This is a genomic window from Protofrankia sp. BMG5.30, from assembly GCF_001983005.1.
In the GTDB taxonomy this organism is placed as follows: domain Bacteria; phylum Actinomycetota; class Actinomycetes; order Frankiales; family Frankiaceae; genus Protofrankia; species Protofrankia coriariae.
In genome coordinates this window covers 230,687-288,357 of the sequence record NZ_MOME01000008.1, presented here as the reverse complement: position 1 = coordinate 288,357, position 57,671 = coordinate 230,687, and the positions used below count along the sequence as shown (strand labels likewise).

At 69.9% G+C, this 57,671-nt stretch carries 44 protein-coding genes, 1 other RNA gene and 1 pseudogene (2 of these 46 running past the window's edge); 32 read left to right on the top strand and 14 right to left on the bottom strand.

The annotated features are described in order from the left end of the window. The 3 genes from BL254_RS04795 to BL254_RS04785 form a co-directional block, all read left to right on the top strand. Positions 1-236, top strand: partial view of an NAD(P)/FAD-dependent oxidoreductase gene (locus BL254_RS04795; RefSeq protein ID WP_047221905.1) — the end only. It extends 958 nt beyond the left edge of the window; the window shows 236 of its 1,194 coding nt (coding positions 959-1,194); its start codon lies beyond the left edge, outside the window; its stop codon occupies positions 234-236. Further along, the gene (locus BL254_RS04790) at positions 233-685 is read left to right on the top strand and encodes a nuclear transport factor 2 family protein (protein ID WP_052914309.1); all 453 of its coding nucleotides are present in this window, start codon (positions 233-235) and stop codon (positions 683-685) included. Before BL254_RS04795 ends, BL254_RS04790 begins: the two co-directional genes overlap by 4 nt. Positions 686-1,191: 506 nt before the next feature. Further along, positions 1,192-1,824 carry a TetR/AcrR family transcriptional regulator gene (locus BL254_RS04785; protein ID WP_047221906.1) on the top strand — a complete coding sequence of 211 codons (633 nt, stop codon included), beginning with the start codon at positions 1,192-1,194 and terminating at the stop codon, positions 1,822-1,824. Positions 1,825-1,837: 13 nt separating this feature from the next. On the opposite strand, the gene BL254_RS04780 is transcribed toward BL254_RS04785, so the two are convergent. After that, positions 1,838-3,400, bottom strand: a complete 1,563-nt coding sequence (locus BL254_RS04780; protein ID WP_076842621.1) for a class I adenylate-forming enzyme family protein — start codon at positions 3,398-3,400, stop codon at positions 1,838-1,840. Positions 3,401-3,500: 100 nt separating this feature from the next. On the opposite strand from BL254_RS04780, the gene BL254_RS04775 reads away from it, so the two are divergent. The 9 genes from BL254_RS04775 to BL254_RS04735 all read left to right on the top strand — a co-directional run bounded on the left by BL254_RS04775 (position 3,501) and on the right by BL254_RS04735 (position 11,456). After that, complete coding sequence (locus tag BL254_RS04775) at positions 3,501-4,661, top strand: CdaR family transcriptional regulator (protein ID WP_175648282.1); 1,161 nt, start codon at positions 3,501-3,503, stop codon at positions 4,659-4,661. 85 nt (positions 4,662-4,746) lie between these two features. After that, the gene (locus BL254_RS04770; protein ID WP_047221908.1) at positions 4,747-5,829 is read left to right on the top strand and encodes an amidohydrolase family protein; all 1,083 of its coding nucleotides are present in this window, start codon (positions 4,747-4,749) and stop codon (positions 5,827-5,829) included. Between the two features lie 88 nt (positions 5,830-5,917). Next, positions 5,918-6,250 (top strand): metal-sulfur cluster assembly factor, encoded by a 333-nt coding sequence (locus BL254_RS04765; RefSeq protein WP_076842619.1) that lies wholly within the window; start codon positions 5,918-5,920, stop codon positions 6,248-6,250. Positions 6,251-6,419: 169 nt separating this feature from the next. Further along, the gene (locus tag BL254_RS04760; RefSeq protein ID WP_076842618.1) at positions 6,420-7,175 is read left to right on the top strand and encodes an enoyl-CoA hydratase/isomerase family protein; all 756 of its coding nucleotides are present in this window, start codon (positions 6,420-6,422) and stop codon (positions 7,173-7,175) included. Next, positions 7,172-7,669, top strand: a complete 498-nt coding sequence (locus BL254_RS04755) for a MaoC/PaaZ C-terminal domain-containing protein (RefSeq protein ID WP_076842617.1) — start codon at positions 7,172-7,174, stop codon at positions 7,667-7,669. The genes BL254_RS04760 and BL254_RS04755 overlap by 4 nt, the downstream gene beginning before the upstream one ends. Further along, positions 7,662-8,903 carry a thiolase family protein gene (locus BL254_RS04750; protein ID WP_076842616.1) on the top strand — a complete coding sequence of 414 codons (1,242 nt, stop codon included), beginning with the start codon at positions 7,662-7,664 and terminating at the stop codon, positions 8,901-8,903. Before BL254_RS04755 ends, BL254_RS04750 begins: the two co-directional genes overlap by 8 nt. Beyond that, positions 8,900-9,310: a Zn-ribbon domain-containing OB-fold protein gene (locus BL254_RS04745; RefSeq protein WP_076842615.1), complete on the top strand. Its 411-nt coding sequence runs from the start codon at positions 8,900-8,902 to the stop codon at positions 9,308-9,310. Before BL254_RS04750 ends, BL254_RS04745 begins: the two co-directional genes overlap by 4 nt. A gap of 152 nt (positions 9,311-9,462) precedes the next feature. Beyond that, positions 9,463-10,635, top strand: coding sequence for a thiolase family protein (locus BL254_RS04740; RefSeq protein ID WP_047221912.1), 1,173 nt, complete (start codon positions 9,463-9,465; stop codon positions 10,633-10,635). Between the two features lie 2 nt (positions 10,636-10,637). Next, positions 10,638-11,456 carry an enoyl-CoA hydratase/isomerase family protein gene (locus BL254_RS04735; RefSeq protein ID WP_047221913.1) on the top strand — a complete coding sequence of 273 codons (819 nt, stop codon included), beginning with the start codon at positions 10,638-10,640 and terminating at the stop codon, positions 11,454-11,456. Positions 11,457-11,523: 67 nt separating this feature from the next. On the opposite strand, the gene BL254_RS04730 is transcribed toward BL254_RS04735, so the two are convergent. Beyond that, entirely contained in the window at positions 11,524-14,220 is a 2,697-nt protein-coding gene (locus tag BL254_RS04730) for an ATP-binding protein (protein ID WP_076842614.1), read from the bottom strand. A 332-nt stretch (positions 14,221-14,552) separates the two neighbouring features. Between BL254_RS04730 and BL254_RS04725 the strand changes: the two genes are divergently transcribed. From BL254_RS04725 to BL254_RS04720, 3 genes are all read left to right on the top strand, one after another. Next, entirely contained in the window at positions 14,553-15,191 is a 639-nt protein-coding gene (locus BL254_RS04725; protein WP_047221914.1) for a hypothetical protein, read from the top strand. A 600-nt stretch (positions 15,192-15,791) separates the two neighbouring features. Further along, on the top strand, positions 15,792-15,953 hold the full coding sequence (locus BL254_RS26825; protein ID WP_162233169.1) for a hypothetical protein: 162 nt from the start codon (positions 15,792-15,794) through the stop codon (positions 15,951-15,953). A 2-nt stretch (positions 15,954-15,955) separates the two neighbouring features. After that, positions 15,956-19,897: a DUF2232 domain-containing protein gene (locus BL254_RS04720; RefSeq protein WP_076842613.1), complete on the top strand. Its 3,942-nt coding sequence runs from the start codon at positions 15,956-15,958 to the stop codon at positions 19,895-19,897. Positions 19,898-20,011: 114 nt separating this feature from the next. Here the strand turns inward: BL254_RS04720 and BL254_RS04715 are convergent, their stop codons facing one another. The 3 genes from BL254_RS04715 to BL254_RS04705 all read right to left on the bottom strand — a co-directional run bounded on the left by BL254_RS04715 (position 20,012) and on the right by BL254_RS04705 (position 23,196). Beyond that, entirely contained in the window at positions 20,012-22,141 is a 2,130-nt protein-coding gene (locus BL254_RS04715) for a bifunctional diguanylate cyclase/phosphodiesterase (RefSeq protein WP_076842612.1), read from the bottom strand. Between the two features lie 378 nt (positions 22,142-22,519). Beyond that, positions 22,520-22,990, bottom strand: coding sequence for a bacterioferritin (gene bfr, locus BL254_RS04710; RefSeq protein WP_047221915.1), 471 nt, complete (start codon positions 22,988-22,990; stop codon positions 22,520-22,522). 17 nt (positions 22,991-23,007) lie between these two features. Further along, positions 23,008-23,196: a bacterioferritin-associated ferredoxin gene (locus BL254_RS04705; RefSeq protein WP_076842611.1), complete on the bottom strand. Its 189-nt coding sequence runs from the start codon at positions 23,194-23,196 to the stop codon at positions 23,008-23,010. A 530-nt stretch (positions 23,197-23,726) separates the two neighbouring features. Here BL254_RS04705 and BL254_RS04700 point away from each other — a divergent pair. Then, positions 23,727-24,587 carry a phosphatase PAP2 family protein gene (locus BL254_RS04700; RefSeq protein WP_047221916.1) on the top strand — a complete coding sequence of 287 codons (861 nt, stop codon included), beginning with the start codon at positions 23,727-23,729 and terminating at the stop codon, positions 24,585-24,587. A 207-nt stretch (positions 24,588-24,794) separates the two neighbouring features. Here the strand turns inward: BL254_RS04700 and BL254_RS04695 are convergent, their stop codons facing one another. Both BL254_RS04695 and BL254_RS04685 read right to left on the bottom strand, forming a co-directional pair. Continuing rightward, positions 24,795-25,979: an OmpA family protein gene (locus tag BL254_RS04695; protein WP_076842610.1), complete on the bottom strand. Its 1,185-nt coding sequence runs from the start codon at positions 25,977-25,979 to the stop codon at positions 24,795-24,797. 343 nt (positions 25,980-26,322) lie between these two features. Further along, positions 26,323-27,351 carry a phosphatase PAP2 family protein gene (locus BL254_RS04685; protein ID WP_076842609.1) on the bottom strand — a complete coding sequence of 343 codons (1,029 nt, stop codon included), beginning with the start codon at positions 27,349-27,351 and terminating at the stop codon, positions 26,323-26,325. 518 nt (positions 27,352-27,869) lie between these two features. Here BL254_RS04685 and BL254_RS27580 point away from each other — a divergent pair. The 8 genes from BL254_RS27580 to BL254_RS04645 all read left to right on the top strand — a co-directional run bounded on the left by BL254_RS27580 (position 27,870) and on the right by BL254_RS04645 (position 35,700). Continuing rightward, positions 27,870-28,442, top strand: coding sequence for a helix-turn-helix domain-containing protein (locus BL254_RS27580; RefSeq protein WP_076842608.1), 573 nt, complete (start codon positions 27,870-27,872; stop codon positions 28,440-28,442). Positions 28,443-28,718: 276 nt separating this feature from the next. Beyond that, a complete protein-coding gene (locus BL254_RS04675; protein WP_076842607.1) occupies positions 28,719-29,723 on the top strand; it encodes an acyl-CoA desaturase in 1,005 nt (334 codons plus the stop codon). A gap of 12 nt (positions 29,724-29,735) precedes the next feature. Beyond that, positions 29,736-29,993, top strand: coding sequence for an acyl carrier protein (locus BL254_RS04670; RefSeq protein WP_013874236.1), 258 nt, complete (start codon positions 29,736-29,738; stop codon positions 29,991-29,993). A gap of 2 nt (positions 29,994-29,995) precedes the next feature. Then, complete coding sequence (locus BL254_RS04665; protein WP_076842606.1) at positions 29,996-30,907, top strand: cyclopropane-fatty-acyl-phospholipid synthase family protein; 912 nt, start codon at positions 29,996-29,998, stop codon at positions 30,905-30,907. After that, the gene (locus tag BL254_RS04660) at positions 30,904-32,178 is read left to right on the top strand and encodes a cytochrome P450 (protein WP_047221922.1); all 1,275 of its coding nucleotides are present in this window, start codon (positions 30,904-30,906) and stop codon (positions 32,176-32,178) included. The genes BL254_RS04665 and BL254_RS04660 overlap by 4 nt, the downstream gene beginning before the upstream one ends. A 58-nt stretch (positions 32,179-32,236) precedes the next feature. After that, entirely contained in the window at positions 32,237-33,958 is a 1,722-nt protein-coding gene (locus BL254_RS04655) for a fatty acyl-AMP ligase (RefSeq protein ID WP_047221923.1), read from the top strand. A gap of 72 nt (positions 33,959-34,030) precedes the next feature. Beyond that, positions 34,031-34,477, top strand: coding sequence for a PaaI family thioesterase (locus tag BL254_RS04650; RefSeq protein WP_047221924.1), 447 nt, complete (start codon positions 34,031-34,033; stop codon positions 34,475-34,477). Further along, positions 34,474-35,700: a cytochrome P450 gene (locus BL254_RS04645; protein ID WP_083730835.1), complete on the top strand. Its 1,227-nt coding sequence runs from the start codon at positions 34,474-34,476 to the stop codon at positions 35,698-35,700. The genes BL254_RS04650 and BL254_RS04645 overlap by 4 nt, the downstream gene beginning before the upstream one ends. Before the next feature lie 21 nt (positions 35,701-35,721). Here the strand turns inward: BL254_RS04645 and BL254_RS04640 are convergent, their stop codons facing one another. After that, positions 35,722-36,546 (bottom strand): alpha/beta fold hydrolase, encoded by an 825-nt coding sequence (locus BL254_RS04640; RefSeq protein ID WP_047221926.1) that lies wholly within the window; start codon positions 36,544-36,546, stop codon positions 35,722-35,724. A gap of 438 nt (positions 36,547-36,984) precedes the next feature. Here BL254_RS04640 and BL254_RS04635 point away from each other — a divergent pair. The 3 genes and pseudogenes from BL254_RS04635 (at position 36,985) to BL254_RS04625 (ending at position 42,781) form a co-directional block, all read left to right on the top strand. After that, positions 36,985-37,492: pseudogene (locus BL254_RS04635) on the top strand (sigma factor). A 227-nt stretch (positions 37,493-37,719) separates the two neighbouring features. Continuing rightward, on the top strand, positions 37,720-40,728 hold the full coding sequence (gene fxsT, locus BL254_RS04630; protein ID WP_076842605.1) for an FxSxx-COOH system tetratricopeptide repeat protein: 3,009 nt from the start codon (positions 37,720-37,722) through the stop codon (positions 40,726-40,728). 808 nt (positions 40,729-41,536) lie between these two features. After that, entirely contained in the window at positions 41,537-42,781 is a 1,245-nt protein-coding gene (locus BL254_RS04625; protein WP_083730834.1) for a serine protease, read from the top strand. A gap of 64 nt (positions 42,782-42,845) precedes the next feature. On the opposite strand, the gene BL254_RS04620 is transcribed toward BL254_RS04625, so the two are convergent. Together BL254_RS04620 and BL254_RS04615 are read right to left on the bottom strand one after the other, a co-directional pair. Beyond that, positions 42,846-43,667: a DUF2182 domain-containing protein gene (locus BL254_RS04620; RefSeq protein WP_052914316.1), complete on the bottom strand. Its 822-nt coding sequence runs from the start codon at positions 43,665-43,667 to the stop codon at positions 42,846-42,848. Between the two features lie 14 nt (positions 43,668-43,681). Next, entirely contained in the window at positions 43,682-45,919 is a 2,238-nt protein-coding gene (locus tag BL254_RS04615; RefSeq protein ID WP_076842604.1) for a tyrosinase family protein, read from the bottom strand. A 641-nt stretch (positions 45,920-46,560) separates the two neighbouring features. On the opposite strand from BL254_RS04615, the gene BL254_RS28935 reads away from it, so the two are divergent. Continuing rightward, entirely contained in the window at positions 46,561-47,229 is a 669-nt protein-coding gene (locus BL254_RS28935; protein WP_076842603.1) for a tetratricopeptide repeat protein, read from the top strand. Between the two features lie 310 nt (positions 47,230-47,539). Here BL254_RS28935 and rnpB read toward each other — a convergent pair. Further along, positions 47,540-47,951, bottom strand: an RNA gene (gene rnpB, locus BL254_RS04605) — RNase P RNA component class A. A gap of 278 nt (positions 47,952-48,229) precedes the next feature. On the opposite strand from rnpB, the gene BL254_RS04600 reads away from it, so the two are divergent. Together BL254_RS04600 and BL254_RS04595 are read left to right on the top strand one after the other, a co-directional pair. Continuing rightward, entirely contained in the window at positions 48,230-48,688 is a 459-nt protein-coding gene (locus BL254_RS04600; RefSeq protein ID WP_047221928.1) for a lipopolysaccharide assembly protein LapA domain-containing protein, read from the top strand. Positions 48,689-48,977: 289 nt separating this feature from the next. Then, on the top strand, positions 48,978-52,469 hold the full coding sequence (locus BL254_RS04595) for a DEAD/DEAH box helicase (RefSeq protein WP_076842602.1): 3,492 nt from the start codon (positions 48,978-48,980) through the stop codon (positions 52,467-52,469). A gap of 46 nt (positions 52,470-52,515) precedes the next feature. On the opposite strand, the gene BL254_RS04590 is transcribed toward BL254_RS04595, so the two are convergent. From BL254_RS04590 to BL254_RS04580, 3 genes are all read right to left on the bottom strand, one after another. Continuing rightward, positions 52,516-53,658, bottom strand: a complete 1,143-nt coding sequence (locus tag BL254_RS04590; RefSeq protein WP_047221929.1) for a bifunctional RNase H/acid phosphatase — start codon at positions 53,656-53,658, stop codon at positions 52,516-52,518. A 115-nt stretch (positions 53,659-53,773) separates the two neighbouring features. Then, the gene (locus BL254_RS04585; protein ID WP_076842649.1) at positions 53,774-54,517 is read right to left on the bottom strand and encodes a zinc ribbon domain-containing protein; all 744 of its coding nucleotides are present in this window, start codon (positions 54,515-54,517) and stop codon (positions 53,774-53,776) included. Positions 54,518-54,587: 70 nt separating this feature from the next. Further along, positions 54,588-55,652 (bottom strand): Nif3-like dinuclear metal center hexameric protein, encoded by a 1,065-nt coding sequence (locus BL254_RS04580; protein ID WP_052914345.1) that lies wholly within the window; start codon positions 55,650-55,652, stop codon positions 54,588-54,590. 375 nt (positions 55,653-56,027) lie between these two features. On the opposite strand from BL254_RS04580, the gene BL254_RS04575 reads away from it, so the two are divergent. Both BL254_RS04575 and BL254_RS04570 read left to right on the top strand, forming a co-directional pair. Continuing rightward, the gene (locus BL254_RS04575; protein WP_338052688.1) at positions 56,028-56,288 is read left to right on the top strand and encodes a hypothetical protein; all 261 of its coding nucleotides are present in this window, start codon (positions 56,028-56,030) and stop codon (positions 56,286-56,288) included. A 360-nt stretch (positions 56,289-56,648) separates the two neighbouring features. After that, on the top strand, positions 56,649-57,671 hold the start of the coding sequence (locus BL254_RS04570; RefSeq protein ID WP_076842601.1) for a hypothetical protein. The gene runs 1,107 nt beyond the window's last position; only the first 1,023 of its 2,130 coding nucleotides appear in the window; its start codon is at positions 56,649-56,651; its stop codon lies off the right edge, out of view.

The following is a 57,671-nucleotide window of genomic DNA, read 5'->3' as shown; positions in this document are numbered from 1 at the left end:
TCTTCTGGTCGGATCAGCTCGGGCTGCGGCTACAGTTCGCCGGCCGGGCCGACGCCGGCAGCGAGTTCGTCGTGGTGGCGGGTGACATGGCCGCCGACTCGTTCGTCGGGCACTTTCTCGCCGAGGGCCGGGTCAGCGGTGTGTTCGCCGTCAACAACCCTCGCCAGTTCCTGCGTAGCCGCAAGGAGCTGCGCGCGGCCCAGGAATCCACCACCGTCAGGGAGGTCCTCCGATGACCGTCGCCCACGAGCTCGACGCCGCCGCCCGCCAGGAAATCATCGAGCTGTACGCGCAGTACACGCACGCCTTCGACGACAACAGCCCGGAGGACCTCGCGGACCTGTTCACCGACGACGGGATCTTCGTACGCGACGACGCTGAGCCGGTGCACGGCCGGGCCGCGCTGGCGGAGCTGGTCCGCGGCGTTGCGGCCCGGGGAGCGGGCAGCCGGCATCTCGTTTCCTCGGTGGTTGTGGAGCCTTCGGCCACCGGCGCCTCGGGCAGCGCGTACGTGCAGGTCATAAGCATCGACGCGGACGCGGTACGGCTCGTCGTCATCGGCCGCTATCACGACGAGTTCGCTCGTTCCGAGGGCCGCTGGCGGTTCCGTTCGCGCCGCTTCACGTCGTTCACCAGCGCCGGGCTGACGGGCGCGACCATCGCGGCCGCGGCGGAAGCGGGCTGATCCGACGGGCCTGACAACAGACCTGCCACCGTCTGCCGAACCAGCGGGACGGCGTCGAGGAAGCGCCGGGGCAGCTCAGTCGAGGAAGATCGACAGCCGGAGGCGCGTTCGGGCACGGCGCCTCCGGCGCACAGGTCGGATACCCAACGTGCCGCGCACGCCATGCGACGGATGCGGGCTGAAGAGCCGGCGTTCACCCGTAGAAGACGGTCAGCCACGTATCGGAACCGGCCCGCTCGACATACAGTAAACGCTACGAAACCACGATGGTCGCCACGAGCGCAACCTGTCGGAGGGGGGATCCTGTCGTTCGCGATCGTCATCCCCTGCGAGGGACAGATCGGCGAAACAATTGTTTGTTGAATAGGTCACATCATCGGTACCAAATGACCGTTTTGACTGTTTGTGAAACGGACAAGACGGACAATTTTTCCAGTTCTCCGGCGATATTGGATCGACGCGACCGTACGATCGGATCTGGATCAGGACTTCGGGGAGGCGCACGGGTGGCTAAGCAGCGGGAACTACGGGTGACCAGGCAGCGGGAACGCGGCACTCGAGCGGCATCGGGGCCCGTGTCGGCCGAGCTCATCGAGCGGGAGGCCATCCGCCTGTTCGGCGAGAGGACGTATCCGGTCGTCGGGATGCGGGACATCAGCGACGCGGTCGGAATCCTGCCCGGCAGCCTGTACGTCCACATAAACAGCAAGGAAGACCTGCTGATCAAAATTGTCGAACGGGGCATCCGAAGCTATCTGGACGCCATCGCGCCGATAGCGGAATCAGAACAGTCCGCAACGATTCGACTGCGAAAAGCGATCAAAGCGCACATGCTGGTCCTCGCGACCGCCCTCGAGCAGACGCGGGTGAGCTTCCACCAGTGGACCTACCTGAGCTCCGAGCACAAAGAACGCGTCATCCTGATGCGGCAGCGCTACGAGGAGCTCTTCAGCAGAATCCTGAACGACGGCATCAGCTCCGGAGAGTTCCGGGACCTCAGCAATCCCCGCATCGCCGTGCTCGCCCTGATAGGCATGCTGAACTCGGCGACGGAGTGGTACTCCCCCACCGGCCCGCTCAGCCCCGAGGCGCTCAGCGAGGTCCTCGCCGACAACGCTCTGATCGGACTACAGAAATGACCGCCCGCCGGCATCACCCCGATCCGGAGAACTGTTCGCGCAGCTGCCGCTTGAGGACCTTGCCGTAGGCGTTGCGCGGGAGCGACTCCACCCACACCACCCGCTTCGGCACCCGGTAGCCGGCCAGCCTCGTCCGGCATGYGGCCAGCACCGCGTCGCTGTCACGGCTGTCGTTCGCCGACACCAGTACGGCGGTCACCGCCTCGCCCCAGATCCGGTGTGGCAGCCCGATCACGGCCGCGTCCTTCACCCCCGGCAGATCGACAAGCACGTCCTCCACTTCACGGGCATAGACGTTCGACCCACCGGTTACGATCATGTCCTTCTTCCGGTCGACGATGTACAGATAGCCGTCGCCGTCGAGGTAGCCGATGTCGCCGGTGTGCAGCCAGCCGCCGGCCATCGTCCGCGCGGTGTCCGCGGGGCGGCCCCAGTACCCGCTCATGGTCTGGGGAGCGCGCGCCACGATCTCCCCGGCCGCACCGTCGGGCAGGGTCGCCCCCGCGTCGTCGACGATGCGCAGCTCGACCCCGGGAAGCACCCGCCCCGCCGAACGGACCRGCGGCGAATCAAGATTCCCCAGCGCGTGCAGATGGTCCTTCTGGTCGAGAACCGTGAAGAACATCGGTGATTCCATCTGGGCAAACGACTGGATCAGACGCCCGGCGAAGACCTCCGTCGCCTCCCGCATGGTCTCCGGGTCGATCGGGGAGCCCGCGTAGTAGAGCCGGCGCAACGAGGCCGGAACCGTCCAGTCCGGCGGCCGCGCGTCCAGCAACATTCTGATCATCGATGGCACCATGAACATCCCGGTGACGCCGTGCTCGGTGAGCAGGCGCAGGGCACGCCCGGCGTCGTAGGAGTGGCACAGCAGACTGTGGCCGCCGAGCAGCAGCGTGGGCAGGAGCAGGAAGCCCGCCCCGTGCGTCAGGGGAGCAACGTGCAGCGTGACCTCGTCGTCGCCGAGCCCGAGCACCCGCACCGCGGTCTCGGCGATGCTGAGCCAGGAACGGTGACTGAGGACGACCGCTTTCGGTGAGCCGGTCGTGCCGCTGGTGTACATCAGGCTCGCGGGGTCACCATCGGCCCGCGCGACCGGCCGCGCAAGCGGTTCGGCGCGGGCGGCCAGCGCCGTCAGCCCGGAATCCGCGTCGTCCCGCGCGTCGGCGTACACGATCGTCAGCCCGGGCAGCCGCGACGGATCCGGGAGCCGGTCGCTGAACTCGCTGGTGGTCACCAGCACCCGGCTTCCCGAGTCGGTCAGCATGTGCAGGTAGTCCGCGGGCGTCAGCCGGACGTTGAGGGGGACGGCGACCAGCCCGCCCGCCGTGGCACCGAGATACGCCTGGACGTACGCGTGGCTGTTGTGGAGCAGCAGCGCGACCCGGTCGCCGGGCTCAAGACCGAGCCCGAGCAGTCCGCCGGCCACCGCGGCGACGCGTTCGACCAGCTGCGCGTAGGTCGACGTGGTGGCACCGACGGCATCGTCGAGATCGGTCAGGCAGGGCCGGTCGGGATGCCGCCGGGCGGCATCCCAGAGGACCTGGGCCGCCGTGATCTGATCGCCGTCAGCCATAGCGATGAGACTAGGAAACACGGCACGTCCGGGGATATGGAGAATCCATGAAAAACGGGGACCAGTATTAGGAGCCTTCTCCAAGATCGAGGTGGTGCCGATGCCTGACGCCAGTGGCAGTCTGCTGGTCACGACCGCGCAGCGGCTTCGCCAACGCACCGACGATCTGGTCGAACGACAGCTGAGCGCGCTTCGGACGCTGCGTTCCTACGACCGGGTGCCCGACGACGACCTTCGCCGGTCGTGCCGACGCAACGTCGCCCGGGTCGTCGCGGTCCTCGAGCGGCGCGACCAGCTACCTTCGGAGATCGAGGAGGACGAGCGGGCCTCCGGCCAGCGCAGGGCGTTACAGGGCATCCCTTCCGAGGACGTCGTCGAGGCATACCGCAGGGTGCTCAGTGTGCTGCGCGACGCGTTCATCGAGGAGGCGGTGGCGGCCGGGGCCGACCCGTGGGCCGTGCTCACCGGGGCCCGGCAGCTGTGGGACCTCACGGACCGCTTCAGCAGCGTCCTGGTTTCCGCGCGCCAGCAGGTGGAGATCGACGCCGCCCGTCGCGACGAGCGCCACCGGATGGCGTTTCTGCACCGCATCCTCACCGGCGGAGTCGACCCCGCCGAGCTTGTCGAGGGCGGCGCGATACACGGCATCCTGCCCGACCGGGAGTACTGGGTGCTGCGCTGCCGGCAGCGCCCGGACGGGGTGCAGCGACTGATCCGGCAGCTGGAGTCGGCCGGCATCGGCGCGGGCTTCCGGCCGCTGATCACCATGTTCGACGACGACGTGGTGGGGATCAGCGCGATCCGCCCCGTCCCGTACGACGACGCCGTGATCKCGGTTGCCGGGCCGGTGACGCTCACCGGTGTCCCGCAGGCGTTCGCCGAGGCCACCCGGGTGCTCAATGTCGCCGTGCGCTACCGCCGTACCGGTGTCGTGGACAGCTCCTCGCTGTCGGTACGGGCCGCGGTCGARCAGCAGGGCGAACTCGGCGAACAGCTGTTCCGTCGTTACATCACCCGCCTGAGCGGCCGGAGCGGAAGCGCGTCGGCCGAGATACTCGAGACCGTGCAGAGCTACCTGCGCGAACGTCGGTCGGTGGCAGCGGTCGCACGGGCACTGTCGATCCACGAAAACACGGTGCGTTACCGACTGGAGCGATATCAGACGATCACCGGCGCCGACCTCGCCGACACGGACGCCCTCGTCGAGGTCTGGTGGGCGCTGGAGTACGCCAGCATCCGGCCGACGGGCCCCGGCGCGTAGGCCGCGTCCGAGGGTCGCTCGGTTGACGGGCGGGCACCACCATGGAAACCTTGCAACAAACAGTTGTTTGTATCGGAGGGCGACAATGATCGACGGAGCCGTCGTGGTGGATGCCGTGGTGCATCCCTACAACCTCGCCCCGGCGAACCAGAACCCCAAGGCCCGCGATCAGCTCGAGGCGGTCTATGGCGCGCACGTCCTCGCGACCGACCAGAACCGTCCCGAGTACCTGCTCACCCACGACGAGTTCTTCTCCGACTTCCCCTTCGAGGCGATCGCCGACTCGCTGTTCGTCGAGAGCCCGGTCGACCTCGCGGTCATCCACGCGCTGCCCAACCTCGGATTCGCCCGCGGCCACGTGACCGCGCCCGAACGCGCCGCGGCGTTCCGGGACCGCTACCCCGACCGGTTCCGGCTGTTCGCCACGGTCGACACCCCGATCACCGACGCCGCCATCACCCAGCTGGAACAGCAGGTCACCCAGTTCGGTGTCGACGGGCTGAAGCTGTATCCCGCCTTCTTCTACGACGATGTCGGCAGGGGCTGGCGGCTCGACGACGCCGACTACGCCACCCCGCTACTGGAAGCCGCCCGCGACCTCGGCATCCGCAACGTCGCGGTGCACAAGGCACTGTGGCTGCCACCCGCCCCGCGCAGCGCCTTCAGCCTCGACGACCTGAATCTCCCGCTGGAACGGTTCCCCGACATCAACTTCCACGTGGTGCACGCGGGCGCGGCCTTCCTCGAGGAGACCGCGACACTGCTGCGCCGGCACCGCAACCTCTACGCGACCCTCGAGTCCGTGTTCGCCTACGTGGTGGTCAGGCCGCTCGTGTTCGCCAGGATCCTCGGCACCCTGCTGCGGGCCTGCGGCGCCGACCAGCTGCTGTTCGGCAGCGGCTCCAACCTCTCCCACCCGGCTCCGCTGCTGGCCGCGTTCGACGGTTATGAGCTGCCGGACGACCTGGTGGCCGAGCACGGCTATCCCCAGTTGACCGCCGAGGACCGCCGCAGGATCCTCGGCGGGAACGCGCTGCGCCTGCTCGGCCTCGAGGCAGCCACCGTTACCAGCCGCGTCGCGGACGACGAGTTCGCCCGCGAGCGCCTGCGCGGCGTGGCCCGGCCCTGGGGACAGCTACGCACGGGCACGACAGCGGTACGAGGATGAGCCGCCGGGCAGGGCGTGCGCACAGTCGTCCTCCGAGGAACGGGGACGACGGCGCGGCGCGGAGCCGACGGAGCGGATCGGGGGTCCTGTGAACCGCACGGAGACGGCGGCACCCGCCGAGGAGCGGATCCGCGAGGCGCTGCGCTCGGTCCCCGAGCCGTGCGGCCTGCTCATGCGTACGCCGATCGACATCTGCGAGATGGGGCTGGTCGACGAGATCGAGTGCCGCGCGGGGAACGTGCGGGTGGTGCTCGTCCTCACCGACACCTCCTGTGTGCACTTCTCCGGCCTGAAGCGTTACATCACCGATGTCCTGACCGCGCTCCCCGGCGTCGAGTCCGTCGAGGTCACGGTGTCGAYGACCCAGCTGTGGACGCCGGACCGCCGGCAATCGGCACCGGGCTCGCCGCACCCGCCCTGAAAACGGACCGCCCGACGACGCAYCGCGCACCGCCGGCCGGCGCGGCCRCAGCCGGGAGGCCCCGTGCTCCGCTCCGTACGGGATCCGGGTTCACGGAACACCTCGCTTGTGGGCACGCGGCACCCCTGCTAATGTTGAACAAACAATTGTTTCGGAAAGGGTAAAAATCATGGCATATATCACCCCGCTATTGGACGACTACGCGAAGAAATACCAGAACATCCGCCTCGAACGCAAAGACGGAATCTTAGAACTGACCGTCCACAGCGAGGGAAAGAGCCTGGTGTGGACGTCCAATGCCCACGACGAGCTGGCCTACTGCTTCGCCGACGTCGCCTGCGATCCCGAGAACAAGGTTGTCATCWTCACCGGCGCCGGCGACTCGTTCTGCTCGGAGATCGRCTTCTCGAGTTTCAGCCTCTCGACCGCGATCGACTGGTCGCAGATAATCTTCGAGGGCCAGCGGCTGCTGAACAACCTGCTCGACATCGAGGTTCCGGTGATAGCCGCTATCAACGGCCCGGCCACCATCCATCCGGAGATACCGGTCCTGTCCGACATCACGATCGCCGCGGACACCACCACGTTCCGGGACTCCCCGCATTTCCCGTCGGGCATCGTCCCCGGTGACGGGGCGCACGTGACATGGACGCACGTGCTCGGGCCGCAGCGCGGCCGCTACTTCCTGCTCACCGGCCAGGAGCTCGACGCCCACCAGGCGCTGGACTACGGCGTGGTCAACGAGGTGCTCCCGGCCGAGCAGGTCCTCCCCCGCGCGCGCGAGATCGCCGAGAACATCGCGGCCAAGCCACCGCTGGCCCGCCGCTACACCCGGGTGGCGCTGACCCGCGAGCTCAAGCGGCTCATGCACGAACAACTCAGCCTGGGCCTCGTCCACGAGGCGCTCGCCGCGCTGTCGCTATGAGCAGCACGACGCTCTCCGGTTTCAACCGYCTCAGGCGGTACTTCGAGGACTTCGCCGTCGGGGATGCCGTGCGCACCCCCGGCCGCACCGTCGACATCGGAGACATCACCACCTTCGCCGGTCTGACCGGGGACCACTACCCGTTGCACGTCGACGAGGAGTACGGCCGCACCACCCGCTTCGGCGGCCGTATCGCGCACGGCCCGCTCACCTTCGGCTTCGCGGTGGGGCTCGTCGCGCTCTCGGGCTTCCTCGGCGAAGCGATCGTGGCCTTCCTGGAGTGCCAGCACCTGCGTGCGCTGGCGCCTGTGCATCCGGGCGACACGCTCCAGGTGCACGCGAAGGTCGTCGAGAGCGAGACCGGCAACAACGCCAGATACGGGACGCTGCGCCTCGACTACAGCGTCATCAACCAGAAGGACGAGGAGGTCATGCAGTTCCGCATGGTCCTGCTCGCCCGCYGCCGGCCACCCGTGGAGAACAACGGTGCCTGACAGTGATCCCGCTTCCGATGCCGCGCCGAGCGCCCTTCCCGACCGCGGCTCGCCGGAGGAGGCCGTTTTCGTCGGTCTCGGTGAACTGCCGTCCGGGCGGTACCCGGACCGCCCGTTCATGGGGCAGCTCGTGCATGCCGCGGTCGCCGCGGTCCGCGACGCCGGGCTCACCGTGCCCGACATCGACACCATCCTGCTGATCCCGTGCCTGCACTCCTTCGCGGACCAGGCTGATCTGATCTTCTCACGGCTCGTCGAGGAACTGGGGCTGCACGGGCGGGCCAAGAGCAGCTTCATGCTGCACTCCGGCGGATCCACCAGCGACAACACGATCCGTTCCGCCGCGGGGCTGATCGCCAGCGGGCACGCGCGCAACATCCTGATCGTGCAGTCCGAGAAGTGGGGCTCCGCGCCGGTCGGCGAGATGATCGACATGCTCACCGCCAACGGCATCCCCCGCGAGTGGGAGAAGCTCTCCGGGCTGACGTTCAACGCCGTGGGAGCACTCATCACATGTCGTTACATGGCCGCGAGCGGCTCCACCGCGGCGGACATGGCGTCGGTCTGCGTGGCGCTGCGCGAGTGGTCCCGGCTGAACCCCAACGCGATGTACAGGGACAGGACGCTCACCGTCGACCAGGTACTGAACTCGAAGATGGTGACCGACCCGCTGCACGCACTCGAGTGCCCCATGCTGGCCGACGGGGCCGTCGCGTTCGTCATGACCAGTGCCGAGAACGCCCGCCGCGCCGGTAGGGACGCATGGGTGCGCATCGCCGGATCCGGCGGCTGCGTCTCCCACTACAGCATCGGCCAGGAGGCCGACCTCGCCGTGCTCGGCTGGGCGAAGGCCGGGGTGGACGCGTACGAGCAGGCCGGCTGGGGCCCGTCGGACGCGGATCTCGCCGAGGTCTACGACTCCTACGCCGCAGTGCTCACCAGCGGCCTCGAAGGGCTCGGGCTCGCGCCGAAGCACGAGGCGGCCCGGATGTTCGCCAGCGGCGAGTTCTCACCGGGCGGACGGCTGCCGGTCAACACCAACGGCGGGCTGCTGTCCGCCGGCCACACCGGGGTCGGCGGCGGCAGCGCGCTGCTGGCGGAAGGGGTACGCCAACTGCTCGGCAGGGCAGGCCCCGAACGCCAGGTAGCCGACGCCACCCGGGCGGTCTGCGGCGGCACCGGCGGGACCTACATGGACAGCCAGGTACTGCTGCTGGAGGGGGTGACCCGGTGACCGAGACCGGCATGGAAGCGCTCACGGATCCGTATTACGAGGCCCTGAAACGCGGTGAACTCGTCGTCCAGCACTGTAAGGCGTGCAATCACAACATCATGTACCCCCGTCATCTCTGCCCGTTCTGTTACGAAACAGACCTGAGCTGGGTCCCGTCGTCCGGCAGGGGTGTGCTGCACAGCTTCGYGGTACAGCGGTTGGGGCCGCCCAGCGGATTCGAGAACGACCTTCCCTACGCGGTCGGTGTCGTCAAACTCGACGACGGTGTTCAGCTGCTCGGCCGGCTGTGGCCCGACCCCGACGGCGAGTGGAGCGGCTATTCCTGTGACGGCCGGGTCGAGTTCCACGGCGCGGACGCCGCCGAAATCGCGCGCCGGCCCGTTCCCTGGTTCCGCCGGGCCGACTGAGAATCCGGGATTTCCGCCCGCCCCGTGCCGGTCCGCGGCGGTCCGGAAACCGCGGGCCGGTATTTCGCCGGCGCGGACGTTGGACAGAACCGGCGACGCTGACCGGCAGGGCTGACCGGCCAGCCTGACCGGCGAGAAAGGGTGCGCTCATCATGGGCAAGGTACGGATCATCGGTGTCGGTATGATCCGCTTCGGACGGGATGTGCACCGCGGTGAGCGGGCCATGGTCGAGGAGGTCGTCGATCTCGCGCTGAAGGATGCGGGGATCACCGCGTCCGACGTGCAGCGCGTCTTCTCCGGCAACGCGGCCGCGGGCCTGGTGTCCGGGCAGGAGATGATCCGCGGGCAGGTGGCGCTGCAGGGCACCGACCTGGCCGGGGTTCCCCTGGTCAACGTCGAGAACGCCTGCGCGTCCAGCAGTTCGGCCGCCAACCTGGCGTTCGAGGCCATCCTGTCCGGTCGCTGCGACGTGGCGCTGGTCATCGGTGTCGAGAAGCTCTCGCACACCGAGAGGTCCCGGGCCTTCGACGCCCTGCAGGGAGCCACCGACGTGTCGGCCGTCTCCCCCGCGACGGACGGGCCGGCCACGAACTCCGTGTTCGTCGACGTCTACGCCCAGGAGGCCAGGAAGTACCTGGCCGAGTACGGCGCGACGGTCGCCGATCTCGCCGCGGTCGCGGTCAAGAACCGTCGGCACGCCTCGCTCAACCCGCTGGCCCAGTTCCAGAAGCCGCAGACCGTCGAGGAGGTGCTGGCCGGGCGCGTGATCGTCGACCCGCTGACCCTGCCGATGTGCTCTCCGACGACGGACGGAGCCGCCGCCGTCGTGCTGTGCTCGGACAGCTACGCCCAGCGGCTGGATCGGGCCGGGTGCGAGATACGCGCGACCCGCCTCGCCGCCGGTGCCGGGCCCGGCTCGCAGCCGGTGGCCGTCGCCGTGGGCGCGGCGTTCGACGACGCCGGCCTCGGGCCCGACGACCTCGACGTGCTCGAGCTGCACGACGCCGCCGCGCCCGCGGAGATCCTCCAGTACGCCGACATCGGCCTGTGCGCGCCCGGCGAGGGGCACCTGCTCGTGCGCTCCGGCGCCACCGCCATCGGGGGGCGGCTGCCGGTGAACGTCAGCGGCGGGCTGCTCAGCCGCGGGCATCCCATCGGGGCGACGGGCTGCGCGCAGCTCGTCGAGATCTACGACCAGCTCACCGGACGGGCCGGCGGCCGGCAGGTCGAGGGGGCCCGGGTGGGCATGGCTGTGAACGCCGGCGGCTGGCTGGCGGGTACCTACGCGGCCGCGGTCGCGACCATCCTTGAGAAGGCGGCCTGACAATGGGCAAGCGAGTCGATCTGGAGACCCTTTTCCACGAACGGGTGGCCGACGGGGTCGTGGTGGTGACACTCAATCGTCCGGAGCGCGGCAACGGCGTCGTGCCGGAGCTCGTCCGCGACCTGCTGGCGGCGCTGACGACGCTCGAGGCCGACCGCACGGTGCGCTGCCTGGTCCTCACCGGTGCCGGCCGGCAGTTCTCCGCCGGCGCCGACCTGAAGGCGATGCGGGAGTACATCGACCACCGGCTCGCCGTCGAGCAGGAGCCCTACAACGCCCGGGTGCTCTTCCCGGTCACCCAGCGGGTCGTCGCCTCGCGGCTGCCGACGATAGCGGCGATCAACGGCGGCGCCACTGCGGGCGGGCTCGATCTCGCCCTGGCCTGCGACCTGCGGATCGCCTCGACAGCGGCCAGGCTGGGCGAGACCTACATCAACATCGGGCTGCCGCCCGGCAACGGCGGGACGTGGTTCCTGCCCAGGCTCCTCGGCTCCGGCCTCGCGGCCGAACTGGCCCTGACCGGCGAGCTGCTCGACGCCGCCCGCGCGCTCGAGATCGGGCTGGTCAACCGGGTGGTCGAGCCCGACGAGCTGATCCCGGCCGCCGTCGAGCTGGCCTCGAAGATCGCGGCGAAGTCCTGGCGGGCCGTCGAGGCGACCAAGCAGGCGCTGCGCTCGACCTGGCAGGTCGATCTCGCCACCGCGATGACGACCAGCTACTGGAGTGTGGCGGCGCTGCACCACGGCCCCGACCTGTCCGAGGGCATCGACGCCTTCCTGCAGCGCCGTCCGCCCGTCTTCAACCGCCCGGCCAGCCCCTGACGGAAACACCCGCGCCAACTGCCCACGCACACGGCGAGGCGGTTTGGAACCGGCCTGAAATCCCAGATCACCCGCTGGGAGGAGCGGCGGGGACCGGGTGCTGGACGGACCAGGCGGCAGGCAGGGTCAGAACCATCGTGAGCCCGCCGCCGGGGGTGTCGTCGGTGACGAGGGAGCCGCCCATGGCCTCGGCCAGTCCGCGGGAGAGAGCGAGGCCGAGCCCGACGCCGGTGGTGTTGTCCCGGTCGCCGAGGCRCTGGAACGGCTGGAAGACCCGGTCCCGGTTCTCCGCCGGGATACCAGGCCCACGGTCGATGACCCGCAGCTCGACCCTGTCCTCCAGCGCGCTCGCGGTGATGACGGGATGGGTCCCCGCCGGGGAGTGGCGCAGGGCGTTGGCGGCGAGGTTGACCACGATCCGCTCCAGCAGCGTGGGGTCGGCGTAGATGTCGGGCAGGCCGTCCGGCACCTGGATCTCCACCGTCCGCCCGGGCGGCCCGAGCTCGTCGAGGGCGTGCGGGACGACGTCGTCGAGACCGGTCTGGCGGGGGAAGACGCTGAGCACGCCGGCCTGCAGCCGGCTCATGTCCAGCAGGTTGTCGACGAGCCGGGTGAGCCGGTCCATGGACTCGTCGGCGGTGGCCAGCAGCTCCGCCTGTTCGTCCGGCGTCCAGGTGACGTCCCGGCTGCGCAGGCTCGTGACGGCCGCCCGGGCCGAGGCCAGCGGTGAGCGCAGGTCGTGGCTGACCGCGGCCAGCAGGGCGGTGCGCACCCGGTCCGCCTCGGCCAGCGGCCCGGCTTCGGCGGCGGCCTCGGCGAGCCGGCGCTGCTCAAGGGCGAGCGCGGCCTGCACGGCGAACGCGGCGAGTATCCGGCGATCCGCGGCCGGCAGTGGGCGTCCGCGTAGCACCAGGGCGAGGTTGTCGCCGACCGGCACGTCCACGTCGCCCTCCTCGGGGCGCGTGCACGGGTCGAGGCCCACGCTGTGGACGGCACGCCAGCCACGGCCGCCCGGGAGCAGCGGCCTGTCAGCGTCCGCGGCGGTGGCTGTCCGCGCGGCACCCGCTCCCCCGCCGCTCCGCGCGTTCTGCCCGTTCCGCGCGTTTCGCGTGTTTCGCTCGTTCTGCTCGTTCCGCGTGCCGGGCCCGCTCTGCCTGCTGTCGTCCGTGCGCTCGAGGAGGGTCGCGGCCGTCATCCCGAACGTCTCCCGGACCCGTTCGAGCAGGGCCGGCAGCGCGTCCTCACCACGCAGGACGCTGCCGGCGAGCACCGACAGGGTGGCGGCCTCGGCGGAGGCCCGCACCGCCTGGGTGTACCGGCGGGCGGCAAGGTCGACCACCCTGCTGACCATGATCCCAACGAGGACGAAGGCGACCAGCGCAAAGACATTGTTACGTTCCGCTATCGTCCAGCGGTGGTGGGCGGCGAAGAAGTAGTAGTTCAGTAGCAGAGAGCTGGCGACCGCGGTGAGCAGCGCCGGCCAGAACCCGCCCACCAGCGCGGTGACCACCACCGCCAGCAGGTAGACAAGGACGTCGGTGGTCACGTTGAGCGAGCCCCGGGAGTTCGCGAGCCCGATCGTCAGCAGCGGCAGGACGATCGCGGCCATCGCGGTCGCGATCAGCCGGCGCCGGGGCCGCAGCCCGTGGGCGCGGCGCGGCAGGCGCCATCCCCGGCCGGCCTCCTCGTGGGTGACCATGTGGACGTCGATCGACCCGGACAGTTTCGTGGTGGTGACGCCGATCCCGGGGCTGAGCACCTGGGCGAAGCGTCCCCGCCGACTGGCCCCGAGCACCAGCTGGGTGGCATTCTCCGCGCGGGCGAAGTCCAGCAGCGCGGCCGGGACGTCGTCGCCGATGACGTGGTGGTAGGTACCGCCGAGGTCTTCCACCAGCGCCCGCTGGCGGGCCAGCGCCCGGGGGTTCGCCCCGGTCAGCCCGTCGGAGCGGGCGACGTGCACCGCGAGCAGGTCGGCGCCCTTGCCGCGGTCGGCGATCCGGACCGCCCGGCGGATCAGCGTGTCGCCCTCGGGCCCGCCGGTGAGGGCGACAACGACCCGCTCCCGGGTCTCCCAGGTGCCGGATATCCCGTGTTCGGCCCGGTACCGGTCGAGCTGTTCGTCAACCTTGTCCGCTACCCACAGTAACGCGAGCTCCCGCAGTGCGGTGAGGTTGCCCACCCGGAAGTAGTTCGACAGCGCCGCGTCGATCTTCTCGGGGGCGTAGATGTTGCCGTGGGCCATCCGCCGGCGCAGCGCCTCCGGCGCCATGTCGACCAGTTCCACCTGATCTGCCTGGCGGACGACATCATCGGGCACCGTCTCCCGTTGCGCCACCCCGGTGATCGTCTCGACCACGTCGTTGAGCGACTCCATGTGCTGGATGTTGACGTTGGAGATGACGTCGATGCCCGCGTCGAGGAGCTCCTGGACATCCTGCCAGCGCTTCGCGTTACGGCTGCCGGGGACGTTGGTGTGCKCGAGTTCGTCGACGACCGCGACCGCGGGCCGGCGCGCGAGCACGGCGTCGACGTCCATCTCGGTGAACGTCGAGCCACGGTAGGAGATCTCCTGGCGCGGGACGACCTCCAGCCCGTCGAGCAGTGCGGCTGTCCTGGGACGGCCATGGGTCTCGACGAAGCCGACGACCAYGTCGGTGCCCCGGTCCCGACGCCGGTGCGCCTCGTCAAGGGCGGCGAACGTCTTGCCCACGCCCGGCGCCGCACCGAGGTAGACCCGCAGGGTTCCCCGACTCACGACGTCCATCGTGCGCCGTCCTCCCCATCGTGGCCATACCCGCGCCAGACCCCGTACCGGCGGCGGGCGGGCACCGGTACGGAATCAGGCGGGCCGGCCAGGGTGTGGGGCGAGGCCGGCCGGAACACGTCCCGCGGCTCCGAGCACAAAAATTATGATGTACCGCCCTTTGCTACTTTGACATTTCAAATTAATACGTTAGACGTTTCAATGACCTGGAACGGTTCATACGGTTACACCAGCAGCATTGGCGATCGGAAGCAGCCGAAGCAGTGAAGAAAGTTAGGTGAGCTGCGTTATAAACGGACCCAACGGACGAACGGGCGATTACCGTATCGGCCATGGCGCCAGCGGGACTTTCCTGGCAGACGCTGCACGATGTCGGTGCCCTCGCATTGGTCGACACCGATTCGCAACGAGCTGCCGCGGTCGTACGACCATGCACCCCTGAACTCGACATCACCGACATCGTGGAAGCCGAACGCCTGGTCCAGGCGTGGGTGAACGCGACCACCCGCCAGGAGGCGGAGGCGGCCCTGGCCACCTGCCTGCGGGTCGACGCCGTGCGCCTCCTGCAGTCGCTGGGCTGGTTGCTGGCGATGTGGGCGGTGACCCTGCATCTGCGAACCGGTGAACAGCCCCACATGGTCATCCGGTCGTTGACCTACCGCGGGGTGTGGCGCGGCGCGCAGGCACCCCTTTCCGAACAGGTGTGGGAGTCGCTCAGTGAGCGGATCCGCGTCGGCGCGCTGGCCGCGCTGACCGGGGACGCCGAAATCGCCAACGCGTTCCGGCAGGCGGTCCAGCGGCCCGTGGGCATCGCCGAGGTGCTGTTGCACCACGCCCTGGTGGTGATGGACGATCTCGCCCGCAGCATGCACGCCATCGGTGTCGACCCGACCAACCTCGCCCAGACCCTGGCCGTGTACACGGCGCAGCCGTCCGCCCTGCAACCCCCCTCCTTCCGTCCGTTGAAATGAGCACCTGAAATGGGAGCACCGCGGTTGACGTGAGCGGTGCGGTGGCCACGTGCCCGGGCCGTCCGGCCCGGGCCCACCCGGAGACGGTCATCTCCCGACAGCAATGACCATCTCCGGGTGGAAGCGCTGCCCGGCAGAAGCGCCACGGCGGCACGGGCCGGCTTCGGCGCTGCCCGGCGCCGGGGCATCCCGACCGCCCGGGGCATCCCGACCGCCCGGGGCATCCCGACCGCCCGGGGCATCCCGACCGCCCGGGGCATGTGGTGTCGAGGCCGATGGTGGGTATCGTGTCGCCAGGCCGCCTGCCGACGATGCCGTTGGCAGCGCTGATGTGGCGGTACCGATGGCAGTGCCGACCGGAGTGGCAGTGCCGACCGGGCGTCCTCTGGTGGCGGTCAGCGGTCGACGGTTCGGTCCGTGGGCGGGTTACCCGCAGGCGTACGTTTCCCTACCATCCACGGCCGTCCGCGTGGACGACACAGAGCATCCATGATCTTTGTCGCAGGCGGCCCGGGCTTCAGGCCGGGCGGTTCGGACACCCCGCAGGTTCCATGCGACAGTTGGATGTCCGGTGCGGCACGCATGGGAGCGGGTGGATGAGTGGAGCGGCAGGTGGGCCCGTGGGAACCAGCCAGGGACCAGCGGGAACCAGGCGGGGAGCGGGCGCGTTCCCCGCTCACCACGGTGACGCCGCAACTGTCCACCGGACGCACCTGCCCGGTCACGATCACCGACGAGAGCACCACCGGACCGGAGAGCTGACGGTGACCACCTTGTCCGACCCGCCCACGGCCGGCTCCCCACCCACCCGTTCCGCGCCCATCGGTTCAGCGCCCATCGGTTCCGCGCCCATCGGCTCAGCGCCCATCGGCTCCTCGCCCGCCGGCTCCGTGCCCGCCGCTGCCGCCGGGGTGACGCAGCCAACCGGGACGCCGCGGGCCCGGCAGCGGCTGCGCACGGTGGAGATCGTCGAGGCCGCGCTCCTGGTCGATCTGGTGATCGCGATCTGTCTGGTCACGCGCTTTCTTCCCTTCGGCTGGCTGCTCACGATCRTCGCGACGGTTCCCGCGGCGACGCTTGCCGCCCGATGGCGGCTGCGGGCGGCCTGGACGGCGATGGTCGCGGCGCTGGCGGTGGCCGTCCTCATCGGCGGYACCGGCTTCGCGATCACGATCACGTCCTGCATGATGATCGGCACGCTGCTGGGCATCKCGCACCGCCGCCGCTGGGGTCTTGTGYGCACCACGGCGGTCGGTCTCGTCACGCTGTGGGCGCCGGTGGCGCTCGGCATGAACGCGCTGTTCTGCGTGCTCACCGATCTACGGGCGCTGGTGCTCGCCGAAATCGTCAACAGCTGGGACGGGGCCCGCAGCAGCCTCGTCCGCGTCGGTGTCGACCCGGACAGTCCGGGTCTGGGTACCGCGGACGCGCTCGTCCGGTGGGGCGCGGTGCACTGGTGGGTGCTGCTGCCGATCGCGCTGCTGGCCAACACCGCCGGCAATGTGCTCGCCGCGGCCGTGGTCACCCGCCCGGTGCTGCGCCGGCTCGCCGTCGGCGCGCCGGAAGCCCGGTCCGACCACCCGAACGCGCCCATATGGGCGCCGGCAGCGGCGTCGGCGCGCCGGAAGCCGGCAGGTCAGGGGCATCCGGAACCGCCGCCGGTGGAGCAGTCGCCACATCCGCTGCCCGTCCGCCTGGAATCCGTCACCTACCGCTACCCTCATGTGACGCGGGATGCGCTGCGGGACGTGTCGCTGACGATCCGGCCGGCCGAGTTCGTGGCTATCGTCGGCGGCAACGGTTCGGGGAAGTCGACGCTCGCCCGGATCATCAGCGGCTGGCATCCCACCGATGGGCAGGTACTGCGGCCCGGCGACTGCGCGCTGGGCCGCACCGGCGGCACCGCCATGATCTTCCAACGGCCGGAGTCACAGGTCCTGGGAGTCCGGGTCCGCGACGACGTCGTCTGGGGCCTGCCCGACGGCGGCGCCACGGTCGACGTGGAGACCCTGCTGGAGCGGGTCGGGCTCGCGAACGTCGCCGACCGCGAAACCGCCACGCTCTCCGGTGGGCAGCTCCAACGGCTGGCGGTCGCGGCCGCGCTCGCGCGGGCACCCCGGCTGCTCGTCTCCGACGAGTCCACCGCCATGGTGGACGCCGAAGGCCGTGACCAGCTCACCGACCTGCTGGCGCGGCTGCCCGACGAGGAGGGGGTCGCGGTCGTCCATGTGACCCACCACCCGGCGGAGGCACGGCGGGCGCACCGCCGGATCGTCCTCGACGCCGGCCGGCTGACCTCGGTGGGCGCTCCGACGGGCGGTATACCGTGCGTCTCTCCCTGGCGCCCGCCGCGGGCCCGGCCGCTGCGGTCCGTCTCGGCAGCCCTCCCGTCGCCCACCCTGTCGGTCGGTCTGCCGGCCGACAGACCGACCGACAGACCGGCCGGCTCGGCGTCCGGCCCCGCTGGCAGACCGACCGCACCCGGCGCGCCTGCCACACCCGACACGCCAGACGCGCCCGTCACATCCGATATGCCCGCCGTGTCCGCCATGGACGATGCGCCCAGCGCGGGCGGCACGTCCACCGTGGCCGACGCGCCCGGCAGGCCGGAGGACCGGGCTGCGGGCCAGGCTCTCCCACTGGATCCGGCCACCGTCATCCCCGCCCCACCGGCTCCGCCGACCGCCGCCGTTCCGCCGCTGGCCGCCGCTGTTCCGCCGGCTGTCTCCACGCCGCCGACTCCGCCGAACACCCCGGCTTCACCGACCGGGCCGGACAGGCCAGTCGTGTCCGTCGCACCGGTGGCATCGGTCGCATCGGTGGCACCGGTCGTACCCGCCGGGCAGCAGCCCGCGCGGCCAGCCGCGCTGGTCCGCCTCGACGGGGTGGGACAGGTCTACTCGCCCCGGTCACCGTGGGCCCGCCGGGCGCTGCGCGACGTCTCCTTCTGTCTGGACAGCGGTGAGGCGGTGCTGGTCCGCGGCCGCAACGGCTCGGGCAAGTCGACGCTGGCCGCCGTCCTCGCCGGTCTGCTGGCCCCCTCGGAGGGCGCGGCCTACCTCGCCGGCCGGCCGCTGACCGCCTGCCCCGGCGAGATCGGGTTTGCCGTGCAGCACTCCCGGCTGCAGCTGTTGGCGCCCACCGTGGGCGCTGACGTGTGCGCGGCGGCCGGCGTGGACGCGGCCGCCGCCGACGAGGCCCTGGCCGCGGTCGGGCTCGACCCGGAGCTCTTCCGGGACCGGCGGGTGGAGGACCTCTCCGGCGGGCAGATGCGCCGGGCCGCGCTCGCCGGGCTGATCGCCTGCCGGCCTCGGCTGATGATCCTCGACGAGCCGCTGGCGGGCCTGGACGCCTCGTCCAGCCGGATTCTGATCGACGTCCTGGTGAATCTGCGAATCCGGACCGGCCTGACGCTGGTGGTGGTCTCCCACGACTTCGACGACATGGCCTGTCTCACCGAACGGATGCTCGTCCTGGACGGCGGACGACTGGTACATGACGGACCGTTCACCGACAGCATCACCGACGGCACGCTGTGCCGCCCGCTCGCTCCGCTGCCTCATCCGCGGCCGGCAGGGGCTGGCGCGGAGGGCTGCCTCCTCGACGACGACCTCAATGACGGCACTTTTAGTAATCATGATGATGCTTTCCGCATCCAGGATAGCGCTGCCCAGGTCAGCGCCAGCGGTACCGGCAACAGCGGTACAGACAACAGCGGTACAGACAGTGGCGGTAGCGGCGACGGGCATGTAGACGATGCCGGGCGCCCGGGTCGCGTACCAGCACGGGGACCGGCGGCCGCGGCCCCGCAACCGCCATCGGGCAGCTCGGGAAACAGGAGCGCGCGCGGCCTGGCCGACCGCTGCCGTGGCCGGTTCTTCCAGCGGCGGCCGGCCAGACACGGACGCCGTACCGAGCCGAACCTGTTGCGCTACATCCCCGGTGACACCCCGGTGCACCGCCTGTGGGCCGGCACGAAACTGATCATCATGGCGCTGCTCGGCGTGCTGGTCGCCGTGCGGCCGTCCTGGCCGGTGATCGGAATGATCGTGGGATTCGTCGGCCTCTCCATGATCGTCGCCCGGATCCCGGTCGGTGCGGCCCCGCGCCTGCCCCGCTGGTTCTGGTACGGCCTGCTGATCGGCGTGCTGCTCACCGCCCAGTCGCACGCGGCACCGTTCGTCACCGTCGGTGGTGTGYGGCTGTCCATCGGCGGCATGCTGGACTGGCTGCGGCTGACGTCGGCGTCCATGACGATGTTCGCCGCGGCCGCGCTGCTGGGGTGGACCACACCGCTGTCGGAGCTGGCGCCCGCCCTGGGCCGGCTGCTGGCGCCGTTGCGCAGGCTGCGGCTGCCGATCGACGAGTGGGTCGCGACGGTGGCGCTGTCCATCCGCTGCCTGCCGCTGCTCGTGGACGAGATCCGCATGCTGCTCGCGGTCCGGCGGTTGCGGGTCGGAGCGCGGCCACCTCGTCGCCGGCTGCCGGGCCTGCTCGCGGCGTTGCCGCTGCACGCGCGATCGATCACCGAGCTGCTGTGCACGGCGATCGTCACCTGCCTGCGCCGGGCCGCGGAGATGACAGAGGCGATCGCCGCCCGTGGCGGGTTCGGCGCGGTCGCGCACCAGCCGGCGCGCCCGCGGCGGGTGGACGCAGCGGCGCTCGCGGCCCTGGCCGGGCTGGCCGTGGCGGCCTTCCTGGTGTAACTCCGCCCCGCTGTGGCCCCACGCGCGTCCTGGCCGGCGGGATCCTTTCCCACCAGGCCGGGCAGGCCTGCCGTCAGCCGAGACCGCCGCCGTCAGCCGGGGCAGGCCCTGCTGTCAGCCGAGAAAGCTGTTGAGACCGGCCTCGTGGGTCTGTGGATCCGCGTCGGACGTCCCGGCCAGCAGCTCCGTCAACGGGCGGGGCGGCCCGAGGTGGAAGCCCTGCGCGTAGTCCACCCCGAGGTCACGCAGGGCCGGCGCCAGCGACTCCCGGTCAATGCTCTCGGCGATGGTGTACATGCCCAGGCAGCGGGCGACGCGGACCACCGCGTCCACCAGCACCGCGTCGGCCGGGGAGGTGTCGACGTGCCGCAGGAAGTCGCCGTCTATCTTGACGTTGGTGAAGGGCAGGTTCCGCAGGTAGACGAACGATCCCAGCCCGACCCCGAAGTCGTCCAGGGTGAACCGGCAGCCCGCGCCGGTGAGGGTTTCGGCGAGCTGGCGCACCGCGTCCGCGGCGGCGACCGCCACGCTCTCGGCGATCTCGATACCGAGCTGGGACGGGTCGACCCGGGCCGCACGCAGCTCGGACAGGACGAAGTCGGCGAAGCCTGCGTCCTCGACCGACCGGCCGGAGATGTTCACGTGCAGGCGCAGCCGCTCCCCCCGGGCGGCGACGGAGGCGAGCGCGGCCACCGTCTGCTGCACCACCCAGYGGTCCAGGCTCAGGACCAGGTCGCTGTGCGCGAGCACGCTCATGAACTCGGCCGGGCCGATCTCGGGATGYTGGCCGTCGTGCAGCCGCAGCAGCACCTCGTATCCCTGCACCTCGTGCGAGGCCAGGTCCACGATGGGCTGCACCTGAAGGGTCAGCAGGCCGGCGTCGAGGGCGTCCCGGACCCGTTGCACCATCAGGGCACGGCGGGTGAGGTACTCGTGCCGTTCCGCGGTGAACAGCTTGGCGCAGTTGCGGCCGGCCTCCTTGGCCTCGGTCAGGGCGAGCCCGGCATGGGCGAGCGCGGTGTCGCAGTCGCCCACGGCCGACAGCGGCACGACGCCGACACTGACCGTCACCCGTACCGCGAAACCGTCCACCATGATCGTATGTCGGGCGACCTGCTCACGCAGGGTGTCCGCGACGGCCAGCGCCTCCAGCCCGTCGCCGCTGTGCAGGACCACCGCGAACTCGTCGTCACCGAGCCTGCCAATGGCGGCGGCCGGGAGCGTCTCCGCCAGGCGCTGGGCGACCGAGCGCATCACCGTGTCGCCGACCGAGTGGCCGCGCAGGTCATTGACGATCTTGAAGTTGTCGACGTCGACCAGCAGCAGCGCGCCGGTGCGGTCGACCCCGGCGGCCAGCCGCTCGGTCAGCAGGGCTGTCACCGCCCGCCGGTTGAGCACCTCGGTGAGCGGCTCGCGCACGGACACGTGGGCGAGCTCGTGGCGTATCCGGACCAGCTCGGTGACATCGTGGGCCGTACCCATGATCCGGATCGGCGTGCCGGAGTCGCCGGTGAGGACGTCCCCCCGCCATTCCAGCACGCACTCGGTCACCCGGTCGGCCAGATACATACGAGGGGTGACCTCGACCGGGGTGAYGGTGGTGATCGCCTGGTCGAACGCGTCCTCGACCGTCGCCCGGTCGTCGGGGTGCACCAACAGCCGGAAGGCGTCGTAGTCGATCCGGGTGTCCGTCGGATAGCCGAGCATGGCCAGCAGCTCGTCGGACCACTCCATCTCGTTGGTGACGAGGTCCCACTCCCAGATACCGGTACGGGCGATCGTCTCGACATGGCGCAGCCACCRCTCGCGCAGCCGCAGCGYCTCCTCCTCGTGGCGCCGCCCCGTGACATCAGTGATCTCGTAGAGGACGAAACCGTCGGCAATCGTCTGCCCGAACCCGGCGGGACGGCCGCCGATCAGGGTCCGGGCCCGAACCTCCAACCAGTGGGTGGTGCCGTCCGGCGCCTGCCACTGGGCCTGCCGGGACCCGGCGTCGGGGACGACCCCGGTCAGCGGCAGCCCGGCCTCGGCAACCGCCACGCGGGCGGAGTACACCGGATCGGCGTCCGGCTCACCCCACGGGTACCCGCCGTCCGCCGTGCCCGCCGGCCCCACGCCACTGTGCTCGGTGGCGTCAGCGCTGTCGCGCCCGACGTGATCACGCGTGGTATCGGCGACATCGTCGTACGCGGCACCACCGCCGGTGGCCACCAGATCGAGCAGGGCTCGGTTCGCCCAGACCACACGACTGTCGGACGTTACCACCAGTAGCCCAGCGGATACCACGTCAGCCACGGAGCCGGCCATGCTAGCGACCAACGGATCTCMTCGCGCCTGTCAGCCCGGTGCACATCTCGGCTGGTCACGCTATCTTCATGGATCGCATGGCCTTTCCGATCGCATGGCGAGTGTAGCGGCAGGCAGGTGCGTACAGAACGTCAGGCCGTGGTAGCGGGTGTGTCTTCCGACGCCCGGGAACTCCTGGCATCCAGCGGCACGAAAAACCATGATCGCATCATCCGCGACTCATTCGGCCCATCGACAACCGCGGGCCGCCGACAGCGCGCAAAGTCATGATCGCGCCGCCTTCGACCCGCGGTGGTGGTTGCGTCGGCAGCGGCGTCAGTCGTGGATCTGCTGGGCGAGATAGTGCGCCTCGCCGAGCTGGGAGACCAGTTCGAGCTGGGCATCCAGCCAGTCGATGTGCTCCTCCTCGGAGGTGAGAATGTCCTCCAGGAGGACAGCGGATCCGACGTCGTCACGCGAGCGGGTCAGGACGATCCCCTCCCGCAGCAGGCCGCATGCCTCGATCTCGTGCGAACGGTCGGAATTGAGCTGCTCGACAGCGGTTTCGCCGACACGAAGCGTATTCAGCCGCTGGAGGTTGGGCAGCCCACCCAGGTACAGCACGCGATGCACCAGCCTGTCGGCGTGGCGCATCTCGTCGATCGACTCGTCGTAGGTATGCTTGCCCAACCGTCGGTAACCCCAGTTGAGCTGCATCCGAGAGTGCAGGAAGTACTGATTGACGGCCGTCAGCTCATTCGTGAGGACGCGGTTGAGCAGTTCGACAATCTCCGGATCGCCCCTCACATGAAACCTCCGCTATGTCAGCCCGATGACACAACCGGACAGCCACGGCGGTAATCCGTCAACAGTTCCTCGATCTCGTTGAGGCATCCACCGCAGCCGGTGCCCGCGGCACAGACGTCACCCACCTCGCCTGTGTCGCACGCGCCCGACTCAATCACGCCGCGCAACGTCCGCTCGGAGACAGCAAAGCACGAACAGACCAGCACCGCACCTCACCACGCTCTGGAGAGAGCACCCCGTCCCATATTCCGGAACCGGCAGCTCGCGGCTGCCGCATACGGTCRGATCAATGACAGCGAGTGCTCGTGGCTAAGTTAAACCTTCCCTAATAAAGACCTGGCACAAGAGTCCCACAGAGACAGATCGGAGGCAAGCAGGGGCGAGTGAGCACCACGTCACCAGCCGACCACAACGGGCCGATCACGGCCATGGCGGAGCCGGCCTGACATACGGACCCGCCCGACACCGCCGAAAACAACGGCCACCCACCGCGGAACACGATTCTCCGAGAGACGCGGATCACACCCGACAGCAGACCCGATCAGGCATCCGGATACGGTATTGCAGTACGGTACGGTCTCGTTTCGTGAAGGGGGGCACAATGTGCTGTKGACCAACCAGGTAGGCCCATATTGTCCGATATCGCCCACCATTATCCAATATGGGCCGAAGATTCGACGATCGGGTCAGTGACGAGCATAACCGCTTCTCTCCGCGCACGATCGGCCCGTTATCCGTGACGACGGCCGACGCCCAGCCCACGCTGCCCGCGACCAGCGCCACGGCCGACACCCGGCCCACAGCCGGCGCACCGTCCGCGACCGGTGGGGCACGACGAGGGCGTCGCGCCCTCGGCACCGCCGGCTACGCGGCCACCCAGACCGTCCTGCTCGGCCTGTTATTCATGGTCTACCGTTTCGGTCGGCACATCGTCGACGGCCATCAGGCCGAAGCGCTGTCGCACGGGATCGCGGTCTGGAACATGGAACGGTGTCTGCGCCTGCCTGACGAGGCAGCCGTCCAGCAGTTGGTCCTGCAGTCCCACTACGCGACGATCCTGATCAACGAGTTCTACTACGCGATCCACTTCCCCGCGGCCATCGCGTTGCTCGTCTGGGTCTTCGTCCGACACCGCTTCGTCTGGCCCAGGGTCCGCAATGTGATCATCATCGCGACAGGCATGGCCCTGGTGATCCACATCCTGTATCCGCTCGCCCCACCGCGCCTGCTGCCCATGGCGATGACGGGTCTGATCGACACCGGCGCGATATTCGGCCCGTCGCCCTACGCCCAGGGCGACGGTTTCGCGAACGAGTACGCGGCCATGCCGAGCCTGCACATCGGCTGGGCCATCATCGAGGCATGGGTCGTGGTCACCGTCCTGCACAGCCGATGGCGTTATCTCGCCATCGCCCAGCCCGTGGCCACCACCGCGGTCGTCGTGGCCACGGCCAACCACTACTGGGTGGACGGCGTCGTCGGCGGCCTGCTCGTCCTGCTGGCGGTGCAGGTCACCAGGCTGGCCCTGCAGGCCCGGATAGTCGCCGTGATGCGCCCGATGGTGACCCGCCGCTCAGACACCTGCGGATCACAGTAACCGTCCTGACCGCTCCCGGCCGACCCGCCCTGCCCTGTCCCTGCCCACGGGACAGCGGCGGCTGACGGGCAGGGCCCAGGACAAGGAGCCAGAGATCCAGAAGMCAGAGATCCCGGTCGGGCAAAGGCCAGAGCAGCCGGACAAAGGCCAGGTCGCCAGACAAAGGCCAGGCCATCCGGCCGGCTCATCGGGGCGGGTCTGTGGGAGCTACGGAACGAGAGCGGAGATCTCCACCCGGCGGTTGGCGGCGCGCCCGGCCTCGGTGGCATTCGTCTCCACCGGATGCTCCGAGGCGAACCCGGCGGCCCGCAGATGGTCCGCGGACACGCCCTGGTCGGCCAGGTAGGCGGCGGCGGCCCGCGCCCGTGCCAGGGACAACGTCTCGTTGAGGACACGCGGCCCCCGTGCGTCGGCGTGCCCCGCCAGCAGCACGCTGAGCTCGCTCTCCCGTAGCACCGCCGCGATCCGGTCGAGGTGGACGCGGTCGGCCTCGGTCAGTTCCGAACTGTCCGTCGCGAAGGTGATCCGTCCCGTGGCGACGACGCTGGCGAGACGACCGGCCACCGATTGYGGCGTGGTCGCACCGGCCGCCGGTTGCGGTGCGCTCGCGTCGGTCACCGACCGCGGCGTGGTCGCGCCGGCCGCCGGCGCTGTCGCGGCCCCGCCGGCCGCCGGGAGGGCCGGGGTGACCGACCGGACGGTGAGACGGTTGTCGACGGTGGCGGCCGGCAGCGTCCTACGAGCCTCGGCGAGGACGGTCGCGCCAAGCCGGGTCGCCTCCCCTGCGTCCGCCACGCTCCCCTCCAGCACCACCGAGGAACCAGCGATCGTCACCTTGTGCTCGCCGGCGACCGTCGTGAGCGTACGGGCCAGGTCCGCGAGAGCGGTGACCGGCGGCGCGGCCACAGCGGGGTCGACCGTCACCTTCCCGGTCAGCGTGCCGGCGCTCGCCGCCGCGGCCGYGCCGAGCACCTGCTCACGGGCGACCCGGTCGGGCACGGTAGCGGTGACGGTGAGCGAGTCACCGTCGACCGCGATCACAAAGGGCCTGGCGGCGGCGGGAAGCAGTGCCGGCGCGATGTGGATGTCGCTGCCCAACGAGGCCGTCCGCGCCCCGGACACCCTCGCCACCGCCTGACGGGCCGCCTCGGCGTCCGTGAGGCTGGGGAACGTGCCGTGCACGGTGGCGTCCCGGCCGTCGAAGCTCACCTGCGCACCGTCCTGGCCGTGCGAGCGCACCGCCAGGACGGCCCGGTCGGCAAGCTCGTCCTCGATGGGCTCACGCCGCAGCCCGAACGCCAGCAACGCCAGCAACAGCCAGGCGACGACGAGGGACACGGAGAACACAACCGGACGGGGCCGCTTCAGCGCGACGATCTGGGCCAAGGACATCGACTGGTCTCCGCACGGACTCTGGCTGGACGGCTTTGCTGGCTGGGACTGCTGACCGGGAACTGCCGGCCGGAACATCAGGGGGACATCAGGGGGACATCGTGGCCGGTGGCATCAGGGCCGTGGACATTGCATCACGGCCGGGGACATCGTGATCAGAAACATCGTGGTGATTGGGAACATCATGGCCGGGGGCATCGTGACCGAAGCCGTCTTCGGGACGCGCCAACGCCAGCGCCAGCGGAGGAACGACCCAACGGCAGTCAACGGGAGCATGCGAAACAGCTCACCACTGGTCAACTCTCGCACACCGACGCACCTGTGATCCGTACCGGGTCGCCGCCTATCCCCGGGGTGGCCACACCAGCGCCGGGCGCGCGGGAACACCGGCGCGGACGATCGCGGCCGGCTGGGGCAGGTGCGGCTGCTGCCGGGGACACCGGTCAGCCGCCCCGCCAGCCGGCTCGTCGGCCTGTTCCTCCTGCTCCTCCTTCTGCTCCTGCTGTTCGGCCTGCGCCGCCTGCGCCGCCTGTGCTTCCTGGCCTTCCTGGCCTTCCTGGCCGTCGCCCCGGTCGGCCGGACGGCCAGCGGGCTGATCGCCGTGGCCGGTCGGACGTCCGGAGGACCGCCGCTGCCCGTGCGCAAGCCGCATCACGACGGCAGCCGCCACGGCCCCGAGGCCGAGCGCGAACCAGCCTCCCAGCACGTCCAGCACGTAGTGGTTGGCGGTGGCCATCACCACGAAGATGGTCGCGCCCGGGTAGAGGACGCCGAGCACCCTGGTCACACGGTGCCGGGCCAGCCGGGCGATGTTCCAGCCGCACCACAGCGCCCAGGCGCAGTGCAGGGACGGCATGGCGGCGAACTGGTTGGTGATGCCGCCGAGCCCCTTGGGTGCGGCGCTGGAGTCACCGGCCCACCAACCCCAGTTGTGGAACGACGCCATCGTGTCGATGAAACCGGCGCTGGGAAGCAGGCGCGGCGGCGCCGTGGGAACCAGGAAGAAGCCGGTAAGGCTGATCACGGTGGTGCATACGATCGTCCACCGGGCCGCCAGGTAACTGCGGGCTCGTTTGCGGTAGAGCCAGACGAGGACGGCCGGCGTGACGATGAAGTGGAGCGTCGCGTAGTAGTAGCAACACGCTACGGCAAGGGCGGGGACGCCCTRCAGCCAGTGGTTGAGCCCGAGCTCGATGTCGAGGTGCAGGTCGGCCTGGATGCGCATGATGTCCCAGCCAACGGCGAGCGCGTTGTGGACGGAACCGCCCGCCACGGACCGGGTGGCGGTGTAGGTGTAGTAGAAGACAACGATCATGACCACTTCGACCCACACCACCGGCAGACCGTCCGACCTGCGGCGTATATGGACCATCCGTGCCCTCCGGTTCCGATCCGGCCCACCGAGTGGTCCGGCCGTCACGTCCGGGCGCATCTCGGGCKACCGCCCTCGACTTCAGCCATCCCCTCGACGTCGACCGTCACCGCGTGTGCCGGTCTCCGTCACCGACGCCGGTCGCCCGTAACGGCCGGCCAACGATCTGTACCGGACCGCCTACCAGGACGGCATCCGCCCCGACACCCACAGCCTCTTGGCCGACGACGTCGAACCCTTCCCCGTTACCCGCCCACCACCCGATCCGACTATCCGATCTCGGTTACCCGATCTCGGCCCGCCTTCTGACCGAGGCTACATCCTTCCGCCGACAAGAAGACCGCGTTACCCCACCCACCTGGCACAACCAGTGACCAGTCGCCCGACGAGCCGCGCGGGCCACGCGGCCGATCCGTGCGGGGAGACGGAGGTGTGGCCTGTCACGTCCGTAGTCACCGCGGGTGACATTTTCCCGCGACGGGTAGGACAGGATCGACGCCATGGGAACAGATCTTGCGATGACCCTGGGCACCCAGGAGACCGCCAACCTGGAGTTCAAGCGGGAGAGCWGGGATCACAACGCCATCCGTGAGGCGATCTGCGCCCTGACCAACGATCTTCCGGGGGTGGGCGGCGGATACCTGATCATTGGCGTCGACAGGTCCGGTAAACCGGCCAGGGAGATCGATACTTCGGATCAGGCGCTGCTCGGGCCCACCAGCATCCGGGACGAGGGAAGAATCCTCGACCGGCCTTTCTCGGATGTCATCATGCAGCCGACGATGCGCCTGGACCGCCCTGTCAAGGCGTATCAGCGGTGGCTTGACCGTATTTCTCAGGTCTTCGCGTCGGACGTGCTGGATGAACCGCCGGAAAACATAAATCTAAAATCATATGAAATTGCAACGCTACGCAACTACAAGAGCCTGATGCCGCTCTCGCATGACGCCCGCAAACCGATGTTCGATCTGCGGGCCGCGGACGGCGCGTTCGGCAGTACGCAGACGCTCGTCAGCCGATGTCACCGTGACTTCCGATCGCTCGCCGAAGAACTTCTACAGCGGCTGGAGTCGGTGCCCCTGGAGGCCTGAGCCCGATACCTGGCACACCCGGGGAGCAGCATGCTCCCACCGGTTTCCGCCGGCCCTCCCAGCATGCCCGACCTGTTTGGGATCCACCAGGGCGGACCACGCTCCAAGCGGCCGGATCGTCTCACGGGTTCGGTGCCGACGGTCCTCCGATAGCGAATTCCAATCCTGCGATCGGCGGTCCCCGTACACCTGTCGTGTCCGGTCGTGGCAGCTTACGATTCGGGGAGGCCCGGCTCAAGAAACCTCAGCTCCAGCACCCAGGAGGGGCGGTCGAGAATGGTCGGCGTACGGCCCGCGACCCATGTTCCCGAGTCCGATTCCGAGACCGTCGGCTCCACTCCTCGCAAGAAGACGATCAGTAGTCCTTATCTGCACCGCCTACAGCGCCGCCATTTTCTGCTGTTCGACGTCCTGCCGATTGCCGGTACCGCCGCCGCCCTCGCGTTTCTCACGGTGCACCCGATCGGTGTCACCGAAATCGCCCTGCTCTTTTCCATGTGGGTCGTGACCGGGCTGGGCGTCACCGTCGGTTATCACCGGCTGTTCACGCATCGCACCTTCAAGGCCGCACCGTCCGTCGTGGCCGTGCTCGCGGTCCTCGGCTCGATGGCCGGCCAGGGCGGTGTGGTGTCCTGGGTCGCCCTGCACCGGCGACACCACGAGTGCAGTGACCGTGAGGGAGACCCGCACTCCCCGAATCTCGCCGGCGGTGGTCTGAAAGGCCGGCTACGCGGCCTGGCCCACTCCCATTTCCTGTGGATGCGTCGCCACGAGTACCCGAACGTCGTCCACTACGCGCCTGATCTGATCAGGAATCGTGCGCTGGTCCGGGTCGCCCGCCTCTACTACTACTGGGTCGCGCTCGGGCTCGCGCTCCCCGCGCTCRTCGGCGGCCTCGTCTACCAGAGCTGGGCCGGAGCGGTCAGCGGTCTCTTCTGGGGCGGCCTGGTGCGGATGTTCGTCCTGGAACACATCATCTGGGCGATCAACTCCTTCCTGCACATGTTCGGCACCCACCCGTACGAGTCCAGGGAGAACAGCAGGAACGGCGGGATCTTTGCCCTGCTGACCTTTGGTGAGTCGTGGCACAACAACCATCATGCCTTTCCCGAATCGTCTTCTTTCGGGCTGAGCTGGTACCGTCTCGACCCGGGCTACTGGCTCATAAAAATTCTTTCTCTCGGTGGTCTCGCATGGGACGTCAAGCGCCCGTCCGAAGAGCGGATGAAAGCAAGCCGTATATCCAGGAACGGCAAGYCCGCCCCCAGTACCACGGCATAAGGAGCGAGCACGTTGAAGCCGAGCAAGGAAGCGATTGCCGACTGGTGCCAGCAGTATGTCGCGCATCTCCTCGAGGTACCGGTGGACGCGGTGGACCCGGACGCGGACTTCGACCGGCTGGGTGTCGACTCCGCCCTCGCCGTCTCCCTGCTGATCGAGGTCGAGGAACGCTACGGCGTCGACCTGGCGCCCGAGGCGCTGTTCGAGAACCCGAGCATCAACGCGGTCGCCGGGTATCTGTATGAGCAGAGCCAACAGCGCGTGGCGTAGTCATGACCATACCAGTCGAATCAGTCTACGTCGGCCGGACGGCCGGGGCGGCGGCTGCCATCCGCCACCACTACGACGTCGGAAACGCGTTCTACAGCCTCTGGCTGGACCGCTCGCTGACCTATTCGTGCGCGCTTCGGGACGGCCCGGACGACACCCTCGAAAGCGCGCAGGAAAGGAAGCTGCGGTTTCACCTGGACGCGGTGCGGGCCGACCGGGCCCGCACCGTGCTGGACATCGGCTGCGGCTGGGGCGCGGTCCTGCGGCGGCTGGCGGAGGAACACCGGGTTCAGCACTCCGTCGGTCTCACCCTCAGCGAGGAGCAGGCGTCCTTCGTCCGCTCCCAGGGATATCCGGGTGTGGAGGTGCGTACGGAGAACTGGCTGCACTACGAGCCGGACGCCGCTTTCGACGGAATCGTATCCATCGGTGCGTTCGAACACTTTGCCCGGCCCACCGACTCGCCAACCGAGAAGATCAGTCTGTACCGGGAGTTCTTCACCCGCTGCCGCGGCTGGCTGAACCGGGACGGTGTGCTGTCGCTGCAGACGATCGCATACGCGAACATGTCCCGCGCGGACGCGAACGGGTTCATCCAGCAGGAGATATTTCCCGACGCTGATCTACCGACACTCGCGGAGATCACGRCCGCCGCCGAGGGAGTTTTCGAGATACGGTCGGTGAGCAACGGGCGGCTCGACTACGCCTGGACATGTGAGGAGTGGGCCCRCCGGCTGCGCCTGCGCCGCGACGAAGCCGTCCAGCTCGTCGGGCCGGAGGTGGTCGCCCGGTACGAGCGCTATCTGAAGCTGTCCGCCCTCGGCTTCCGAATGGGCAAGATCTGCCTGTTCAGAATTGTCCTTCATCCCTTCCGGAGCGGATACTTCGACAGCCGTGAGGTGCGGGCGGGATGACGGTGGAGACACCTGGCGCGACGGCTGCCGCCGCCATCGGGCCGACGCCGGCGGCAGTCCGGTTCAACCCCTTCAGCGCCGAGTTCCGGAGCTCCCCCTACCCGCTCTATCAGCAGCTTCGCGACACCCGGCCCATCCACCGGGCGCTGGGCATGTGGGTGCTCACGCGGCACACCGACGTGCGCGGCGTCCTGCACGACCGTACCTTCAGCGCCGGGCTCATACCTGAACTGATCAGCCGGCAGGCGAGCCGGCTGTCGCAGGACAACGTGGCGCGAATCGAGCGGCTGGGCAGAAAGTCGCTCGTCTTCACCGACAACCCGGACCACGCCCGGCTGCGCGGACTGGTGAACCGGGTGTTCACGGCACCGGAAATAGCCAGGATCCGTCCCCGTGTCTCGCGGGCTGTCGAGTACCTGATCCAGCGGGCCTGGGACGACGGTGGCATGGACGCCATCGCCGACTTCGCCGCGCCGCTGCCGGTCACGGTCATGTGCGACTGGATGCTGCTTCCGGACAGCCTGCGTGCACACGTCGGCCAGTGGACGCACGACATCCGCTTCCTGCTCGAGCCGGGGCTTATGAAGGCCACGGACTTCACCCGGGTGTGTGATGTCGTCGAAATGTTTGCGCAGGCCCTGGACGACGTGATTGCCGAACGCCGGTCCCGGCCGGGCAACGACCTGATAAGCCAGTTGCTCGCCGCGCGGACCGCCGGTGGCGACAGGCTCAGCGACGAAGAACTCGTCTTCGTGTGCATCATGTGCTTTGTCGCCGGCAACGAGACCACGAAATCCCTGATCGGGAACGGTCTGCTCGCACTGCTCCAGCATCCGGCGCAGGACGCTCTCCTGCGCCGCCGGCCGGAGCTTGCGCCAGAAGCCGTCGAGGAGGCGTTGCGCTACGACAGCCCGCTGCAGATGACCAAACGCCTCGCGACGCGCGAGGTCGACATCGGCGGGAAACGGGTGCGGGAAGGCGATCAGATTCTCCTGTGTCTCGGCGCCGCGAACCGCGATCCCGCGGTGTTCGCCCGGCCGGACGAGTTCGACATCACCCGTGACGCGAAGGGGCATCTCGCCTTCGGCCACGGAATGCACGGCTGCCTGGGCGGGCTGCTGGCCCGGCTGCAGGCGGAGGTTGCCTTCGAACACCTGTACCGACGCGCCGAACGCCTGGAACCGCTGGCAGAGCAGCTCCAGTGGCAGGAGCACAGTTTCATCGTCCGCGGCCTGACAAGTCTCCCGGTCGCGCCGAGAAGCATCGTCTGAATCGCCGGGACGCCGGGGTGAGCCCGATCGGGATCCGCTCGCGGACAGGGGAAGGAAAATGACGCGGCAGAAAATGTTGCTTCCGGATGTCCTGCGCACCCGCGCCGCCTTCGAGCCGACCGGCAGAGCGTATGTCTTTCTGGACGAGTACGAGAAAGAAAAAGAAGTTCTGACGTATGGCGAGCTGCATGCGCGAGCGCTCGCCGTGGCCGGCTGGCTGAGCCTGTGCTGCGGTGCCGGCGACCGGGCACTGCTGGTTTTCCCACCAGGCCTGGATTTCATCGTCGCATATTTCGGGTGTCTCTATGCGCAGGTCGTCGCGGTACCCGTCAACCCGCCGCGCAAGCAGCAGGTGCAGGACACGACCCTGCGCATCGTGCGGGACTGCGAGCCTTCCGCGGTACTCACCGTCAACGCCATGATCGAGAGCACCCGATCCGCACTGGAGCCGGTCCACACGGTCCCGCACTGGCTTCCGGTCGACCGGATCACCGACGCTGCGGAGACGGGCTTCGACCCGTCGCCCTGCTCGGCGGACTCCATCGCCTTCCTGCAGTACACGTCAGGTTCCACATCCGACCCGAAGGGGGTCGTGGTCTCCCACGGAAACCTTGCCGCGAACCAGGAGATGATACGTCGGGCATTCGGCCATGACCGGAACTCGACGTTCGTCGGCTGGGCGCCGCTCTTCCACGACCAAGGGCTGATCGGGAACGTCCTGCAGCCCCTCTGGATCGGGGCGACCAGCATCCTCATGTCACCGATGGCGTTCATCCGGTGGCCACTTCTGTGGCTGTCGGCTATTTCTCGGTACCGTGCCCACACCAGCGGTGGGCCGAACTTCGCGTTTGACGCCTGCGTCACGCGGGCCGCCAGGGGAGACATCCCGGAGCTTGACCTGAGCTGCTGGAAGGTCGCGTTCAACGGCGCCGAACCCATTCGGCCCGAAACACTGCGGCGGTTCGCCGAGACCTTCGCGTCCTATGGATTCAGCGAGAAGACGCTCTACCCGTGCTACGGGCTGGCCGAGGCGACCCTGCTGGTGACCGGCAGCCAGAAGGGCCGCGGCCCGCGCACCATCGAGGCGGACGCCGACGCGCTCGGTGACAGGCGCTATGCCGAGGCGTCCAACGGCCACACCCGGACCCTCGCGGGCTCCGGGCTCATCCTCCCGGAAGAAACGCTCCGGATCGTGGACCCCGAAACGAAACGCCCGTGCCCGGCGGATCGGGTGGGAGAAATCTGGGTCGCCGGGGAGCATGTGGCACAGGGCTACTGGCGGCGCCCGCAGGCGACCACCGACACGTTCCGGGCCACATGTGACGGTGAGCCCGGCCGTACCTACCTGCGTACCGGCGATCTCGGCCTGGTGGTCGACGGCGAGTTGTACGTGGTGGGCAGGCTGAAGGACCTCGTGATCATTCGGGGACGGAACTACTACCCGCAGGACATCGAACACACCGTCCAGTCGTCACACGACGCGCTGAGATCCGGCGGGTGTGCCGCGTTCTCGGTTCCCGGCCCCGACGGGGAGAAACTCGTCGTCGTGCAGGAAATCAGGGGCGACCAGCGGCGGAAGGCGGACGTGCGGGACGTCACCGCGTCGATCCGGGCGGCGGTGGTACGGGAGCACGATCTTTCCCTGGGTGACCTGGTGCTGACCCTGCCCGGCCGGCTGCAGAAGACCAGCAGCGGAAAGATCATGCGGGCCGCCGCCAGAAAACGCTATCTGGAGGCCGGCTTCGATGCCTGGACGCCGGCGGCACCGTCAGCCGCCTGAATGATTCGCCCGAAGGACGCACCTGAAGAACTCTCCCGAAGAACTCGTCGACCAGCGGGGAGCAATCTGGACATGGCAGTGCTGGAAGCGCCGAACCCCGCCTTCGAACAGTTCGTGCGGGATACCGTTCTGAACATGCCGGCCGCGCGGCACCTGGGTTTCGAGTTCGGCCGGATAGCGCCGGGGAACGTCGAGATCATTCAGCCGTACCGGGAAGAGCTCACGCAGCACGACGGCTTCGTCCAGGGCGGTGTGCTCGGCTCGCTGGCGGACTTCGCCGCCGGCTGCGCCGCCGGCACGTTGCTGCCACCCGGATGGGTGAACATGACCATCGACTACACCGTCAAAATTCTGGCTCCGGCGAAGGGTGAGAAACTTGTCGCGCGTGGTCGGGTCATCAAGGCAGGCCCTGTCATGACCGTCGCCGCAGCCGACGTCTATTCGGCCGACGGGGCCGAGGAGACACTGTGCGCCACCGCTTTCGTGACCATGCGTAATATCAGGGCGGCCAGATCATGATGACACGAGAAAGCTCCGAGGAAGCGTTCGTCTTCAACCCGTTCGCCGACGGTTTTACCAACGATCCCTATCCCTACTATGCGGAACTGCGTGACGCCGCGCCCGCCCACGAGCACCCGCTCGGCTTCTGGATCCTGTCCAGGTACGAGGACGTGTCGAAACTGCAGAGATCAGGGCACTCCGTCGACGAGCGGTATCTGACACGCCTACCGCGGTGGAAGAGCGACTCCAGGACGCTCGGCAAGGAGAACCGGCTGATGCGCGGGCTGGCCGTTCTGGACCAGGACCCACCGAACCACACGAGACTTCGCGGCCTTGTCTCCAGAGCCTTCACCCGGCGTGCCGTCGACGCGCTGGAACCGCGGATCGCGACGCTTGTCGACAGGGCGCTGGACCGGATCGCCGAGGCGGGCCGCGCGGACCTCGTCGCCGAACTCGCCTTCCCGCTCCCCTTCACGGTGATCTCGGAGATGCTGGGTATTCCGGTGGTGGAGCACACCCGTATCCGCGCGCTCACCGGAACGCTGGTGCGCGCGCTCGAGCCGCTCGCCGACCCGGGCCTGCAGGCCGAGATCCGGGCGGCCAACCACGAGCTGACGGGAATCGTCCGCGAACTGACCGACTGGAAACGGGACAACCCCGGCGACGACCTGATCAGCGCGCTTCTCGCCGCCGAGCACGACGGCGACATGCTCGGCGGGGACGAACTGGTCGCCCAGGTCATGTTTCTCTACATCGCGGGCCACGAAAGCACGGTGAACCTGCTCGCGGGCGGAATTCTCGCGCTCCTTCGCCACCCCGGCCAGTTGCGGCTGCTGCGGGAGGATCCCAGGCTCGCAGCCAACGCCGTGGAGGAGATCCTCCGCTATGACACCCCGGTACACCTGATGCGGCGGATAACCGTCGAGCCTCTTCCCGCGCACGGCGAGGAGATCCCGGCTGGGGCGTGGGTGGTGGCCTGCCTGGCCGCGGCCAACCGGGATCCGCGGTTCTGGGGGGCGGACGCCGACGAGCTCCGGCTGGACCGGCCGAACGCGCACCAGAACGTCTCGTTCGGCGCCGGTATACACCACTGCCTCGGCGCGGCGCTGGCCCGGCTGGAGGCCCGGGTCACCTTCACCCGGTTCGCCCGGCGCTTCCCCTCGCCCGCCGTCGAGGAGGTCCGTTGGAATGGTCGGATCAACGTCCGTGGCCCCGCGAAATTGTTGATATCCGTGCGGTAGCGAGTACCCCGACGTTCGCGGTCAGGGCCGGTCGGCCGTGGCGAGGAACTTCGCCAGCAGGCTGGTGATCGTCGCGGGCTGTTCCAGGCTGCTGCTGTGCCCGCAGTTCGCGACGATCTGCAACTGGGCCCCTGGAATACGAGCGGCGATATGCTCCGACTTCTCCACCGGGGTAGCCCTGTCGTCGGCGCCGACGACAACAAGGGTGGGCACCGTGATCCCGGTGATCTCCCGCTCCACCGACGCGCGGCTGACCACCCCGAGCACCGCCTTACGTATGGCGGCGCGCTTGTTGCGGCTGAGCCGGCCGACCCACTCGTCGATCGTGGCCACGCTGGCCGTGTCGGCGAGGAAGGCGGGGCCGAACATGTGCGAGCTGACCTTGCCCAGAATCGGTCTGATGCCGAACAGACACAGCAGCAACGCCAACTGTTTGTACTCGCGGACTTTGCTCTGCTCCTCAGCCCCGGCGCTGGTGTCCAGCAGTGTCAGCGAACGCAACAGCTCACCATGACGGGCCGCGATGCGCTGCCCGACGAAACCACCCATGGACAGCCCCACCCAGTGCACCGGCGCGACCCCGAGTTCCCGGATCAGCGCGACCGCGTCGCCGGTGAGGGTATCCATGTCGTAGCCGTCGGCGGCAGCCGGGGTATCACCCTGCCCACGCCAGTCGACCGCCACACAACGATAACGCTCGCGCAGGGCCGTAATCTGTGAGCGAAACATCCAGCCACCGAACAACAGGCCATGCCCGAAAACAATGGTCGGCGCGTCCGGCAACCCCGCCGGCACCCCGGTGTCACTGTAGGAAATCGTCACGCCATGGACATCGATAGTCGGCACGCTTCCCTCGTCTCCGCCGACGGCCAGCAGCTCAATCCCAGTGTAGTGGATACGTCCTGTCCGGCGATGAGACCATGCGATGGCCAACAGGATAATCCGAGCCGAACGCGCTCCGGCCGCCCTACAAACTCACGGTATTCAGGGCGGCCGAAAAATCCCCGCGCCGCGAAGATGACGCCGGCACGTCCGAGACGGTGACACACGGCTCGACATTCGTTTCGCCGGCCCGGAACGTTCGGAACCGTCCTGTGCCACGGCAGGTCTGGACCCGCCGCGGACAACAGCCCATCATGATCGTGGCGACATGCCCGTGAGCGGCTCGTCCAGTGGGCGCAGCGGTGTTGTGCCCGGTACCCGCCCCTTACGTCCAGGACGTTGGCAATCCGGGGGCGGTCCAGCGCCGAAGTACTGGTGACAGCGTCACAGTCGGAGGTGCTCATGCGCGTCGTGGCACGCGGCGATCAGTCCCTGGCGCCGCATCCTGGCACCCTGGAGTCGTTGTTCGACCGCGTCGCACGTGGCCGATCAGCAGGCGTTCGAGAGCCTCTATACCGCGGTGGCCGGGCCTGTCATGGGCCTGCTGCGCGCGCTGGTACGGGATCCGGCCCAGTCGGAGGAGGTCGCCCAGGAGGTGCTCATCGAGGTGTGGCGGTGCGCGGCCCGCTTCGACGCGCGGCAGGGCAGCGCCATGGCGTGGATCATGACGTTGGCCCACCGCCGCGCGGTGGACCGGGTGCGCTCGGCGCAGGCGGCGGCGGACCGTGAGCGCAGGGCCGGGGCGCGCGATCGCGGCCAGGCGTTCGACGAGGTCAGCGAGCAGGTCGAGCGCCGTCTGGAGCGTGCGCAGGTGCGACGCTGTCTGGAGCATCTGACCGATCTGCAGCGGGAGTCGGTGATGCCGGTCGGCCTCCGAGACATGGAAGGGGGATCGCTCGGAACCGGATAGCCGGGCCACGTCTTTATGATCGTGACTTTTCCCAGTAACGGCCCGGGATGCAATCCCACCTCCCGGGCCGTTACTGGGATCGCCGGAGAGCGCGGGGACGCCCGCCACGCCGACACATGATTCGCCGCTGTCTGGCCCCCTGCGGCCCGACCCGTTCCCGTCATCGTCCGCTGTCGGACAGTGCCAGGGCAGTGGCCGGCAGCGGTTTGCGGTGAAATCCTGTCGGTGTGATCGGTGACGGGGGCGATGACGGGTTCGAGTGGGATTTTTTTGTCTCGTACACGCAGGCGGATCGGGGCTGGGCGGAGTGGGTGGCCTGGGAGTTGGAGGCCGCCGGGTTCCGGGTGTTGATCCAGGCGTGGCACATGGTCGCGGGGATGTCCTGGTCGCAGCGGATGGCCGAGGGGATGAACCGGTCGGCCCGGACGGTGGCGGTGCTCTCCCCGGCGTATGTGGCCTCGCAGGCGTGCGGGGCTGAATGGCAGGCGGCGTGGCGGGCTGATCTGGTGGGGGTGCGGCGGCGGTTGCTGCCGGTGCGGGTGGCCGCGTTCGATCCGCCGGCGCCGTTTGACGGGATTGTGTACACCGATCTGGTCGGGGTGGCCGCGCAGGTGGCGGTGGGCCGGTTGGCGGCGGCGGTGGACGCGGTGCGGACCGGTGAGGCGCGGCCGACCGCGCCCCCGGTGTTTCCCGGCGGGTCGGGGAGCCTGGAAAGTAGCGGGTCGGAGGGGGTGGAGGGTCGCCGGCCGCGGTTTCCGGGGGTGGCGCCGRCGGTGTGGTCGGTGGACTGGCCGCGTAACCGGTGGTTTACCGGCCGGGATGTGGAGCTGTCGCTGCTGCGGGAGCGGCTGGCCGGTGGGGGGACGGCGGTGGCGCTCCCGGTGGCGGTGCACGGGCTGGGTGGGGTGGGGAAGACCCAGTTGGCGGTGGAGTACGCCTACCGGCACGCCCGCGACTACGACCTGGTGTGGTGGGTGCCGGCGGAGGAGCCGGCGGTGGCGGTCGCGTCGTTGGCGCGGCTGGCGGAGCGCTGCGGGGTCGCGGTGGCGGGGGCGGCGGAGGAGTCCGCCCGGGCGGTGGTGGGCCTGCTGGCTGCGGGCCGCCGGTACCGGCGCTGGCTACTGGTGCTGGACAACGCCGGCAAGCCGGCTGATCCGTTCGGGGTGCTGGCGGCGGCGGTGAGTGGCGGGCATGTTCTGATCACGTCACGGGACAGCCGGTGGTCCCGGCTGGTCAACACTGTGGAGGTYGACGTGCTGCCCCGGCCGGAAGCGGTCGGGCTGCTGCGGGCCCGCGTCCCCACGATCAGCGAGGTGGACGCGGCACGGATCGCCGCCGCGGTCGGGGACCTGCCACTGGCGCTGGAACAGGCCGGAGCGTGGCTGGCGGAAACCGGGATGGCGCCCGCAGACTATGCCGATCTTCTTGTCGACCAGCTACGGACGCGCACGGCCAGGAGAGGGCCGGACGGGCCGCCGGCCGGGGCCAGCGGACCCCGGCGGGTGCTCCTGACCAAGGGTGCGCCGGACGGTGTGCAGCCGGTCGCGGCAACGTGGACGGTCACACTGCACGGCGTGGACGACCCGGCGGTGGTGATGCTGGCCCGGCTGTGGGCGCACTTCGGCCCGGAACCGATCCCGGCCGATCTCGTCCGTCCCGAGACCGCCGGACTGCTGCCCGAACCGTTACGGGAGGTAGCGGCCGATCAGCTGCGGCTGCCGGAGACCGCCGGCTGGCTGGCGCGGCTGGCGGTCGTCCGGCATGTCGACGGCACGGTGGTCATGCACCGGCTGGTGCAGGCCGTGCTCCGCGACGACACCCCCGCCGCGCTGCGGCCCCGGTTGCGTACGGCCGTGCACCGGCTGCTGGCCGCCGGGCATCCGCCGCACCGGAACCGTCCTGACAGCTGGCCCCGCTACGCCCGAATCCACCCCCATGCCGTCGCGACCGGCCTCGTGGAGGACGATCACCCGGACAGCCGCATCATGATCATTCGCCTGGTCCGCTACCTGCGGGCACGCGGCGACTACCCGGGCAGCCACAGCCTGGGACGCGACGCCCACACCCGCTGGTCGTCCGTCCTCGGCGAGGACCACCCGCACACGATCGCCGCTCTGGGCAGCCTCGCGCGCACGGTGCGGGCGCAGGGCAACTACGCCGAGGCCCGGGCCATGTTCGACGACGTGCTCACTCGGCGCCGCCRCATCCTCGGCGAGGAACACCCCGACACGATCACCGCCGCGCGTAACATCGCTTTCACGGTACGAATGCAGGGCGACTACGCCGAAGCACAGTCGATGTTCGACAACGTGCTCACCCGATCGCGCCGCATCCTCGGCGAGGACCACCCGCATACGATCACCGCCGCGCACGAACTCGCGTTCACGGTACGGGTACAGGGCGACTACGCCGAAGCCCGGAGCATGTTCGACGACGTGCTCACCCGGCGCCGCCGCATCCTCGGCGAGGACCACCCCGACACGATCACCGCCGCGGCCAATCTCGCGTTCACGATGAGGCTGCTGGGCGACTATGCCAGGGCGTGGACGATGTTCAACGACGTGCTCGCCCGGCGGCGCCAGGTCCTCGGCGAGGAGCATCCGGACACGATCACCGCCGCGGCCAATCTCGCGGGCCTGTTGCGGGTGCGGGGCAAGCACGGCGCGGCACAGGCCGGCATCGAAGACGTACTCACCCGACGGCGACGAATTCTTGGCGAGGAGCACCCAGACACGATTACCGCCGTGCACGACCTCGCCGTCACGCTACGGACGCAAGGCCACCACGCCGAGGCACGGACGATGCTCGACGACGTACTCGCCCGGCGCCGGCGCGATCTCGGTGAGGACCACCCCGACACAATCACCGCCGCCCACAACCTCGCGTTGACGGTACGAGCACAGGGCGACTACGCCGAAGCACGAACGATGCTCGACGACGTGCTCGCCCGATCACAACGCATCCTCGGCGAGAACCACCCGGACACGGTCACCGCCATACGCAACATCGCAGTCACGTTACGGCTACAGGGCCGCTACACCGAGGCCCGGACAAGGTTCGATGACGTCCTCGCCCGGCGCCGGCGGATACTCGGCGAGGACCACCCTGACACGATCACCGCCTCGCGTAACCTCGCGGCCGTCCTGCGTATACAGGCCGACCAGATCAGAACACGCACAACGCCCGGCGACACACTCACCGGCCCGAAGCCGCATGCCCCCGAGCCCTCGGCCTGAACCAGGACCGGCGGCCTTCCTCCCTCCCCCATCACACCCCGTGCACCGCGCTCCGGACGCCATTCCGTGGGGTAGTAATGTCGGTGCGGTGAGTTTCCGGTTGGCGGCCGCCAACAGAGTGAGACGGGTCGGGAAAGGTACGGGTCGGGAAAGGTAACGGCCTTTTCCTCTTCCAAGGCGGGAGGCCGCCGTCCCGTGTCCCGTCCAGGCGGGCGGTGGTCATGCGCCGAATTCCGCCGCCTCACCGCTMGATCGGCCCCGGCGGGCGGAAGACCCGGCCGATGACCCGGTCACGAGGCTTGGACACCCGCGACGGATGTCGTCGACGGTGCGACCGAACCGCGGCGGCCCCGGATTCTCCATCTCCGGGCGGTCGCCGAACACAACACAAGCGCGGACGGGACGGGAGTGTCGCGCCGGCGGCAGCCGTCATGCGCCACCGCTGACGCGCCGGACGGGGATCAGGGGGTGCTCCCGGGCGGCACGGGACGAGGGCGGGTGGGCCGTTGCCCGGGCCCCGCCGGGGTAAGTGACACGCGGTGCACAAAAAAAGAACCGGTGTGTAAAAGGTACTGGCGCCGCCACGGGGCCTTCTCTACTCTTGAATCGTCGGTTGACAGCATGGCAGGGCGGCCCGGGGGGTGACATGCGGCGCGCACGGAAATGTTGCACTGAAGGCGCCCGCGCCGCGACAGGATCTTCTCCACGATAGTCCGCGCGCCGCTTTTTCTGAAATTTTGCCAGCGACTTTTCCCGACGGGCCGGCGTGTCGTTCCGGCCCAGTTTCCGACGACCTGCGGGGGCCACAATGTCAGTGGAGGAGGTACCGTCCGAGCTGCGGGCCGCCGTCGCGGCCCGGGTGGCGGACAGAAGCGAACAGCGCCAAGGAAAAATCGCGGTCCTGCGGGAGCGGGGTGGAATCGCGCGGGCGGACGAGCCGGCCCGGGTGGCGACCCGGATCGACCGGCTGGCCCGTTTCTACCCGGATGTGCGGCCGGTCAGCCCGGCCGCGGTGGCCGCCGGGGAACCAGCCGCCACCGCGGCGGCAAGCGCCGTCCTGGAACGGATCCTGGCAACGAACGACCTGCTCGGGGTCGGTTACCTGGAAGGCGGTGTCGCCGCCGCGCGGTCGGTCGGCCGGGTCGTCATCCGGGACGGGCGGGGCCGGCTGGCCGGCTACGGCACCGGCAGCCTGGTCTCCCCGGAGCTGCTGCTGACCAATCATCACGTGCTCCCCGACGCCCGGACGGCCGGGTTCAGCGGTGTCGAATTCGACTATCAGGACGCGCCCGACGGCCGGCCGCTGGCACCCGTCCCCTTCGCGCTGGACCCGGCCCGGTTCTTCATCGCCGACCAGCGGCTGGACTTCGCGCTGGTCGCGGTGCGGGCCGCCCCGGCGGAGCTGGCCCGGTTCGGGTTCAACCGGCTGTTCGAAGGGGAGGGCAAAGCCATCGTCGGGGATTTCGTCACGATCATCCAGCATCCCGGCGGGGGGAAGAAGCAGGTCGCGCTGCGGGAGAACCGGATCGTGGACCTGCTCGACCTGTTCCTGCACTACGAGACGGACACCGAACCCGGATCGTCCGGTTCGCCGGTCTTCAACGACCAGTGGGAGATCGTCGCGCTGCACCATGCCGCCGTCCAGGCGCCGGACCACAGGGAACTCGGCGGCTTTGTCAACGAGGGGATCCGGATCAGCCGGCTGCTGGCCTTCCTCCGCTCCCAGCCCCTTCCGCCGGAGCAGCAGGCCCTCCTCGACCGGATCTCCGCCGACCCGGCAGCCCCGGCAGCTCCGGCCAGCCCGCCCACGGCCGTCGCCCCGCCAGAGCGGGCTCCCGAGACCGTCGGTGGCGGGCCTCGGCTCGCGCTCACGGTCCCGTTCGACATCCGGCTGCGCGGCGACCTGGTCAGCCCCGGCCCGCCCGCCTCCACCGGCGAGGACACAGCCCGGACCGGCCCGGACCATGCTGTCTTCCGCGGCTACGCACCAGACGGCCACGGCCCCGAAGGCGACCCGGGCACACCGTGGCCGGAGGTCACGTCGCGCTCCTGACCTGTTCGGCCCGGGCCCGGTGGGCGGGTGAGGGGCGTCCGCTACCGCGTCAGCCCGCCGCTCCTCACCCGCTGAGCACCAGGAACGCCGCGGTCAGGGTGAGCGCGACGGCGGACAGGCCCGGCAGGCGGCGGCCGACACGGGTCAGTTCCTCGGCGGAGACGACCACGGTCAACGCGATCATCCAGACGACGGCGCCGTGCTCGACGACGGCCATGAGAACCATCAGCGGCCAGCAGGAGAGCACGCATCGTCTGCCGTGCAGGAACGCGAACCGCGCGCACGCGACGTCCGCCCGCCGTCCGACCGGCGGCAGCGGCACGGTGCGCCGGCACTGGGCCAGGCTCCGGCGCTTGATCCCGCTGGCCTGCCAGAGCGCCGCGGCCGCGAGCGCGGCCAGCAGCAGTGCCCGGCCGCCGACGCCGGCGACGTCGGTGGCCGCGCGCACGCCGAGCAGGGCCACGAGGCCGAACAGGGCCCAGACCGCGATGTAGGTGGCGACGAAGACGGTCATCGCCCGGGCCCGCCGCTCCCGGATGCTGTTGAGGGCGACGTGGCGGGTGGCCGGCAGCGCCACCGGCAGCATCATCGCCACCGACATGACCGTCCAGACCGACAGCGCGGCGGGCAGGCCGTCCAGCAGCGTGCTCCACCCGCCGCGTCCGCCGGCACCGCCGCCCACGGCGGCGGCGTGTCCATGCGCCGGCCCGTGGTGGGCCGCCGGGTGGTGGCCTGGGCCGTGCCCGCTCAGCAGCACGCCGCTCAGCAGCACGGCCCAGGCCACCACGACGACCAGCGCGAACGGCCACTCGGGCCGCCAGCGCAGGGCGACGGCGGCCCGGCGCCGGTATTCCCGTAGCTGTCCCTGTCCGGGAGGGCTGAGCACGGCCGGCCCGGCCGTCAGGCCACGAACAGGCTCACGCGACCGATCCGGACCGGTGGGGTCRCGGGCGCGGCCTCGGGCTCGACGGCCGCCACGCCCGGCGGCGGGAGCACCCGGATCGGCTCGAACGTCACCACCACGGATCCCGGGTCCCACTCGCCGCGCTCCCGCAGCACCCGCACCTGCTCGGTCGCGTCGAAGACATGGCCGAACCCGCTGTCGCCGTGCGCCCGCTCCGGGTCGGCGGCGGCCGCGACACCGAAGAGCGAGACGTTGCCGATGTGCAGGCGCTCGCTGTCCGCGGCGTCCGGCCTGCCCAGGTAGACGGCGTAGGCGAGGCCCGGGTCGCGCTCGGCCTCGACGTCGTCGACGCTGATCAGCACCTGGCCGCTGTCGCCACCGCCGGCCACGACGCCCCTGGTGCTCTCCGGGACGGTCAGCCGCGCCGTGGCGGTGGCACCGGTGAGCACCAGTGTTTCCTCCGTGGCCCCGCCGAGCTCGGGCGGGCCGCTGGGCGGTGACGGGGGAACCGCCACTTCGATCACCTTCCGCTCGGGTGTCGCGGGCGCGTCGTCGTAGACATAACCGAGCTGTGTCGCGGTGTCAACGACGTCCGCTCCGGTCAGGGTCACCTGGGCGCCGGTCTCGTCGTGGAAGACGAAGGACTGGGTCAGCCACGCCGCCTCCGTCGGGTTCGCCCGGCCGCCCCCCCGCGCGAGCCAGACGTTCCACAGCCGGTCGATGTTGGCGTGGTGCAGCCAGAAGATCGGGTCGAGGGCGGCGCAGTTGGGGTCGGTCATGAGCGCGGCCCCGCAGGGGGTGGCGCTGGTGGCGGAACCACCGATCGTCGGGTGCAGGACGTTGTGCGGAGTCGACTCCAGAGCTCCGAGGGCGCTGCCGAAATGAGCCGGCCCGGTCCGTCCGCCGCCGAAACTCGGCTGGCCGGGCAGCGCCGAGAAGTTCGTCCGGGCCAGCGCGGCAGCGCTCGTCGTCGCGGCCGGCGGTATCTGCCCGCCGGCCACCAGGGCCGCGTCACGGCCGGGGGCCGGCACGAACAGCGGGTTGGCCGTCCCGTCGGGCAGTGTCGGCGTCCGGAAGGCGGGCGGCAGCGTGTTGCCCGGGAAAGGACGGTCGTAGTTCCAGTACGGCAGCGCGAAGTCGGCCGGACCGCCCGCGTCGAGCACGACTTTACGGACGATACGCTCGAAATAGTACAGATATATGCGGTGCCAGGGGAGGAAGAACCAGCTCCGGTGCTGGCATTCGTTCCAGTTCGCCCCGGGCGGCGGCGTGCGGTACGAGCCGTGGATCGCCGCCTGGTAGGTCAGGCTGGTGGGGTCGGACGCGGGTCGTGCCCGCAGCACCTGAACCGCCTTGGCATAGGCAAGGGTGATCGGGTCGAAGGGGCTGTCCGCCTGCAGCGACCAGGCTTCCCGCCGCACGAGAACGGCCGGTGCCGGCGCGTCCCACCACTGGTGCCACAACGCGCTGTCGGTGCCCGCGGCGAAGGCGTCGACGCGGTTCGGCCCCCACGAGACGGCGGCCGGGGCGGAGGTCAGCGTGCCACCGAGGCTCTCCCAGTCACCCCAGCCGTTGTCGTACCACCGGTGCCACAACGCGCTGTCGGTGCCGGCGGCGAACACGTCGAGCCGGCCCGCGGCCCACGACGCGGCGGCCGGCGCGGAGGTCAGCGTGCCACCGAGGCTCTCCCAGCCGCTCCAGCCGTTGTCGTACCACCGGTGCCACAGCGCACTGTCGGTGCCGGCGGCGAACACGTCGATGCGGCCCGGGCCCCACGAGACCGCGGCGGGTGACGACGTGAGCGTGCCGCCGAGACTCTCCCATTCGCTCCAGCCGTTGTCATACCACCGATGCCACAACGCGCTGTCGGTCCCCCGCGCGAACACGTCGAGCCGCCCCGCGGCCCACGAGGACACCGCCGGCCCGGAGGTGAGCGTGCCGCCGAGGCTCTCCCATTCGCTCCAGCCGTTGTCATACCACCGGTGCCACAGTGCGCTGTCGGTCCCCCGCGCGAACACGTCGATGCGGCCGGAGGCCCAGGAGACCGCGGCCGGTTCGGAGGTCAGGACGCCGCCTAGGCTCTCCCATTCGCTCCAGCCGTTGTCATACCATCGGTGCCACAGGGCGCTGTCCGTCCCCCGCGCGAACACGTCGAGCCGCCCCGAACCCCACGACGCGGCCCCGGGGCCGGACGTCAGTACTCCTCCGAGGCTTTCCCACGTCTGCCAGGCCATGGTTTTCCCTTCCCCCGTCCACGGATGTCAAGAAAATRCTTCGCCGCCCCGCGTTCAGAGAACAATGGCGGCCGGCAACCCGGCGGACCATGCGGGGAACATATTCTGACGACGCGCAAACAATATTGTGGACGCTGCGCCCACCCCCGCCCCGGTACGCTGGCAGCTATTTATAGCACGGGGGTGGACGCAGACAACAGGTACAGGTCCAAACGCCACGGAATTAAGATTTCCGATCTTCTTTGGGGGTGACACGGCGGTGCGCCGGCCTGTATGGCCGGCCGTGGCCATGGGCCAGCGATGCTGGCATGGCAGGCTGCCGTGCCGGTTGATGGCTGCCGGCAGCGTGCCTTCATCCGCTGGTGATGCGTCGCGTCGCCCCGGCGACCGGAGAAACCGAAATCATGCCCGTGCCGTGCGGAGCCACGCGGCATCAACATACCGCCGTGCGCCCTGTCCGCCCAGCTCAGAAGCGGTGGGGTGGATAAGCCGGCCGGTACGCCAGGAGATGCGACGGCCAGGGCCCCGGCCTGCGCAATTCCCCCGTTTCAGCGCCCTGAGCTGGGTACATACTTCTCGGCACCTTCCGGCGTTCGCCCGCTCATGGTGCTGCCAACGATTGCTGTCGGGCATGACGCCAGATGATCGACACGGCGACAGCGTCGCCTCATTCCACAAGTCCGGGAAGTCTGTGGCGTGGCCATCGCCGGCCTGCCCCGGAGGGGACCGTCAGAAGATCTTCCGGCAGCTGCCGACGCCGGGGCCTCCACCTGCGGAAATGGCTCGCTGGCGCTGGGTATTACACCGTTACTCAGGCATTCTCCATCCTCGGCCCCGACCACCCCGACACCCTGACCACCCGTGGCAACCTCGCCTACACCTACCGGACGGCGGGGCGGGTGACGGAGGCCATCGGCCTGTACGAGCAGACCCTTACCGACCGGCTGCGCATCCTCGGCCCCGACCACCCCGACACCCTGACCACCCGCAACAACCTCGCCAGCGCCTACCAGACGGCGGGGCGGCTGGGCGAGGCGATCGGCCTGTTCGAGCAGACCCTCACCGACCGGCTGCGCATCCTCGGCCCCGACCACCCCGACACCCTGACCACCCGCAACAACCTCGCCTACGCCTACCAGACGACGGGGCGGGTGGCGGAGGCCATCGACCTGTACGAGCAGACCCTCACCGACCGGCTGCGCGTCCTCGGCCCCGACCATCCGCAGGTCGTCACGATCAGGAGGAACCTGGCCGCCGCCACCGGTGTCGCGGAACGTCCGGGATGGATCAGGAGACTTCTCAGACGGTGACCACAGGTGGTCTCGTAGCTGGCAGGCCGAGGGGCCGGTCAGCTTCGTCCGCCCCGCTCGGACAGGTCGTCGCGAGTGCTGTCGAACGCGCCGATGAAGGGCAGGCGCCCTGCGCATCAGCCCGATCGGGGCTCGTCGTCCGTTTCGGGCCGCGGGCGGGCGCGGGCGGTGAACCGTCCTGGTCACCGGTGCCTTTTCAGCTGGGCGTCGCAAGCGCCGGGCCGTCGGCTCCGTGCTCGGCGCTCCCCCGGGCCAGGTACGGGCCATGATCACGGGATACTGCTGTCCGCCCAGCTCAGGGGCGGTGGGGCGGATGAGTCGACCTATACGCCGGGTTCTGTGGGCCGGGGCCGTGAGACGGCTCCGGCTGGCGGTCATCCATCTCGGGCTGCCGTTGCCGACAGCCTCCAGCGGTCCACCCGCAGGCTCGGGCGGGCAGCCCTCGAACGCCTGCGCAGCCCCGGAGCCCGAAAGCTCCGGAACCTTTTGACCTTGCTCCGGGTGGGGTTTACCTAGCCGCCCGGGTCACCCCGGGCGCTGGTGCGCTCTTACCGCACCGTTTCACCCTTACCGGCGTCCGAGGACGCCGGCGGTCTGTTTTCTGTGGCACTGTCCCGCGGGTCACCCCGGGTGGGTGTTACCCACCACCCCGCCCTGTGGAGCCCGGACGTTCCTCGGCGGCTCCGCGTGAGCGGAACCGACGCGACCGCCTGGCCGACTCATCCGTGACCGTCAGCATATGACACCACAGACGCCCCGGCTCACCCCGACGGTCCGCGGCGGGGATACTGCGTGCCAGAACAACATCAGATGCCAGGACGGGCACCGGCCGTCACCGCACCTGGCAACCTGACGCGGCTGTCAACGGGGTCGTCCGGGGCTGACCCGACAACAACAGGCCGAACGAACACGCCGGTTCGGAAGAACACATCGCCCGAAAGAACGCACCATCATCTGGAAGAGCACGACACCACCTGGAAGACGAGGGACGGGACAGGCTGTGACAACGCCCGGGGAACCCACCAAAAAGATCGACTACACCCGTCCGGTGACGCCGCCATCCGCCGGCGCGGCGACAGCCGGTGGCGGCCCGGTCGCGCCCGCTCCGCCCGGCCCCGGATCCGTTCCGCCGCCCGCCGGGCCCACGCCGCCGCCTGCCGGGCCCGCGCCGGCCGGCGGGCGTCGCGGCGTCAGCTATGTCGTCTATGCCGTCACCGTCCTCGTCCTGCTGCTCGCGATCGCCGTGATCGTGTTCGTCGTGCGCAACGACCAGCGGGTGAACGTGTGGCTGTTCGGCTCCATCCATAACACCTCGCTCGCGGGCGCGCTCGCCGCGTCGGCGGCGGCCGGCCTGGTGATCGGGCTGCTGGTCGGCCTGATCACCCAGGTCAAGGTCCGCCGGGAACTGCGCCAGTACCGCCGCGGCAGGCACCCGGCCCAGCAGTCCCAGACCCCCTGACCTGGCCTGACAGGTCGGCCCCTCCAACCGGGCTGTCGGATGTCCATGCCTGCCAGCAGACCGCGTCCCAGCGTGACCGCAATCTGACACATCGGAAATCAACTCCGGTAGCCAGTCAGAAAGAGCAGGTGCGGTCACCACGTCYAGCCGGGTTCAGTCGGCCATCTTCGCCGGGCGGAACTCCCTATGGATCTTCCCGCGGCCAGAACCGGTTCCCGATGCGGGCGACCAAACGGGTACGCTCCGTATAAAAGGCTGTTGCTTTCCGCGGAGAAATGAGGCTATCGGGGTGGTCTCGGCGCGTGTGGAGCGGCGGCGCAGGGCACAGATCGTGCGGTACTGGCGTGCYGTCGAGATGTTCAGCCCCCAGCAGGTCGGCAAGGTCTCGCCCGGCAACCGGATGTACCCGGTCGACGGCGGTCGGCCGCTGCCGTGGGAGCGGAGGCATCCGCTGCGGGCAGTACCCCTGGCCGAGGGAACGGTGTGGCARCACACGGTGTACTGCGGGATCTACCGCATCGCCGCGGTGCGGGATGTGCTGCTGGAGGTCTTCGGCGAGAACGAAGAGGACCACGATGCGCGCATCGACGGAGACAGCGCGCTACTCGCCTTCCAGGCCACCGACGAAGGGCGGATCATCCATGACTCGATCACCTTCTCCGCGTGTGCCTGGGCGGTCGGACGAGCGCGTAGTCCGGGGCCGAGAAAGGACGGATGGCTCGACGGCTTCGACGACGAGGCCAAAGCCTGTGAGCAGATCGTCCTCGACGTCGGGGATGGCAGGCTGGAGGTCGTGGAACGCGCGGCCGGGCGGCTGAAGCCGTTCGCCGGGCTGTTCTGCGAGATCGCGCTCGGCGCGGCGGGCGGTGCGGTTGCGCCACTGGTCGCGCCGCTGCTGGGTGACGCGGCCGCGGGGGCGCTGGTCGGTGCCGCGGAGGCCGGGGCGCAGCATGCGCTGGATGATCATATGGACGGCGCCGCGGGAGACCGGCGTGCGGAAGGCGACGAGCCCCCGAGGCTCGGTGACAAGCCGTTGACGGTGCCGGACCTGTCCGCCGTCACCCGATGGCTGTCAGAACGCTTCGGTGTCACCGCCGATCTGGCGCCCATGGCCATCCGCGTCCAGAGCCGGCAGGTCTCCGTCAAACGTGCCGACAATGCGGCGGGCACGGACTTTCTCAACAGCTTCATCGCGGCCGACCTGGCGCTCGTGGCCGACAGACTGTCCGAATCCGAGCCCGGGAAGGCACTGCGCGACTATCTGACGGCGGCCACCGCCATTCCCACCAACCATCGCGTCGACCTACGGCGTAACCCCGACGCCGTGCTCGCCGGTGTGCGGCCGGAGCGATTCCCGCTGGGCCGCTGGCCCGCGAAGACGGAACATCCCCTGGTGCTCAGCCAGCAGTTCTCCGTCAACGCCATCCTGGCGCACCTTGCCGACAGCGAAGGCGTCTACGCCGTCAACGGGCCGCCGGGCACCGGCAAGACCACCCAGCTACGTGACCTCATCGCGGCCGTGCTCGTGCTACGCACCCAGCGTCTCGCCGAGCTTACCCGGCCAGCGGATGCCTTCACCGGCCAGACTCATCGGTGGACCACGGCCGACCTGCACCGGTCGGTGTGCGCACCGATCAGCACGCTGACCGGCTTCGAGATCGTCGTCGCATCGGCGAACAACGGCGCCGTGGAGAACGTGTCCAAACAGCTCCCCGAGAYGGATGCCGTCGACGAGGCCTGGCGTGGCGAGRCATCGTACTTCCCCGAGCAGGGCCGGCTCATCCTCGACGGCGCCGAGGCCTGGGGCACGCTCGCCGCCTCGCTGGGCAGGAAAAGCAACCGCCAGGACTTCCGCAACACCTACTGGTTCGGGACCYTGCGGGAAAGGCGCCAGGCCGCCATCACCCCCGGCCGGACCCACACCGCCCCGGTGAGACAGCCCTCCGGCCAGGGCATGCGTGACCTGCTGAAGCACCTGGCGGCAACCCAGCGRCCAGATGCCAGCGCCTGGCGGGCAGCCGTGAACCGCTTCCGCGAGGCGGAACGCACCGTCCTCGAGCTGCGCGACGAACGGCAGCGGGYCGCGCGGGCGCTGCGCGACCTGAGCGATGCGGAGCAGGCCGCCCGGACCGCTCACGACGCAGCCCGTGACGCTGAGCAACACCACCGTGCGACGCTCGCGCCGCTTGCCCAGGCATACCAGACGCTGGCCACACTGGAACGCGACGTACAACGCTGGGCCGAGCGGCGGACCGAACACCAACACAGCCGACCAGGCTTCGTCCAGGGCCTGTTCACCCTGGGTGGCGCGCAACGCGACTGGCGTGCGGAACACCAGGCCCTCACCGAGGCCCACCGTGCCGCCGAGGCCACCCATGACGAGCAGGCCAGAACGGTCACCGTCCACAAGCAGGCGCAGCTGACTGCCGACGCCGAGGCAAGGGCCGCACGGGAGGAAGCCTGGCTTGCGGAACGCCGCCGCGACGCGCTTCGGGAGACGGTGGACGCGGCCCGAGCGGTCTGGGGCCCGCATGTACCCGCCCACGACCCGGAGGCGAACGGTGCCAGCGGTGAGGATGCTGCCGACCGCGAGCTCGGCTCGCCGTGGTCCGACCCTGAGTTCACCGCCGCCCGCACCCGGCTGTTCCTCGCCGCCATGGACTTGCACCGTGCCTTCATCGAAGGCGCCGCCGACCGGATACGCAAGAATCTCGACGCGGCTATGGACGTCCTGTGCGGCAACGCGCCGAAGACCATCCCACCCGGCGCCGTACTAGCCGCCTGGCAGAACCTCTTCCTCGCCGTCCCCGTCGTCTCCACGACCTTCGCCTCCCTCGACCGGATGTTCGCCGGTCTCGGGCAGGACGCGCTCGGCTGGCTTCTGGTCGACGAGGCGGGCCAGGCGACGGCGCAGATGCCGGTCGGCGCGCTCTGGCGAGCCAGGCGCGCCGTCATCGTGGGCGATCCGCTGCAGTTGGAGCCAGTCGTCACCCTGCCCCACACCGCCCAGCAGGCACTGCGTCGCACCTACGGGGTCGACGAGGAGTGGTCGTCGTCACAGGCCTCCGCACAGCGCGTCGCCGACAGGCTGAACCGCTACGGCACCTTCCTGCCCGCGCCGGACGGGTCGGACACCGAGCACGTCTGGGTCGGCTCGCCACTGCGCGTACACCGCCGCTGCGACCAGCCGATGTTCTCCATCAGCAACGACATCGCCTACGGCGGGCTGATGGTGCACGGCGTCAGACGAGGCGAGTACGGCATCGCACGCCGCAGCGTGTGGTGGGACGTACCCGCCGGGACGAGCGCCCAGGGCAAGTGGCACCCCGCCGAGGCGGACGCCGCCAACGTCATCGTCCACCGCCTCGTCGACCAGGGACTGGATCCGGCGGTGGACCTGTTCGTCGTCAGCCCGTTCCGTGACGTCGTCGCCGGGCTGCGGGGCAGCCTGTGCCGGGTGGTGAACCGGGACCATGTCGGTACGGTCCACACCACGCAGGGCAAGGAAGCCGACGTCGTCCTGATCGTCCTCGGCGCGGGCGGCCCCCACCCGGGCCCGCGATCCTGGGCGGCCAGCAGCCCGAACCTGCTCAACGTCGCCGTCAGCCGAGCGAGAAGGCGGCTGTTCGTCATAGGTGACCATGCTGCCTGGAGCACGCACCGCTACTTCGACGCGCTGGCACGTCACCTCGACCGCCTCACCGACGACGAGCAGGCTGCCATGCGCCGCACCGCGCCCGCATCCCTCCCCACGCCCTGCCGGTGCGCACGGACACCGTGAAAGAGCGGACGAGAGCCCGGGGTGGTACAGCCCGGTGAGTTACCGGCTACTGGCCTGGCTCGACCAGGTGGGCGGCGTGGATGCCGTCGTTGAAGCTGCGCAGCACGGCCGGGCCGTCCGAGTACCAGTCGATCGTGGAGATCGACACCAGGTCGAGGTGGAGCCGGTAGAGGACCGCGGGCGAGGCGTCCAGCGCCAGCAGCGCGAGAGTCTTGATCGGGGTCACGTGCGAGACGATCAGGATCCGACTGCCCGGATGCGCGGCCAGGATGCGGTCCCGGGCGGCGGTGACCCGCCGGATCGTGGCGAGGATGCTCTCCCCGCCGGGCGGGGCGACCGACGGGTCGGCCAGCCAGGCGTTCAGCTCGTCCGGGAAGCGCTGGCGGACCTCGCCGAAGGTCAGGGTCTCCCAGGTCCCGAAGTCGGTCTCGCGCAGGTCGTCGTCGATCAGATAGTCACGGCCGAGGGCGTCCGCGGTCTGCCGGGCCCGTTTCAGCGGCGAGCAGTACACCGCGTCGAAGGGGACGTCGCGCAGCCGTCCCGCCACGGCGAGTGCCTGCGCCTGGCCGATATCGGTCAGGGTCGCGTCCACCGTGCCGCTGAACCGCTTCTCCACCGACATCGGGGTCTGCCCGTGCCGTAGCAGCACGGTGGTGGTGGGTGGCGTGGGCGGGGCCATCCAGCCCGACAGCCGGTGGGTGGTCGGTGCCTCGTGCGGGACGGGCTCCGGCGACTGGGGCTCGGGCGGCTCCCAGGTGCGGCCCTGCGCGGCGGCGTCCATGGCCTCGTTCGCCAGCCGGTCGGCGTGGGCGTTGCGCTCCCGCGGGATCCAGGTGTAGCGGACCCGCGGGAACTCCCGCGCGACGTCGGCGGCCTGCGTCGCCAGCGGCCGCATGGCCGGATGTTTGATCTTCCAGCGCCCGCTCATCTGCTCGACGACGAGCTTGGAGTCCATCCGGACCTCGACGTCGGCGTCCGGGGCAAGGTCGGCCGCGGCGCGCAGCCCGGCGATCAGGCCCTGGTACTCGGCGACGTTGTTGGTCGCCCGGCCGATCGCGCCCGCCCGCTCGGCCAGGACCGCACCGGTGTCGGCGTCGCGGACGAGCGCCCCGTACCCCGCCGGGCCCGGATTGCCCCGTGACCCGCCGTCGGCCTCGACGACGAGCCGGCGTGCCGGACGGTCACTCATGGTCGACTCCTATCCGCTCGCCGGCGCGCGGGCCCGGTCCCGTCCACCGGACCGGGCCCGTCCACGGGGCTGGTTCCCTCCGCTGGCCCGGCCATGCCCACCGGGACGACTCGGCTCACAGGCCTGATTCCGTGGTCCGGACGAGGATGCGCCGGCATTCCTCACAACGCACGACGGCGTCCACGGGAGCCGCCGCGACCTCGCGCAGGTCACCGCCGGAGAGCTCCAGGTGGCATCCTTCGCAGCGGCGCCGGACGAGCCTGGCCGCCCCCACTCCGGCGGACGAGGCTCGCAGCCGCTCGTACAGGGCCACCAGGTCGGCGGGCAGGGTCGGGACGATGGCCTCCCGCTCGGCACGGCGGGCCGCCACCTCGTTGTCGATCTCGGCCAGCGCCGCGTCCCGGCTGGCCACGGACGTCGCCCGCTCGGCGTTGACCCGCTCCTGATCCGCCCTGATCACCCCGGCTCGGGCCTCCAGCCCCTCGGCGGTCTCCATGAGCTCGAGCAGTTCGTCTTCGAGGACGCCCTGTCGGCGGGCCAGCGAGGCGATCTCCGCCTGCAGGTTCTCCAGCTCACGGGCGTTGGTGATCTGCCCGGAGTCCAGACGCCTACGGTCCCGGGCGGCCCGGGAGCGCACCAGGTCGACCTCGGTTTCCAGTTTCTGTTGCGACCGGCCCAGATCCCGCACCTGGGTGGAGACCCGGACCAGATCGTCGTTGAGGGCGGCAAGCTGCGCGTCCAGCTTGTCGATCTCGGCATGCTCGGGCAGGTTGCGCCGGCGTGCGGCGAGCCGGTCAAGGCTGGAGTCGATCGCCTGTACGTCCAACAGACGAAGCTGGGTCGCTGGATCGGCCTTCATGTGCTCCTCACTGTGCTCCGCGGCTGTGCTCCGTGGGTGTTGTTCCCGGCAGCGTTCCCGGCAGCATCCGTCACCGCTGGTCCCGGCCCTGGTCACGATCGTCAACCTGGCCCTGGCCCTGGCCGTAGCCCTGGCCCGCCGCTCGGTCGGGATCCGGCCCGGTCGGCCACGGCGAGGCCGCGTGCCAGCGCCACGGGTCCGTCACCAGGGCGGAGACCGTGGTGTTCACCGTACGGCCTCGGGCGGCCAGACCGACACGCAACCGGGCGGAGGCGATGTGCAGCCACGGCCATTCGCTGGCCCAGTGCGCCACGTCCACGAGCGCCACGTCGTGGGCAGCCACGGCGTCGAGGACGTGGTGGTGACGTCCGTCGGCGGTCACCAGCGCGTCGGCGCCGGCACGCGCGGCCGCACCGATCAGTTCGCCGCCGGAGCCACCGCAGACCGCGATCCGGCGCACCGGGCGGTCCGGGTCGCCGGTGGCACGCACCCCACCGGCGGTGGCGGGCAGCGCGGCGGCCACCCGCGCGCAGAAGACATGCAGCGGCTCGGCCCGGGGCAGCTCACCGACCCGGCCGAGGCCACCGTTGCCGGACCGGGCCGGGCCGGGCGGTGGCTCTTCTCCCAGCTCTCCCGGCTCTCCCGGCCGCGCTGGCGGCCCGGCCGGCTTCTCCGGCCGCTCCGGTGGCCCGTCGAGCGGTTCGACGGCGGTGAGCCCGAGCGCGTCCGCGAGCGCGTCGCTCACCCCCGGGCAGGCCACATCGGCATTCGTGTGGGCGGTGAACAGCGCCACCCCACCACGGATGGCGGTGGCCACGACCCGACCGCCCGCGCTCGTCTCGGCCACCCCGTGCACCCCCCGCAGGAACAGTGGATGGTGGGTGACCAGCAGTTGCGCACCCTGCTCGACAGCCTCCCGGACGACCTCGACGACGGGGTCGACGGCGAACAGAACATGCTGAACCGGCATGTTCGGGTCACCGACGGCGAGCCCCACCGCGTCCCACGACTGCGCCCAGGACGGCGGATAGCACCGCTCCAGTTCGGCGACGCACTCGGCCACGCTGGGCTGCTGCCGGCGGGCGTCGGCCGGTAGTCCCGACGATCCAGGCTGTGACCCGGGCGCCCCCAACACCCCCGACACCACCGATACCCACGACGATCCGGGCAGTGGTCCGGGCAGCGGTCCAAGCGGTGATCCGACCGGCGTTCCGGGCTGYCTTTCGCGATGGTCGCCCAGGTCCGGACGCGCAGGAGGATGTGATGCTGCCACCGTCCGGACACTACCGGGCCGTGATCGGCGCGGCCGCGCCGGCAGGTCCACCGCGAGGCAGCGGGCACCGGCCGGCCGTCGCGCCGTACCGTGGCCCCTGTGGCAGACGGATCCAAACCGCACATGCACGTTTGTTCAGGCAGACTCAGGTCGAAGGAGGCGCAATCGTGACATATGCGCCTGCGGAGGCACCCAGCGCCCACCCAAGGACGTGATTCCGACATGGCGGATGTATCCGTGACGTTCACGATTGCCGGCGACGCCGAGGTCGTACTGAACCTTCCGACCACGCAGGCCGTACGGCTGATCGAGATGCTCATGCACAACGCGGCGGAGGCCCTGGCCGCACAGGCCCGCGGCGGCCAGTCGGGCCAGCCGGGGCAGCAGACCGGAGCGGGGCAGCATCTCCAGCCCAGCATGCCGGGCTCCGTGGGCTGGGGCGACCCGCAGCACCGGGGCGARCCACCACCCTCGACTCCACTGCGTCGCCCACTGTAACCGGCCGCTGTAACCGGTCATCCCGAGCGGCTGGTCACTTTTTGTAACTACTTCCGACCGCCGCCCGGCACCCGGTCACCCCCGGCAGAGCCCATCCCGGCCCCGGCCCCGACGATCTCGGGTCCGGGGCCGGGGCTGTTCCGGATCCGGCAGCCATCCGATTTCCGGCCCATTCCGAATCCATCCGGTACGCGGATCTCGGCGCTCGAACCCCTGACGCGGATCTTTGCTGCGCGAATACGACATCGGGCTGGACATCCGCACACTTTTCCCAAACACGACACAATTCTAGATCAACAAGGTACAACTCCGCACAGTTCATCCGCACCGCTCATCCACCAGAAGGGATACGGATCATCCATGGCGGGGGACATACCAGCCGAACAGATCATCGTGGCACATGCGTACGCGCAGGCGAGCACGGCACGTGACGACGGCTCGGACCCAGTCGACCAGCCGCCACCGACCAACGAGTCCGCGCGGGTGCTCCACTGCTACGGCCGGGTCAGCATCGTCAGCCCCGCCACGGTCGCCCCGGACTCCTCTCCCGGGCCGGGCGCCTCCGGCGCCACCGCCGTCGACCCCGCCCATCTCGACGGGCTCGAACGTCTGGGCCTGGCCGCCTTCCAGTTACGCGCCAGTACCGACTACCAGCGGGCCAAACAGGACCGCGCGAGATCCGACGAGCTGTGGGACTGGGACCGGCCGTGCACCGACGTCCCACCGCCGCGAGGCTCCTCCGGGCAGGCCCCGGACGGCGGTGGCGGCGGCGTCCCGCGACAGCCTCGCTCCCCCACCGACTCGCCATCCCCCACCAGCCTGGGCACGAGCGGCGCCCCCGTGCTCACCGCCGCCGCCGTCCCCGCCGACGGACAGCTCGGCCAGCCAGGCGGCGGAGGCGGCACCGGCGGGCCCACCAGCGCCTTCATGGAGGGCAGCATCGCGATCGGCGTGATCATCGTGGAAGGGCCGAGCGCCGATCTGCAGTTCACCGCCGCGGAACGCACCAAGACCGTCGCCGAGATCCAGAACGGCCTGTCCTGGTACGCCACCGTCAACCCGGCGGCAGAGCTCACCTTCAGCTACGACATCAAGGTCGTCCGGATCTCCACTCCCCCGGACCCCGCCGCGGCCGACCTGGAAGCACGCTGGCGGGACCCGGCCATGAGCCAGCTCGGCTACCAGCCGAACTTCGACGGAGTCTACGACTACGTCGACGACCTGCGCGCCAGGCACGTCACACGATGGTCCTACTGTGCGTTCGTCACCAAATACCCGCTGCAGTACTTCGCCTACAGCTCCATCGGCGGGCCCCGGCTCGTCCTGTCCTACGACAACGACGGATGGGGTCCGGACAACCTCGACCGGGTCTTCGCCCACGAG

Bases quoted from the DNA above. Each gene is read 5' to 3' on its own strand.
- BL254_RS04790 (WP_052914309.1), top strand. From the start codon at position 233: ATGACCGTCGCCCACGAGCTCGACGCCGCCGCCCGCCAGGAAATCATC.
- BL254_RS04770 (WP_047221908.1), top strand. From the start codon at position 4,747: ATGATCGACGGAGCCGTCGTGGTGGATGCCGTGGTGCATCCCTACAAC.
- BL254_RS04740 (WP_047221912.1), top strand. From the start codon at position 9,463: ATGGGCAAGGTACGGATCATCGGTGTCGGTATGATCCGCTTCGGACGG.
- BL254_RS04735 (WP_047221913.1), top strand. From the start codon at position 10,638: ATGGGCAAGCGAGTCGATCTGGAGACCCTTTTCCACGAACGGGTGGCC.
- BL254_RS04725 (WP_047221914.1), top strand. From the start codon at position 14,553: ATGGCGCCAGCGGGACTTTCCTGGCAGACGCTGCACGATGTCGGTGCC.
- BL254_RS04660 (WP_047221922.1), top strand. From the start codon at position 30,904: ATGACGGTGGAGACACCTGGCGCGACGGCTGCCGCCGCCATCGGGCCG.
- BL254_RS04655 (WP_047221923.1), top strand. From the start codon at position 32,237: ATGACGCGGCAGAAAATGTTGCTTCCGGATGTCCTGCGCACCCGCGCC.
- BL254_RS04650 (WP_047221924.1), top strand. From the start codon at position 34,031: ATGGCAGTGCTGGAAGCGCCGAACCCCGCCTTCGAACAGTTCGTGCGG.
- BL254_RS04645 (WP_083730835.1), top strand. From the start codon at position 34,474: ATGATGACACGAGAAAGCTCCGAGGAAGCGTTCGTCTTCAACCCGTTC.
- BL254_RS04625 (WP_083730834.1), top strand. From the start codon at position 41,537: ATGTCAGTGGAGGAGGTACCGTCCGAGCTGCGGGCCGCCGTCGCGGCC.
- BL254_RS28935 (WP_076842603.1), top strand. From the start codon at position 46,561: ATGATCGACACGGCGACAGCGTCGCCTCATTCCACAAGTCCGGGAAGT.
- BL254_RS04590 (WP_047221929.1), bottom strand. From the start codon at position 53,658: ATGAGTGACCGTCCGGCACGCCGGCTCGTCGTCGAGGCCGACGGCGGG.
- BL254_RS04585 (WP_076842649.1), bottom strand. From the start codon at position 54,517: ATGAAGGCCGATCCAGCGACCCAGCTTCGTCTGTTGGACGTACAGGCG.